The organism is Acinetobacter sp. ABJ_C4_1 (assembly GCF_044538495.1).
In the GTDB taxonomy this organism is placed as follows: domain Bacteria; phylum Pseudomonadota; class Gammaproteobacteria; order Pseudomonadales; family Moraxellaceae; genus Acinetobacter; species Acinetobacter nosocomialis_A.
Genome location: NZ_JBIUCQ010000013.1, coordinates 57672 through 113600, shown reverse-complemented (window position 1 = coordinate 113600; position 55929 = coordinate 57672). Strand labels below are relative to the sequence as shown.

The following is a 55929-nucleotide window of genomic DNA, read 5'->3' as shown; positions in this document are numbered from 1 at the left end:
TTGTGCTGGCGACCATAGCAAGAGTGAACCACCTGATCCCTTCCCGAACTCAGAAGTGAAACCTCTTAGCGCTGATGGTAGTGTGGGGTTACCCATGTGAGAGTAAGTCATCGCCAGCTCATTATTCTAAACACCCCAATCTCAAAAGAGATTGGGGTGTTGCTTTATGCACGGAATAAATATAAAACATCTGAATGTAGACAATAAAAGCCGATATATATTAATTCTAAGAAAGAGTTCTGTTATAAGTAACAAGAAAATTAATCTTTTAAGTATCCATAATAAGGGAAGTGGATCGATGATAATTTATGGTGATGTAAGTTCGGGTAATTGTTATAAGATTAAATTATTACTTTCCTTATTAAAAATTAATCATACATGGATCCATGTTGATATTTTAAACAAAGAAGCTCAAACAGATGATTTTTTGTCGTTAAATCCCAATGGAAAAATACCTGTATTAGTGCTGGATGATGGTCGTGTTTTGAGTGAATCCAATGCTATTTTAGGTTATGTAGCTGAAGGAACAAAATTTATTCCTACAGATCCTTTTATTAAAGCAAAAATGTATCAGTGGATGTTCTTTGAGCAGTATAGTCATGAACCATTTATTGCAGTTGCTCGTTTTATTAATAAATATTTAGGGTTACCAGCAGAAAGAATAGAGGAATATCATAATTTACAGCCAAAAGGTCATAAAGCGCTATCTATTATGGATAAAGCTTTAGTAGAGTATGATTATCTCGTTGGAAATGAATTGACCATTGCGGATATCGCCTTATATGCATATACGCATGTCGCTGAGGAAGGCGGCTTTGATTTAAAGTTATATCCAAATATTCGAGCATGGTGTCAAAGAATTCGAGAATATTTAGGTTATGTAGATATGATTTAAATAAAAAAAGAACTCATATAGAGTTCTTTTTTATATCTGAACGTCTGATTTAAAAATGTGCTTCTAAACCAACATAAGGACCTTTAAACTCAAATTTTAGGTCATTATTATCGTAATCATCTAAATTGATATTGAGTACGCGGTAGCCAGCTTTCAAACCTAAATCAACTGCCAAATTATCAACGAATTTATACTTTACCTCTGCTAATGCATCTGTGATTTTTGCATCATTAAAGTTTGTATAGGTTGCTTCGCCTTTAGCACTTAAACCTGTGAATGGAAGTTTTACTTCGCCTGACAAATAAGCAATAGGATATGTTTTATCAATATCCACACGTTTACCAGTATAGGCAGTGATATCACCATTTAATACAGTTGCACCAAGCCCTGCATCTACACTCACAATATTATCTAATAATTCGTAGTAAAGAATAAAATCGCTATGATCTAAATTAATTTTATAGTTAGCTTGGCCTAAGGTTTCTGACTTAGTTTGCGTATCTAGATTTACATAGCGAATTTTTGCATTTGGAATAAATGGAATGGGATGCTCAAAAGCTAATGAAAGCTGTGCACTGCCTTTTCGATCTAAATCTTGATCATCTGGTAGTTGTGAAGACATGTTTGCTTTACCATCGTAAAACCAATAACCAACCTCTCCTTTAACTCCTATAAAATCAGCTTGTGCGAATCCGCTAAGACCCATCCCGAGTGCCAAAAAAGACATTTTTAATATCTTCATCATCATATCCTAATAAAAGAAATCTTTGAACGCATGATATAGATATCTGTGTAGTTATGCATTGATGAAAAATGGCGAATATAAAACTTTTAGAGCGTTAATTATTAATATTAATCTATCTTTTTGATTTTAATTTAAAAATATAGAATTAAGGAATATCTTATGGGGGGAAGTTTTAGTATAAATTTTGTGTAATATGACAATAAGATTTTATGGCTTCAATCATCTAAAAAATAGTTGATATATCTACTTTATAAAATAGAAAATAATTTAAATGGCAGAAAATATCATTGCTTATCATCTCTAATAATATGTTTTAAAATACGAATATTAGCTAAAAAATAACCAATCTGAATAAAAATCTCTAAAAAACGTAAAATTTCAGACGGAAATTACAGTAAAAATAAATAAAAACAGGTATTGTTCAGCTATATAGGAGCAAAAAATGGACAAAAATCTTTAAGGAAGAATTTTCTATTTTTGCTTGTTTGACATGAAAATAAAAATACTCAAAAGGTGCCTTTTATTCTCTATCAAACACAAAAGTATTCTTTGGTTCTTTTTTTGCGTGCGGAATAACAATCAACAAAAGCAGTAAAAATAAGTAATCTTTTTAAAATTAGGTGTTCTATGACAGATTCTCGTGAAAACTGGACGTCACGATCTGGTTTTATTATCGCAGCCGTTGGTTCGGCTGTCGGCTTAGGTAATATTTGGCGTTTCCCCTACGTTGCTTATGAAAATGGTGGTGGTGCGTTTCTTATTCCTTATTTACTTGCACTCATTACAGCAGGTTTACCATTACTATTTTTAGATTATGCGGTAGGCCATCGTAGTAATGGGTCACCTCCTAAAGCGTATCGAGCTTTGTTTAAAGGAGGAGAAACATTAGGATGGTGGCAGGTTTGTGTCTGTATCATCATCGGTTTGTACTACGCAAGTGTACTGACTTGGGCTGGTAGTTACATTTATTTCTCTATTGGTCAGATGTGGGGCAGTGACCCAGAAGGCTTCTTCTTTAATACTTATTTACAAACTTCAAAAGCAACTGGCTTTGATTTGCAGTTTGTAAGTCATTTATTCTGGCCGATTGTTGGAATTTGGGCGCTGACTTTAATCATTTTATATGGTGGAGTGAAAAAGGGTGTTGAATTATCTAATAAGATTTTCATGCCTTTATTGTTTGTTTTATTTACCATTTTAGTGATTCAGTCATTGCGTTTACCGGGCGCGGTACAAGGCTTAAATGCTTTCTTTACACCGAACTGGTCTGCCATGATGGATTATAAAGTTTGGTTAGCAGCTTATGGTCATACTTTCTTTTCACTCTCCGTTGGTTTCGGGATCATGGTGACCTATGCATCCTACTTAAAACCAAAAACCAATTTAACTGGCTCAGGCCTTATTGTCGGTTTTGCAAATGCATCGACAGAGATTTTAGCGGGTATTGGTATCTTTGCAGCGCTTGGCTTTATGGCACATGCTGCTGGTACTGAAGTTAAAGATGTGGTGAGTGGTGGTATTGGACTCGCATTTATTGCATTTCCTAAAATTATTTCAAGTTTAGGTTCTGGTGCTGATCTATTCGGTCTTTTGTTCTTCTCTTCATTATTCGTAGCTGGTATTTCTTCAATGGTGAGTATTTTGGAAGTGCCGATTGCTGCAATGCAAGATAAGTTGAAGTGGGGACGCAAGAAAGCTGTAACCATTATTGGTGGCGGTAGTGCGCTTGTATCAATTATTTTATTCTCAAGTGTAAATGCAATTAAGCTTGTTGATATTGTCGATCACTTTATTAATAACATTGGGATTATTGGTGGCGCATTATTATCGATTATTAGTGTAGCTTGGTTTAAACGTTCAGCACTTAAAGAGCTTCGTGACCATGTAAACCGCATTTCAACCATTCAATTGGGTAAAGGCTGGGATTTCACTTTAACAGTCATCACTTCTTTAATCTTGTTAACAACACTTTCTATGACTGTTTTTAATTTGATCAAAAATGGCTATGATACTTATAGTATGAGCTTACAAGGTGTATTCGGCTGGGGCAGTGTGATTTTCTGTGCAGTCGTAGCTATCGTGTTAAGTAAAATGAAAGATCGCTAGGAGGATAAAATAATGAATACTTCGGCAATCGTGATGTTAATAATTTCGATGGTGTTTGTATGGGGTGGACTGGCTTTATCCATCTTACATTTATCTAAGCATCCTGAAGAGTTAGATGAAGTTTTAGATGAAGTAAAAGATCAGCATACACTTTAAGATACTGATCTAGTAAAAAAGCAGGCATAACGCCTGCTTTTTTTATGCAATTTTTTGGATTCTACAATAATAAAATCCATCACCAGATTGTGCTTGTGGCAATAATTGTCTGCCATGGATTTGTTCAATTCCCCAAGCTGCTTCGATTTTCACTTCTTTTGCATCGGTATGTTCTGCAAAGAAATCAATCATCTGTTGCTCATTTTCAGCTTTTAAAATTGAACAGGTGATGTAGAGCAATGTGCCGCCAACTTTGAGTTGTTGCCACATATGTTCCAAAATCTGTTTTTGTAGCTCAATGGTTTGCGCTATATCGGTAGATTGACGCAATAGACGTATGTCTGGATGGCGACGAATTACACCTGTCGCAGAGCATGGTGCATCAAGCACGATACAATCTACGGGTTCAGCCGGAGTCCACTCGGTTGCATCGGCAGCCAGAATTTCAGTGTGGCTTTGATCTAGCTGTAGTCGGTTTAAGTTTTCAGTCACACGGACTAAACGACTTGGATCCTGATCAATAGCGATTAACTGTGCTGGTTTAAATTTTTCCAGTAAGTGAGCTGTTTTACCACCTGGAGCAGCACAAGCATCAATCACTGTTTTATTGTTTAAATCAGGCAATAGGGTTGCACATAACTGCGCATGTTCATCTTGTACAGAGAACCAGCCCTGTTCAAAACCAGGTAACTGAGTGATTTGTACAGATTGCTCAAGAACAATACCTGCTTCAGACAGAGCACATGCACGTGCCTGAATATCTAGACTTTGTAGTTTTGCTAAATAAGCATCTCGACCAATGTGACGCTGGTTCACTCGTAAGGTTAAAGGTGCAACTTGTTTTAATGATTGGCAGAGCGCTTCGGTTTGTTCTCCCCAATCTTTTTTTAGTCGCTTAAAGAGCCAACTTGGTAAGCCATGCGCTTGCTGTAAACCTTGCTGAAAATCATCAGTCTCACGAGTAGCTCGGCGCAAAATAGCATTTACAATGCCGCTGAGTGCAGGGAACCCAAGTTGTTTAGTCGCATCTACTGTTTCTGAGATGGCAGCGTGCGCTGCAATACGCGTACATAAAACTTGATAAAGACCAACGTATAGGCAGGTTTCTACTGTCTCATTGTTTAAAGGTTTGCTGAGCAGAGGTAAGCTAATTGATTTAAGTGCAAACCATTGGCGTAGCGTACCTAGAACAAGTTCATGAAATAGTGCGCGATCACGTTCTGCAACTTGATTCAGCTGCGTATTTAAAATACTAGCAAGTGATTGCCCTTGCTGGACTTTTAATAACGTCTGGACGACTTGAGCACGTAGGTTAAAACGTGATGAATTTGAATTAACCTGACTCATGGCAGAATCTGTCCTACGTGAAGTTTTTGAGTTTGTGCAATTTGCTGAGCATTTAATGCTTTACCACCCGGCCATTGCACACTCGTCAAACAAACAAATGTATTTTCACCGCAAGCAACATGCACGCCTTGTTTATCAATTGCAATAATTTCACCAGCTTGGGCATCTGCTTTGCTTTGACTAGAAACTAAAGAGTTCCAAACACGCAGTGCATTATTTTCATCAAGTTGAACAAAAGCGACTGGCCAAGGGTTAAATGCACGGATATTTCGGTCAATTTGAACAGCATCAATTGACCAATCAATACGAGCTTCTGACTTTACGAGTTTATGAGCATAGACCGTTAAGCTTTCGTCTTGAACTTCGCGTTCTGCCAAATATTTTTGTAGTGTTTCTTCTGACTCAAGTACTGCACAAATTGCTGTTGCACCTTGATCTGCAAGTTTGTCATGCAAAGTCGCAGAAGTATCTTCGGCAGTGATTGGGCAATAGGTTTTATACATCATATCGCCTGTATCTAAACCGGCAGCCATTTGCATGATGGTGATACCAGTTTCTTCATCACCTGTTGCAATCGCGCGTTGAATGGGCGCTGCACCACGCCAGCGTGGTAATAATGAGCCGTGAATATTTAAACAGCCATATTTAGGTGTATCGAGTACAGCTTGTGGAAGAATCAAACCATAGGCTGCAACGACCATCACATCGGCACCTAAAGCAGCCAATTCTTGTTGAGCAGCCAAGCCTTCTTCGGTAGAAGCTTTGAAGTGGAGTGGTTGATAAACAGGAATATTGTGTTCAAGTGCAAGCTGTTTCACAGGGGATGGCGTTAGTTTTTGTCCACGACCTGCTTTACGGTCTGGTTGAGTATAAACCGCGATAATTTCATGGGAAGTTTTTAATAAAGCCGCCAATGCTGTTGCAGCAAATTCGGGGGTGCCAGCAAAAATAATTTTCACAAATGCAATCCAAAAAGAGTTTATACGTAGTATACGTGAAAAACGATTGAAGCCCTAAACTCATGGCGATTGAGCGTTTTAGTTTTTAAATAGTGAACAAAAAATTATTGAAAAAATTTTATTGATAAAAAAAGGTTATGAAAAAATAAAAAATTATTCATGTAAGTTTTGCTAAATATTGACTGAGTATTATCGTTCTTGGCTTTCCCTATATTATTTGCTTCTATAGAATGGAGAATGATCAAATTATGATGATGAGTCAATATTCCGACTGATCTAACGCTATATCAGTATCATTCAGCCAGAGTGGAAGTCATTTCACTCAAGCACAACTTGTTGGAAATACAAATGCCTGACTATCGTTCAAAAACATCGACACACGGAAGAAATATGGCTGGCGCACGTGGCTTATGGCGTGCAACAGGAATGAAAGATGAAGATTTCGGCAAACCAATTATTGCAGTGGTCAACTCATTTACCCAATTTGTTCCAGGCCATGTACATCTAAAAGATCTAGGGCAGCTTGTCGCAGCAGAAATTCAGGCAGCAGGTGGTGTTGCTAAAGAGTTCAATACAATTGCAGTGGACGACGGTATCGCGATGGGGCATGACGGCATGCTTTATTCTTTGCCATCACGTGATTTGATTGCTGACTCAGTTGAATATATGGTGAATGCACATTGCGCTGATGCAATGGTGTGTATTTCTAACTGTGACAAGATTACTCCGGGAATGTTGATGGCTGCGATGCGCCTAAATATTCCAGTAGTTTTTGTGTCTGGCGGCCCAATGGAAGCAGGTAAGGTCAAATTCCGCGGTAATGAAAAAGCGATTGACCTTGTAGATGCCATGGTTGTTGCGGCTGATGAAAGTTATACAGACGAAGAAGTTGCAGAATTTGAACGTTCAGCATGTCCAACCTGTGGTTCATGTTCTGGTATGTTTACTGCAAACTCAATGAACTGTTTAACTGAAGCTTTAGGCTTATCTTTACCGGGTAATGGTTCGATTGTTGCGACGCATGCAAACCGTAAAAAATTATTCTTAAAAGCAGGTCAGCTTATTGTTGAATTGGCTAAGCGCTATTATGAACAAGAAGATGCAAGTATTTTGCCTCGTTCAATTGCAACTAAGGCTGCATTTAAAAATGCCATGACCCTTGATATTGCAATGGGTGGTTCAACCAATACAGTTCTACATTTATTGGCTGCAGCAAGTGAAGCTGAAGTTGATTTTACTATGGACGATATTGACGAATTATCACGTCGAGTTCCTGTACTGTCTAAAGTAGCGCCTGCGAAACAAGACGTTCATATGGAAGATGTTCACCGTGCCGGCGGTATCATGGCTATTTTAGGTGAGCTTGATCGTGCGAATTTACTTGATGTATCTGTACCGACAGTGCACGAGAAAACTTTAAAAGATGCGTTGGATAAGTGGGATATTATTCGTACTGAAGATGCAGATGTTTATGAGTTCTACCGTTCATCTCCGGGTGGCGTACCAACTCAAGTTGCTTTCTCTCAAAATCGCTACTATTCAACTTTAGATGGCGATCGTGAAAAAGGCGTGATTCGTAATGCAGAGCATGCATTCTCTAAAGATGGTGGTTTAGCAGTTCTATACGGCAACATCGCGCTTGATGGTTGTATCGTGAAAACTGCGGGTGTAGATGAATCGATCCTGAAATTTACGGGTACAGCACGCGTATTTGAAAGCCAAGATGCCGCTGTAGATGCAATTTTGGGTCATGAAATTAAAGCTGGTGACGTTGTTGTGATTCGTTACGAAGGTCCACGTGGTGGTCCGGGTATGCAAGAAATGCTTTACCCAACCAGCTATCTTAAATCGAAAGGTTTAGGAAAAGACTGTGCATTGGTGACAGATGGTCGTTTCTCTGGTGGTTCATCAGGTCTTTCAATTGGACATGTTTCGCCGGAAGCTGCGGAAGGCGGTGCAATTGGTTTAGTTGAAGATGGCGATACCATTGAAATTGATATTCCGAACCGTACGATTCACTTGAACGTTGATGATGCGACTATGGCGCACCGCCGTACAGTTCAGGAAGCGAAAGGCTGGCATCCAAAAGAAGAACGTAAACGTAAAGTATCAAAAGCGTTAAAAGTTTATGCAATGCATACCACAAGTGCAGCAAAAGGAGCTGTACGCGTTTTATAAAATATTCAATTTTAATAATTGAGTAGGAAACATGCACCCATTAACACGATGAATTGCTATCATGTTATGGGTGCATTTTTTATATCTGGTAAAAAAAATCCGCTTGTAGGAAAAGGTGTTTTCAGATCATTCTATGGGTTTGCCATAAAATGGTGATAAAATCTTCACCTACGCAGAAACTCGCGAAATAACATGACATATTTTCTGCGCGAACTTAGGTAGTCATTTTTCTATCTCGACTACTGCTTAACCTTGCTCTATGATCAAAATAACTTTTGATCTCGCTTAGGATTTATTTTTTAGAGGCACTACTCATGTCACTGCTACGCCGTTGGTTTGACCCTATCCGATCGAGCTGGTTTTACCAAAAGCCTTCTCGTCAAGCGGTGTTACCCACGGAAAATGGTTTAAGTATTTATTTACGACTTGATGATGTGTATAGCTATCTGGCTGTTCAGCAATTGTCTCAGCTAGATGAAATTTTAAGTGATGAGCTTAAACCTTTAAAAATTATTATTTCTCATACAGCTTCTGAACCTCCAAACAGTATGACGCATGAGGAGTGGCAGCATTATTGTTTAAATGATGCCAAGATTTTAGCAAATCAGCATCGGTTTGCTTTTGATGAGTTCCCAGAAATCCCAAGCCAAGAAGCTTTAAAACAAGCCGCTGTCATATTAAAAAGAACCCCATTACAAGGTCAGAACTTCTTACATTTACTTGAAGATATCTTTCACATGCTTTGGCAACAGCAATATGGAAAGTTACGTACTTTACATGCCATGGCGGTAAAGCATCAGATGCCACAGCACTTCCCAGAACGTATTTTTACAGATGAGCCTGTACAGGCAGCGTACTTTGAATTTGGTGGACGTAAATATCACGCAGTGGATGATTTATTACGTCTAACCCGTCGTTTAAAACAACAAAAGTTACTGACAGGTATTCCGATTTTTTTAATTAATCATATCGAATGGCGTGAACATTTGATTAATGATGCTGAAGCACTCAATGAAATTCAGGCTCTTCATCCTGAGCTTGATGTATTTATTGCTTTAGAAGATCCAATGAGCTGGTTACTTCTTGCGTATATTAAAGAAGAACTCGCAGACTATTATGATATTCAGTTAAAAGTCTATCCGCTTAGTTACCAAGGCAGAGACTGGTTTGACTGGAGCTTGGCAACCCGTGTTTCTAAACGTACTGAGGTGGCTTTTACACCTTTTTGTCGTCCTACAGAAGAAAGTACGCTTGAGATGGCAAAGCTTTTTTATAGTGTGCCGGAAAGTCAGCAACTCGATGCAATTTTTACTATTTTGCAGGCAGTTTGGACGAAAGGAAAAGACCTATCTTTCCAGAGGCATTTTCAAGAGTTACAACAGCAACTCGGTATTGAGCACTTAACCGAACAGGATGTCCCTTCTCTCTTGGAACAAAATGATGCACTTTGCAAAGACAAGCATCAGCCTGATCTGCCGGTTTTAGAACTACGTATTGATGGTCACAGCTATGTGTTTAATAGCTTGTACCGAGTTTGGATGATTGAAAGTATTTTTAGTAATGTTTTAGAAGAAAAATACAAAACGGCCTCAACTTCTAATTGAGGCCCACTCCTAAAAACAAGAATAGGGCAAAACCTGTTTTTTCCGTAGCATAACCATGTAGGGAATCGGAGATAAACAGTGACTTTTTTAGCAATTATTATGATGGTGTTTGCCTTTGCTGGCATGATCAAAGGCATGATTGGCCTAGGTTTGCCCGCAGTATCAATGGGTTTACTCACCATCGCAATGAGCCCTTTTCAGGCTGCATCTCTTTTAATTGTTCCTTCAATGGTCACCAATGTTTGGCAGCTTTTTGCTGAGGGGCATGTTTGGGCTTTTATTCGCCGTTTCTGGACCTTACTCGTAGGCATTGTGGTTGGTTCAATATGGAGCTTTCTACCCACTTTAAGTCAAAGTCATGGGCACAGTAGCGAGATTTTGTTGGGCTGTATGTTGGCCTTATATGGGCTTTATGGGCTGTGTGTCAAAAAGCTTCCACACTTAGGGAAACATGAGCGTTGGTTATCGCCGATTATTGGATATATTGGTGGGGCAATCACCGTAGCCACAGGCGTCATTATTATTCCTATCGTGCCATATTTGCAGTCTTTGCATTTAAAACGTGATGAGCTGGTACAAGCTTTGGGATTAACATTTACAGTCTCTACCATTTGCCTTGCTGTTTTTTTACACCATAACCCGATGTATGGAGTAACACTGGACTATCGTTTATCTTTTGCTGCGTTGTTAGCTGCACTCATTGGAATGTGGATCGGTAAAAAAATCCGTTATCGACTCAATGAGCAGTTATTTCGACGTATCTTTTTTATAGGGTTGGTGTCGTTAGGGCTTTATATGATTTTGCATTAAGCCGTTTTTTCAGGACGATGCTGCAATAAAAAATCTGCAAACTGTTGGTAACTGCTAGGCAGCTGGTTGAAGTTTTGTGTGGCTAAAAGGAGTTTACGATTTGCCCATGCACCTAGAAGTTGGATCGAATGAAAATCATAATCTGATTGCAAACGCTGTGCCGCACGAGCTGGCATAATCGCAATTCCCACACCTTTGGCGACTACTTCAGCAATTGCACTAAAGTTAGGTAAGCGCAAACGATACTGTATATTAAAGCCTAATAATTTCGCTTGAGTTTCAATAGACTGTTGCAAAGAGTGGTGGGCTTTAAGGCCAATAAAACCATAGCTTAAAGCGTCTACTAAATTCAGCTTTTGATATTGAGTTAACTCATGTGTAGCAGGACAAATCAAAACTAGAGGATCACTCGCAAATTCTTTAGTTTGCAAATGTCGGGTATCAAAAAAGCTTGAGACCAAGCCAAGGCTCGCAATTCCTTGGGTTAATGCATCTACAATTTCCGAACTTTCTGCTTCGTGCAAATCGATATTCATTTCAGGATGAAGCACTAAATATTGCGGTAATAACGGAGGCAAATATTCGCTTTGAGCAGAAGAGTTACACCAAAGCGTTAAGGCTTGTGTTGTAGAAGACTTAAAGCGCTGCATTTCTTGTTCGAGTTGATCTTTTTGTGCTAAAAGCTGACGAGCATGTTCTACAAAAGCATGTCCCGCTGTGGTGAGTTCTACACCTGTGGTTTGGCGAATAAATAAAGGTGTTTCAAAATACTGTTCGAGTTTTTTAATACGTTCACTCGCTGCTTGAAGAGAAATAGCAGAGCGGTCCGCACCTTTAGTCAGGCTACCTGTAGAGACAATATGAAGTACCAGCTGTAAATCAAAAAAATCAAAACGCATGATAGGAACGTATTGAAGCGCAAAAAATCATCATACTAAATCGGAATGAAAAAAGGCAGCTTACGCTGCCTTTTTGAATTTAAGTTTTATCTTTTAAACTGAACAACCAATTTAGAATAATGGCCGCAAATGTTGCTGTACCAATACCCCCTAAATTGAAATTACCGAACAATAATTCAAAGTTACCAGCACCTAAAATAATCGTCACAGAAGCAACAATCAGGTTTTTATTGTTAGAAAAATCAACTTTGTTTTCAATCCAGATTTTTGCACCGGCAATGGTAATTAAACCAAATACGACAATAGATGCACCTGTTAAAACTGCGCTTGGAATGGTACTAATCACCGCACCAAATTTTGGAGATAGACCTAAGAAAATGGCGAAGACACCCGCAATCACAAAAACAATGGTTGAGTACACACGAGTGACTGCCATCACACCAATATTTTCACCATAAGTGGTCATTCCCGGCGCGCCAACACTACCAGAAAGCGTTGTTGCTAAACCATCTGCAACGAATGCTTTGCCTAATTGTGGCGTTAGGTTTTCGCCAGTCATTGCACCTACTGCTTTAATATGGCCTAAGTTCTCTGCCACTAAAATTAATGCAACTGGCGCAATAATTAGCATAGCTTTGGTATCAAAAGTAGGATGTGAAAAGCTTGGGATACCGAACCATGCAGCCTGTGAGATCTGACTAAAATCGATTGGTTTACCTAGACCTAAACCATTGGTCGTGATGGCATAAATTGCATAAGCCAAAATCAAACCAACCAACAGAAGTAGACGTTGTAATAAACCACGCGTAAAGACTGCAATACTGCCCATACAAAGTACGGTAATTAATGCCATCCACATTTCAAATGGTTGGCCTGCAACGCCTTTAATGGTAACAGGTGCAAGGTTTAGACCAATAATCATCACAATTGCGCCAGTCACTACAGGCGGCATGAGTTTTTCAATCCAGCGTGTACCTGTAAGCATGACAATAAAACCGATAATTGCGTAAAACACACCACATGCTACGATTCCGCCTAAAGCCATAGAAAGGTTTGGATTGGCACCCGAACCTGTAATATGCCCAGTCGCTGCTGCAACCACACCAATAAAGGCAAAACTCGATCCTAAGTAACTTGGAACGCGACCACCTGTAATTAAGAAGAACAGGATGGTACAGATACCGGACATTAAAATAGCGAGGTTAGGGTTAAAGCCCATAAGTAATGGCGCTAAAACGGTGGCTCCAAACATGGCAAATGCATGTTGGATGCCTAAAATGGCACTTTGAACTGGGGGGAGATATTCATTGGTAGAGACCGGTCGATGGTCAACATCACCTTGGTAAGGCTGCCATTTTGGAAACCAGTTGGACATAAAATGAGCTCATTATTCTTTAATTGGTGCAATGATACTCTTTCTTTGGAAAGCATTTAATCTCTGGTGAGCAGTATGTGAGTGAAAAGTAATTATTTTTTAACGATTGGTATAATTTTAAGAATTCTAAATATAAGGAATTAGTTATTTTTTTATAATAAAACTTAATTTTATGATTTTTAAAAAATATTTAAAAAAATATAAAATCGGGGAAAATTTATGAAAAATGGGGAACTTTGCAAGTAAAAAGCAGCACATCGGTGATGTACTGCCTTGTCAAACGATTGGTAAAAACAGCTTAGCCCGTATTACGTAAACCAGCAGCAATACCCGCAATACTCACCATAAGTGCATGATCAACAGGGGTATGTTCTGCCTGACGCTCAGCAAGATAATCACGGCGGCGTTTCATGAGTTCAGCTTGTAAAAGATGCAAAGGAAGTAAGTACGGTTTACGCACTTGCATAGATTGGTCAAGAACCTCGTTGTTGCTCAGAAGCTTTGATTCATCTTTCAATTTAAGTAGCGTTTCAACAGCATCTTTTAGGCGCTGACGTAATTGGTTGCCGAGTACTTTTAAATCTTCATCTTCAGTTAAATGAGATTCGTAATAGAGTGCAATGTTGGCATCGGCTTTAGACAATACCATTTCCAACATATCAATGAGCGTCTGGAAATAAGGCCATTGCTGGAGCATTTCATCAAGTGTTGCTTTTTGCTGATCGGCAATCACTTCATTAATGGCAGCACCTGTACCTAACCATGCAGGCAACATCAAACGGATTTGAGTCCATGCGAATACCCATGGGATGGCACGTAAAGACTCGATGCCACCACTGACTTTACGTTTTGCTGGACGCGAGCCTAGAGGCAACATTTGTAACTCAAGCTCAGGCGTGACGGTACGTAAATACTTCACAAAATGTGGGTTTTCACGCACTGTTTGACGATAAACCTTCACAGAATGATCTGTCATACGGTTCATGAGTTCACGCCATTCGGCTTTAGGCTCTGGTGGTGGCAACAATGTCGCTTCAAGTGTTGCTGCGGTATAGATTTCAAGGTTTTGCATCGCAATACCTTCTAGACCGAATTTGAAGCGGATCATTTCACCTTGTTCTGTCACACGAATTGCGCCAGAGATTGAACCTGGTGGCTGTGAGAATAGTGCCTGTTGGGTTGGAGCACCACCACGGCTAATTGAGCCGCCACGACCGTGGAATAGGGTCAACTGTACGCCGTGTGTACGAGCAATTGCAGTCAGTTCTTCTTGAGCACGATATTGCGCCCAGTTGGCAGACATGAAGCCAGCATCTTTTGCTGAGTCGGAGTAACCGATCATGACTTCGTGTTTGCCTTGAATATGCTGCTTATACCAGTGCATATTGAACAGCGTATTCATGGTAGTTGCAGCGCCATCTAAATCTTTTAAAGTTTCAAACAGAGGCACGACACGTAAAGGATGTTGAATACCTGCTTCTTTTTGCAATAACAACACCGCTAAAACATCACTTGGATATTCAGCCATCGAAATAATATAAGCCCCTAACGACTCAGGCGGTTGGTCAGCCAAAGTACGCATAGTTGCAAATACTTCTTGAACATCTGGGTGGCCAATCAAACTACCTTCTGGCTCATTAATATATTTTGGTAAAAGTGGGCGTTTGCTTTGTAGTTCCTGAATGAGGAAGTTTTGGCGTGCTTGCTCAGTCCATGACTCAAAATTACCTAAACCTAAATATTCGGTAATGGCTGAAATGGCTTGGCGATGGCGACCTGATTCTTGGCGAATATCGAGTTTAAGTAATTCAATACCAAAACAGTTCACACGATAGATAAAGTCGAGAAGTTGACCATTCGCAATTTCAGGAAGGTTACTGTCAATTAAAGAGCGATAGCACAGCAATAAAGGCTGTAAGAGTTCATCTTTACTTTTAATGACATTGCTGTCATCTGCTTCTAAACCTTGTAGACGCTGCGCTAACCAGTGACGAGTCGCTTTTAAACGCTCGCGTGTTGCACGTAAATACTCGCGATAAGGTTCTGCATGTTGGCTACCAATCGCTTGAATCATTTCTTCGGAACACGTTTGAATTGAAAGTTCCCAACGTAAGTTTTCGATATCTCTTAGGTAAAGGTCAGCAGCTTGCCAGCGAGATAACCACAGTACTTCTTGGGTAATTTGATGAGTAACATTTGGGTTGCCATCACGGTCTCCACCCATCCAAGAAGCAAAGCGTACCGGCGCAATGTTAAGGGGTAAGTTTTGTTGGCAATTATCTTGAACCAACTCATTTAACTCACGAATAAATTTAGGCACAGCATTCCAAAGTGTTTGTTCAATGGTTGCAAAGCCCCATTTTGCTTCATCAACAGGGGTTGGGCGGTGCTGGCGAATTTCATCTGTTTGCCATGCCGAACTGATTTGTTGCTTTAAGTTGGCAAGTGCATTTTGTCGTTCACGCGGAGTAAGTTTTTGCTGATCAAGCTGTGAAAGACAAGCATTGATATCATCATATTTTTGAATGAGGGTACGACGGCTTACCTCGGTTGGGTGCGCCGTAAGTACCAGTTCAATATTAAGGTCACAAATTTGCTGGAATAGTTTTTCTGTCGAAATACTTTTATCTTTAAATTTTTGAAATAGGTGAACAAGTGGATTCGGAGAATTAGCCTCCGAATCAAACTCTGCCTGTCTGCGGCTACGCACGACATGGTATTGCTCGGCAATATTGGCAAAATTTAAAAAATGAGAAAAAGCGCGGGTAAGAGGCAATAGCTCTTCATCGGGCAATTCTAAAAATAATTGTTCTAATTGCTTTTCGGCTTCAGCTTGACCATCACGTGCACCTTTGGCAAGCGCACGGATTTGCTCGATCTGATTAAACAGTTCTTGTCCTGCATGTTGTTTTAGGGTTTCACCTAACAAATTGCCAAGTAAGCGGACATCCTCACGCAGTGGCGCATCGATTTGCTGAACCATGCTATTTTTCTCCTGTTCTTATTCTTATCGAATATAGCGCGATTAACAAACATTCCAAGCTTTGAGCGTAAGAAAATGTGAATTTTTGCTTAAAAAATAACATTTAATTCGCTTATGGTGACTTAAAAGATGACATGCACTCAGTGCAACTTTTGGCAATCGGACTTTGGTTTAATTCCGATATTTGAGCAGGAATAAATGAATTGCATCTTGAATGATATGGTCTAACTCTTGCGCATTGGGTACAGCAATAATTCTAAGTAGAACCTTATGGTGACGTACACCAAGCAACAACGTTAAAAGAAGCTCTGTTTGATAAACGGGATCATCGGCCTGAATAAAACCTAGCTCAGCTGCTTTTTGGAAGAACGCAACTAACAGATTTTGAAGTCGAGTATGGGATGCCGTGAAAAATTGTTCAGCTAAAGGGCTTTCTTCTGCTGCGAGCTCAAATAACACATGTTCAAGCTTTAATGCTTCAGGTGAATAAATAATCTGTAAGGCACGTGAACACACCGTATAGAGTGTTTGATAAAAATCTGCCGATGCATCTAATTCAAATGGTTTAGTGCCTAGAGTCTCTTCACAAGTTTCTGTAATCGCGCAGATAAACAGGTTTGCTTTGTCTTGAAAGTGGTTATAAACCGTGAGTTTAGTAACTCCGGCTTCCTGTGCAATCTGGTTCATGCTGGTACCGTGATAGCCAGATTTTAAAAAAATAGCTTTAGCGGCTTGTAGGATACGAGCACGCTTTTCCAGATCTTTAGGACGACCACTTTGATTAACTGTTTGCACAAAACCCTCTAATAAAAGTTTAAAAAAATAAATATTTATAAGTTTTTCTTTAATTAATGTACCCATGGGTATATTAATTAAAAAATAAACGAACTATGATGCAAACATATTGTGCCTTAAAAAACCAGTTTGAATAAGAGCGATAAGATATGAATCTGTTAAAACCTCTCATCATGAGTATGGTGATTGTTTGCACGGTCACATTAATGGGGTGTAGTAAAGAGGCTCCCAAAACAGAAGAAATACCCTATGTGATGGTGACGCAGCCTTCGACCACACTAAACGAATTAAAAAGCTATGCAGGAGATGTACAGGCTCGACAACAAACAGCCTTGGCATTTCGTGTGGGTGGACAAGTTACGGCTCGCTATGTCGATGTGGGCGACCGAGTTAAAGTTGGACAAGTATTAGCAAAACTCGATGTAGCAGATGCACAGCTACAATTAAATGCTGCCAAAGCTCAATTACAGAATGCACAAGCAGCAGCGAAAACAGCATCAGATGAACTTAAACGTTTTCAACAATTATTACCTGTCAATGCAGTAAGCCGTTCACAATTTGATACGGTTAAAAATCAGTACGACGCGGCGCAAGCAGCGTTACAACAAGCCCGCTCTAACTATGAAGTTTCTGCAAACCAAACTGGTTATAACCAACTCGTTTCTAATAAAAACGGGGTAATTACAGCGCGTAATATTGAAATTGGACAAGTCGTTTCAGCAGGACAAGCGGCTTATCAATTGGCGATTGATGGTGAACGTGAGGTGGTCATCGGTGTACCAGAACAAGCAGTTAGTGAGATTAAAGTTGGCCAAGCGGCATGGATAACTTTGTGGTCTAAACCGAATGAAAAATTTGCCGGATATGTACGTGAAGTTTCTCCTGCGGCTGATCAGTCTCGCACCTTTACAGTTAAGGTAGCTCTCAAAGAAGGCCAATCTGCTATTCAGCTTGGACAAAGTGCACGCGTATTTTTTAGCTCGACTCAAACTAATGTCATGAGTGTGCCACTTTCGAGTGTTTCAGCTACAGATAATCAAGCTTATGTATGGGTAGTCAATGCCAACCAAACTTTACGTAAAGTACCTGTAACAGTTGGGGCATATGGCAGAGATAGTGTACCCGTGTTAACTGGTTTAACACCAAATGATTGGGTTGTGATTGGTGGGGTTCATTTGCTACGCGATAAGCAGAAGATTCACCCGATTGACCGTGAAAACCGTGCGGTGAAAATTCAGGGAGCAACGAAGCCATGAAATTCAATCTCTCGGAATGGGCACTGAATAATAAAGGCATTATCCTTTATTTCATGCTGTTGCTTGGCATTATCGGTGCAATCTCTTATTCAAAACTATCTCAAAGTGAAGATCCGCCTTTTACCTTTAAGGTAATGGTCGTCAAAACCTACTGGCCTGGAGCGACTGCCAAAGAGGTTTCAACGCTGGTGACTGACCGGATTGAAAAGGAGCTGATGACGACAGGGCAGTATGAAAAGATTATGGCCTACTCCCGTCCGGGTGAGTCAATGATCACTTTCTTTGCCAAGGATTCATTGAAGTCGGCACAGATTCCTGATGTTTGGTACAACGTTCGTAAAAAGGTCAATGATATTCGCACTGAACTCCCAAGTGGTGTACAAGGTCCTTTTTTCAATGATGAGTTCGGTGATACTTTCGGTAATATTTATGTACTGACAGGCAAGGACTTTGACTATGCACTACTCAAAGAATATGCCGATCGTTTGCAATTACAGTTGCAACGCGTCAAGGATGTTAGCAAAGTCGAATTGGTTGGCTTACAAGACCAAAAAATCTGGATTGAGATTTCAAACACTAAAGCAGTTCAGCTCGGTATTCCTCTTTCTGCAATTCAAGAAGCCTTACAAAAGCAAAATAGTATGGCAAGCGCTGGTTTCTTTGAAACCGGTACGGACCGTATTCAAATTCGTGTAAGTGGGCATTTACAAAGCGTTGATGAAATTAAGAAAACGCCGTTACTGGTAGGCAACAAAACCATTCAACTTGGTGATGTCGCTGATGTCTACCGCGGTTTTAGTCAACCAGCTCAGCCTCGTATGCGTTTCATGGGTGAAAATGGTATTGGCCTTGCCGTATCGATGCGTAAAGGCGGTGACATTATTGCCTTGGGTAAAAACCTAGAAACGGAATTTGCCCAACTGCAAAAGACTTTGCCTTTAGGCATGAAACTACAGAAGGTGTCGGACCAACCTGTAGCAGTACAACGTAGTATTCATGAGTTTGTGAAAGTACTTGCTGAAGCTGTCATTATTGTTTTGTTAGTAAGCTTTTTCTCTTTAGGTTTCCGTACAGGTTTAGTGGTCGCTTTTTCCATCCCTTTGGTTTTAGCAATGACCTTTGCCGGCATGAATATATTCGATGTCGGGCTACATAAGATTTCTCTAGGCGCTCTGATTTTAGCTTTAGGCCTATTGGTCGACGACGCGATTATTGCAGTCGAGATGATGGCAATTAAGATGGAGCAGGGCTATAGCCGAATTAAGGCCGCCGGATTTGCGTGGAAAACAACGGCCTTTCCAATGCTGACAGGGACACTCATTACGGCAGCGGGCTTTTTACCTATTGCTACGGCACAGTCTAGTACGGGCGAATACACGCGTTCGATCTTTCAGGTGGTGACTATTGCATTATTGGTGTCTTGGGTTGCCGCAGTTTTATTTGTGCCTTATTTGGGTGAAAAACTACTGCCTGATTTTACCAAGACTGGGCATCAAGCACCTTGGTATGTTCGTTTATGGGCAAGATTAACGAAAAAACCGCAACCACAAACTATCGAGATTTCACAGGACCACCACCATTACGATCCTTATCAATCTAGTTTCTATTTACGTTTTAGGAAAATGGTCGAGTTTTGCGTGACCTATCGTAAAACTGTAATTGCGACAACGGTTGGGATATTCGTACTTTCTGTGCTGATGTTTAAAATGGTTCCTCAGCAGTTTTTTCCGCCTTCAAACCGTACCGAGATTTTAGTCGATTTAAAACTTGAAGAAGGCGCTTCGTTAACCGCTACAGAACAAGCGGTGAAAAAGGTTGAACAGTTCCTGTCTAAACAAAAAGGTATTGATAACTATGTGGCCTATGTGGGTACAGGTTCACCGCGTTTTTATTTACCTTTAGACCAACAATTACCACAAGCCAGCTTTGCACAATTTGTGGTTTTAGCCACTTCACTTGATGACCGTGATGAAATTCGTCGCTCGCTAGAAACCCAAATTAAGCAATTACTTCCACAAGTTCGTACTCGTGTGTCATTACTGGAAAATGGTCCACCTGTGGGTTATCCGTTGCAATATCGCGTGTCAGGTGAAGATCTCAATCTGGTACGTAAAGAGGCGCAGCAGGTTGCTAAGGTCATTAGTGAAAACCCGAATACCACCAATGTGCATTTAGACTGGGGCGAGCCGAGCAAGATCATTGCAATTCAAATTGATCAAGACCGTGCTCGACAAATGGGTGTGTCTAGTGTGGATTTGGCGAATTTCCTGAATGCTTCAATTACAGGTAGTGCAATTGAACAGTATCGTGAAAAGCGTGAACTGATTGAGATCCGCTTACGTGGTGATCAAGCTGAGCGTGTTGAAGTAGCTTCACTGGCAAGTTTAGCGGTACCAACAGCCAATGGAACAACTGTACCTTTAGCCCAGATTGCGAAAATTGAATATAAGTTTGAAGATGGCCTGATCTGGCATCGTAACCGTTTACCAACGATTACCGTGCGTGCAGATATTCGTACCAAATTGCAGCCAGCGACTGTTGTTGGCGAGTTAGCGGAATCAATGGATAAATTACGCGCTGAGTTACCAAGTGGGTACCTCGTTGAAGTCGGGGGAACTGTAGAAGAGTCAGCACGTGGGCAAAGTTCGGTCAATGCTGGTATGCCATTGTTCTTGGCAGTGGTCATGACATTACTCATGATTCAGCTGAAGAGTTTGTCGAGAGCAACGATTGTGTTCTTGACCGCACCATTAGGTTTAATTGGGGTAGTTCTATTCTTACTTTTATTCAATAAGCCATTTGGTTTTGTGGCCATGCTAGGAACCATTGCCTTGTCCGGCATGATTATGCGTAACTCGCTTATTTTGATTGATCAGATCGAACAAGATCGGCAAGCAGGGCATCCAACGTGGGAAGCGATTATTGATGCAACGGTACGCCGTTTCCGTCCAATTATTCTTACAGCCTTGGCAGCAGTGCTAGCCATGATTCCACTTTCGCGAAGTATTTTCTTCGGTCCAATGGCTGTTGCAATTATGGGTGGACTGATTGTAGCGACCTTGCTGACATTGTTTTTCCTACCTGCATTGTATGCTGCGTGGTTTAAGGTGAAAAAAACAGCATAAAATACATAAATTTTTTGTGAATAAAGGTGCGAAATATTGAAAAGTCCAATATAGTAGCACCTGTCTTTACACAAAAAATACAGGATTATTTCACTGCATAAAAAATAGGCAAAGTGCAGTGAATTGAGGTGAAATACAGATGGGGCAAGACCATATCGAACAGCATCGCCGTTATATTGTAATTTCTTATGCGTTCATGTTTCTTGCATTGTTTACGGTTATTTTTGCGGCCTTTGCTTATCTGGTCGCTCGTAAAGTAGCTGTTGTGGATGATGCGGAAGTTTGGATTCATGCTCATGCGCTCTGGGTTATGCGCAATGGTATTCTATTCCTCTTCATGTCAGTTTTTGCTGTTGTTTGGTTTATTCCTCTCTTCTTTTTTGCATGGAACAGCAACCTTTGGGTAACGGCATCAACAGTTGCTGGTGTTGTTTTTAGCGCTATTGCTTGGTTATTTTTATTAAATGCATGGTTAAAAGGCTTGTCTAAATATTTAAAAAATAAGGCAGTTTTTTAATATATCTGTTTTTTGAAAGTTTTCCCCTTGTAAATTCGGCTAAAGCCCCCCATTTAGTCGGCAATAGAGTATTGATAAAATTTCCGTGAGGAGCACCGCCAAACATGGCTAAACGTGATTATTATGAGGTTTTAGGCGTTTCAAAAACCGCAAGTGATGATGAGATCAAAAAAGCCTATCGTAAATTGGCGATGAAATATCATCCTGACAGAAACCCTGACAATGCCGAAGCAGAAGAAAAGTTTAAAGAAGCTTCTGAAGCTTATGAGATTTTATCCGACAGCGAAAAGCGCAGCATGTATGACCGTATGGGACATAATGCATTTGAAGGCGGCTTTGGTGGCGCTGGTGGTGGCTTTGGTGGTTTCAGTGCAGAAGATATTTTCAGCCAGTTCGGTGATATCTTTGGTGGAGCGTTTGGTGGCGGCGGACGTCAGCAACGCCAACGTCGCGGTTCAGACTTACGCTATGTCATGGAACTTACCCTTGAGGAAGCTGTAAAAGGGGTTAAGAAAACCATTACCTTTACTGCTCCGGCACCATGTGATGTGTGTGATGGTAAAGGCTCTCAAAATCCAAAAGATGTAGAAACCTGTAAAACTTGTCATGGTTCAGGACAAGTACGTATGCAGCAAGGTTTCTTCTCTGTACAACAAACTTGTGGCACATGTCGTGGCCAAGGCAAAATTATTAAAAACCCATGCCATGCATGTCATGGTTCAGGTGTAGCTGATCGCCAGCAAACATTGGAAGTTACTATTCCAGCGGGTGTAGATAATGGTGATCGCGTTCGTTTAAGTGGTAAAGGCGAGGCTATCCGTGATGGTCAAGCGGGTGACTTATACGTTGAAGTGGTTGTTCGTGAACACGAAATTTTCCAACGTGATGGCGCCGATTTATATATGGACGTACCAGTAAGCATTGCTGATGCTGCACTTGGTAAAGAAATTGAAATCCCGACTTTGGAAGGCCGCGTTAGCTTGAAGATCCCTGAGGGAACTCAAACAGGTAAATTATTCCGTTTACGTGGTAAGGGTGTTCGCCCTGTACGTAGCAGCATGGTGGGTGATTTACTTTGCCGTATTGTGGTAGAAACACCAGTCAACTTAACGTCTCGTCAACGTGAATTACTCAAAGAATTACAAGCATCTTTCGATGGTGAAGACAGTGCTTCTTCACCAAAGAAAAAATCATTCTTTGATCGTTTATTCGATTAATGCTTGATTAGATCGTAAATTAAAAAGAAGGCGGATATTCAAAATATCCGCCTTTTTATTGCGCTGATTCATCTTATTATTTTTATTCTGCTTAAAAGAAAATGACTACCGATTACTCTGTCGGATGAGCGACATCAATATCGTCAACACTTACAATAAATTCGCTTGATGCAACTGGAGCTACTACAGCCTCGACAGTAGCCTGAGTAACTGGTTTTACAGCTATTTTTACTGTTTCTACTTCTGCGATTTTTTCTTCAATGATCGGGTCGATATCTTCAACTTTAACTTCAGCAGTGGTATTGCTTGCTACGCTTGTTTGAGGTGTAGGTGTTGCTGCTTGAGTATTTACGTTTGTGGTAATGCGTGCTTTAGATAAGCTTTCTAATGTGTCCCCAGGTTGGATTGCAGGCTCTGCAAATGCTACTGAACTCATCATCCCCATAACGGCTATTAAGCCCATAATTTTCGAATGCATGCTGAACTCCTTATAGTCATCTTTTTTTCATTCGTGGGTCCGTAGTGTGCAGATCAATTCTTTAACTTTTGTGAAAACTGATTAAATTTCGGTGCATCTTAAAAAATATTTTTTACTTTTTATTGTGAGCAAAGAGTTTTGATATAGTAAGCCAATTACGTAAAACACAAGATTGGGAAGGATTATGTCAGCAGCTCCACGCATTGGTATTTTGGGTGCAGGCGGCCGTATGGGTCGTATACTTATTCAGGCAGTACAACAAGCAGGTTATCAATTGGGAGCCGCTGTTGTACGCCCAGAAAGTACTTTAATCGGTGCTGATGCTGGTGAACTTGCAGGAGTGGGTTCAATTGGAGTGAAGCTTACGGGAAGCTTGGCTGAGGTTCTTAAAGACTGTGACGTTGTAATTGACTTTTCGACTCCTGCTGCAACATCTGAGCATCTAAAGCTATGTCGTGAAGCTGGGGTAGCTATCGTGATTGGGACAACGGGAATGTCCGATGAACAAAAAACTGAGCTTGATGAAACGGCAAAACATATACCTGTTGTATATGCTGCAAACTATTCTGTTGGCGTAAATGTATCAATCAAGTTACTTGAGCTTGCAGCAAAAGTATTTGGCGATACAGTAGATATTGAAGTGATTGAGGCTCACCATCGTCATAAAGTAGATGCACCATCTGGTACAGCGTTAATGATGGGTGAAGCGATTGCTGATACTTTAGGCCGTAACTTAAAAGAAGTTGCTGTTTATGGCCGTGAAGGGCATACCGGTCCACGTGATCGCCAAACCATTGGTTTTGAAACCATCCGTGGTGGCGATATTGTAGGTGAACATACTGTCATGTTTATTGGTGAGGGTGAGCGTGTTGAAGTCACTCACAAAGCCACGAACCGTATGAACTTTGCTGCTGGTGCAGTACGAGCTGCAGCATGGGTTGTAGGTCGTGAAGCGCACAAATACGACATGAAAGATGTTTTAGGATTGAACGACGTACAGGTGTAAACCATCTGTATACGTCGCATATGTGGCGAGAAAAACAAGATAGAGCAGAACATGAATAAAAAACAAATTGCTTTGACCACTCTTCTTTGCTTAAGCAGCCTCTATGCAGGGGCTGCCTCTACAGACAAGGCGAAACTTAGCCTTGACCGTAATCATATTAAAGTGTGGACCTATCAAAAGGCTGATAACCCAGTCTTTCAATACAAAGCTGAAACAACCTTTGATGTACCTATTGAACGTGCTGTTGCGGTGATTTTAGATGTAAAACGCGCAGCGCAATGGGTGCCTTATATGGGTAAAGTTGAAATGCTGTCTCAGGATGAGAAAAAGGGTGAATTTACGTTATATATGGTGTTGGATTTTCCTTTTCCGCTAAAAGACCGCGATGTTGTGGTGAAAGGAAAAATGAGTAAAGCTGCTAATGGCGTTATTACGATTAAGAACACAGCAATTAATAGTAATTATCCGATTCAACCCGATGTGGTTCGTTTAACTCGTTATGAAGGTGAATGGACGTTCCAGAAACTAGCGAACAACAAAGTTAAAGTAACCACGAGTGGCTATGCTGACCCAGCGGGTTCAATTCCTTTAAGCTTTGTAAATATGTTTGTTCAGCAGCAACCGTATCAAATGCTGCTTAAAATGAAGCGGGAAGTAATGAACCCGATTTATGAGCAACCTAAATTGCCCGATATTTTAAAATAATAAGCAATAAAAAAAGCGCCTGACTTCAGGCGCTTTTTTTATTAGTCTGAACATTGTTGTAAAGCTTGTGTCGGGCTGTTTTCTCGTTTGATTTGGAATAAAACCAGTAACAAACCTAACCCAGCCAGTAATGCACCAGCAAATGATACTGCGCTATAACCCCAACCTAAATCGAGTACTAACGCACCTGCTGCTGCTCCAACTGCGTTACCTAAGTTAAAGGCACCGATATTCACTGAAGAGGCAAGGCCCGGTGCTTCATGAGCAACTGACATTACACGCATTTGCAAAGGTGGAACTAAAGCAAAGGTTGCGGCACCCCAGATCACTAAGGCAATGGCTGCGCCAATATGACTTTGTGCAAGGATTGGGAAAGTCACCATCATTACAATTAACAGAACTAAGAAACCAATCAGAGTTTTGTTAATGGATAAATCTGCAAAGCGACCACCTAAATGGTTACCAATTGAGAAACCGACACCAATCAACACCAACATAAAAGTAATGAAGGTCGGTGAAGCATGAGTAAACTCAGTCAAACTTGGCGCGATATAGGTATAAAGCGTAAACATTGCACCTGCACCGAGTACGGTGGTAAGTAATGCAAGTACCACAGGGCCACGTGTTAATACTTTCAACTCAGCTTTCACATTTGGTTTTTGGGCAACCATACCTTGCGGTAATGCTTTCCATAAAGCGAGCATGGTAATCACACCCAGTAAGGAAATTGCAAGGAACGACATACGCCAGCCAATGTTTTGTCCTACCCATGTTGCCAACGGTACACCACCAATATTGGCAATGGTTAAACCCATAAACATAGTTGCCACAGCACTGGCTTGTTTGTGCGCGGGTACAATACTCGCTGCTACAACAGAGCCAATCCCGAAGAAGGCACCGTGGTTAAGGCTCGTAATGAGACGTGCACCTAATAAGCTCATATAGCTTGGTGAAAACGCTGCGATCAGGTTACCCACCGTAAAGATTGCCATCAGAAAAATCAGTGCATTACGTCTAGCAAAACCACCAAACCACAGGGTCATGAATGGGGCACCTAGCATGACGCCAAGTGCATAGCCCGTAATTAGCATTCCGGCTGTTGGAATTGAAATACCTAAATCATTAGCGATATTCGGAAGTAATCCCATTGGAGAGAATTCCGTAGTGCCAATAGCAAAGGCACCAATTGCCAATGCCAGTAACGAGAACGCCGTATTTGATTGAGTGTTCATGAGTTTAGTCCCAAACTGGTGCCCATGGCTCTGGGCTAACTTCACGACTGTTACGGTCGAGTTCAGCAATCATTTGCATTTCAGCTGAAGTTAACTCGATATCCTGTGCTTTTAAATTGCTAATCAGGTTTTCACGTTTAGTCGAAGATGGAATGACTGCAAAACCACGTTGCAATGCCCATGCAAGTGCAATTTGCGCTGTTGTTGCTTTATGTGCTGCTGCAATTTCAGCTAAAACAGGGTCTTGAAGCACTTTGCCGTACGCAAGCGTCATATATGAAGTAACATCAATCTTCTTCTCTTGTAAGAAATTTACAAGTTTATGGTTTTGAAGATAAGGACTTAGTTCAATCTGGTTTGTTGCAATATGCTCTACACCAATTGTGTCAATTGCTTGTTGAGTAAGTGCAATATTGAAGTTTGAAATACCAATTTGTTTAGTTAAGCCCTGTTGTTTTGCTTCAAGTAAAAGCTGCATGATTTCAGGAATCGAAACGCCTAAATCCGGTGCTGGCCAGTGAATCAAAGTTAAATCGACATGGTCAGTACGAAGCTTTTCTAAGCTCTCTTTTAAGCTTGGAATAAACTTATCTTGCGCAAAATTATCTACCCAGATTTTTGTGGTTAGAAATAGGTCCTGACGTGATACACCGCTTTCGGCAATCGCTTGACCAATCGCTGCTTCATTTCCATAAATTTGAGCAGTATCAATTACACGGTAACCTACGTCTAAAGCAGTTTTAACAGAATCAATCACCGCTTGTTCTTGAAGACGGAAAGTACCTAGACCAAAACGTGGGATATTCATGTGTTCACCTAAATTTGAATAATCATTTAACATGACATGCATTTTGCTTTTTTTATTGTTGCGAAAAAATACATGAATAAGCAAAATATCTTTGATCATTAGTCAATAATGGAATAAGACATGAAATCAACTATTGAAGAGCTGGTAGCGTTTATTGCAATCGTTGATACAGGTTCTTTTGTTGCGGCGGCAGATCACCTCAAACAAACACCTTCAGGGGTAAGCCGCTCATTAACACGCTTGGAAGCTAAGTTAGATGTGACTTTGTTAGAGCGAACGACACGTAAGTTGAAACTCACTCAAGAAGGGCAGCAGTTTCTGGTAAAGGCTCGTAAAATATTAAATGAACTGAATGCTGCCGAAGAAGAATTACAAAAATCGGATCAAGATACTTCGGGTCTTATACGAATCGATTCGGCAACACCTTTTGTTTTACATGTGGTTGCTCCTTTAATGCACGCGTTTCGCAAGCGATATCCTCATATTGAAATTGAATTAAATAGCAATGATCAGGTGATTGATCTATTGCAGCATAAAACTGATGTTGCATTTCGATTTGGTGAGCTCAATGACTCTAGTATGCGTGCCAAATTGGTATGTAAAAGTCGTTTGTATATGGTTGCTAGCCCTGAATATTTAAACCGAGCAGGTTATCCTCAGCAACCACAAGAATTAAACGAACATGAACTGATAGGCTTCACCAAACCTGCCCACTTAAATACGTGGCCCCTAAAAATTGGGACTGACTACTTTGTAGCTCAACCTCATATTAAAGCTTCAAATGGGGAAACCGTCCGCCAGCTTGCATTACGTGGACATGGTATTACTTGTTTATCAGAGTTTATGGTTTGGAAAGATTTAGAAGAAGGTCGTTTAGTTGCTTTATTTGAAGACCAGATAGAACTACAGCTTCAAAGCATCCATGCTGTGTATTATCAACAAGAACATCTACCAAAACGAATCCGTTTATTCATTGAGTTTTTGGCAGAGCAATTACAAGATGGTTTTAAAACCTGTCTCTAAACTTACCATAAGCATCACTTGGAAAATGAACTTCTAAAATTGGAGTCGTTTGTCCTTGTGATGAATGTTGAGATAAGAAATAGCTTTGTTGTTGTTCTCGGCAGCTAAAATACAAATTCGAATAAACCGAGTTCACCATGACAACTTCGTTTGAGTTATTACGTTTATATTTATAATGAGAAATCGTATAGGTCTCATCATCAGTGCGCTGTTCTAATTTATAATCCTGTTGGTTGGTCATTTTTAAATAACCTTCTATGAGGCTTTGGCAAATCGTGTGTCTGTGCTGCTCATTTTTGGGCTGTGGTTGGCAACCCGCTAAAACAATAGTAAATAACAATATAACTTTTAATTTCATGGCTTTACTACTCTTTGAGTTGATTTCTATAGCCTAAAGGTGTTCTATAAACCAGTACAGATACAGAAATTTTTAAAAAAGCAGCACAGAATGACTTTTCAATATCAGGTTCTTGCCAATCAATTAGCACATCGTATTTATCAAGATGAACTTAAACCTCATCAGAAGCTTATTTCTTTACGAGATTTCGCTCGTCAGCACAGCATTAGCTTAAGTACGGCAAAAAGTTGCTATGAATTGCTTGAGGCGAGGGGACTCATTTATGTAAAGCCGAAGTCGGGTTATTTTGTAGTTGCTCGTACCCAATCTAGTCCTATTCCAGATAGCCCAGATTTTTTATCTTTGCCTCGACATGTTTCCAATCTGGAGTTGCATAACCAAATTCAGGAAGCTGCTTTACAAAGTCATCTTGTACCGTTGGGTTCGATCCAGTTAACGCCGCACTTTATTCCGGTAGAGGGTTTACGTCGTTCTATTCAACGCGCTTTAAAAAATTGTCAGCCTCAAGATTTTCTCTATTGTAATAAACAAGGACATGAGCAATTAAGAAAAGCACTTTCTGATCATTGGCGTGAAGATGGCATTTATATCGCGCCTGAAGATATTTTTATTACCAATGGCTGTATGCCTGCTTTGTCTTTAGTGATTCAGAAGCTTACTGAAGTGGGCGATAGTATTCTTATTCCTACGCCTACCTATAATGGTCATTTACAGTTATTAGCAAGTTTAAAACGACAGATTGTTGAGATTCCTGCCGATCATCGTGGCATTGATCTTGAGCGTTTAGAGTCCTTAATGCAGCAAGGTTTGGCTAAGGTTTATTTAATGACTGCGAACTACCAGAACCCTTTAGGATATTGTTTTAGCAATGCAGAGAAAAAGAAGATTGCTGAATTAGCCGCAAAGTATCAGTGTTTTATTATTGAAGACGATATTTTTGGTGAATGTGGCTACAGTAATGAGCGACCACTACCTATTCGATATTGGGACCGCGAAGGTTATGTGATTTGGTGTGGTTCAGTTTCTAAGTCTTTGTCGAGTGCGTATCGGGTAGGGTGGTTTTGTTTAACTACAAAGTTAGAAAATTTAAAGCTTGAGCTGCTAGTAAGTAATATAGGGGTGAATACGCCTTTACAGTTAGGTTTAGCTGATTTTATTTATAGTCGTGCTTACAGAGAGCATTTAGAGCAGTTAAGACCAAATTTAATGCGGCAAGTCGAGGAGTATCGTAGTTGTATTTTAAATGCCTTTGAAGGCATTCCAATCGCATTGAGTCAGCCCGAAGGTGGCTATGCATTATGGATACAGTTACCTAAAAGTGTAGATAGCTTGGCGCTGTATTACACTGCACAAGCTCAGGGAATTACCGTAGTACCAGGCCATGTTTTTGGTGAGGATGAACGCTATAGGCACTTTATTCGTTTAAATGCAGGTCATGAGTTAACAGCAGATGTCCGCCAAGCGATTAAAGACTTGGCGAACTGGTCACGACAGCAGATGAAAGTCGTGAGTTAGTTTTATTCTGCGAAGTCTGCTTTAAGCACAATACGATAGCGTGCTTGACCTGAATGTAGACGCTCAATTGCTTCATTAAGCTGTGACATTGGAAATAGCTCAATTTGAGGTGCAATTTTTTTGCGTGCAGCAAACTTTAAAAGCTGACGTAGTGCAGCAGGTGAGCCTGTAGGTGAACCAGTCACTGACTTAGCACCACCAATAAGAGAGCCAACAGAAACAGGAACAGGCTCAAGCGTAAGGCCTAAGAAATGTAAGGTTCCGTTTGGTGCCAGTGTTGCAATAAAAGCAGACCAATTTAGAGTCACATTCACGGTACTTAGCAATAAATCGAATTTCCCTTTTTGTGCTGTTACTGCATCGGTATCGCGGCTATTTACGACATGGTCAGCCCCCATTGCTTTAAGTTCCTCTGTTTTATCAGGGTTGGAACTAAATGCAGTGATCTCACAGCCCCAAGCTTTGAGTAGCTTAATGGCTATATGACCTAAGCCACCAATACCGATCACACCGACATGATGTGTTGCTTGAATTTTATGTTTGAGTAGTGGGTCAAAAACGGTAATTCCGCCACAAAGTAAAGGACCAGCACTTTCAGCGTCTAAATCTTCAGGGAGGGGAATAGCCCATTGCCAACCTGCACGGACTTTATCGGCAAAACCACCAGCATGCCCGACGATTGTTGCAACACTTCCGCCTGTACAAAGTACTTGCTGACCACCAATACATTCATCACAGGCTTGGCAACTTTCAGCAGTCCAGCCAATGCCGACACGTTGCCCGATTTGTAGACCTTTGGCTTCTGAACCCAAAGCAACAATTCGTCCAATAATTTCATGACCCGCAACCACAGGGTAGACAGTCGAGCGCCATTCATTGTTCAGAACTGAAATATCAGAATGACATAAACCACAGTATTCAACTTTTACCTCAACCTGATGCGGTTGTAATTCACCTGCATCAAATTGGTAGGGAACCAGTTTCTCACCTGCTTGCATTGCGGCATAAGCCTGAATCGTATTATTGCTCATCGGAAACTCCTTAAGCGGATTTGAACCGTTCGAGTGGGTTATGAAGCTTTAAATTGACAATCGTTTTCATGATCATCGACCATGCCTACTGCTTGCATAAAAGCATAGCAAGTGGTTGGACCGACAAATTTGAAGCCATTCTTTTTAAGAGTCTTGGAAAGTTTTACGCTGAGTTCAGTTTGTGCAGGAGCCTTACGATAATCTACAACATCATTGTGTTGTGGAGCTGCATCTACAAACTGCCAAAGCCATTTAGGAACATCACCGACTTGTGCTTTGAGCGCTTGCCAAGCAATTGCATTATCACGAATAGCTTTGAGTTTGCCTAAGTGACGAATTAAGCCTGCATCGGATAATTTTAGTTCTAAAAAATCATCTGTGAATGAGGCAATTTCTGCAATCGGATGATTAAAAAAATGCTGACGGTAGCTTTCTCTTTTTTTCAGTACGGTAATCCAAGATAAACCAGCTTGCTGGCCTTCAAGGCAAAGCATTTCAAATAAACGTGCTTCGTCATGTTCCGGTTTGCCCCATTCTTCATCATGGTAGGCAATATAGAGTGGATCGTCGGAACACCATCCGCAACGTTGAGTTTTCATGATAATGCTCCTTATATTTATCTTAGAATTTTAAAGTTTAAACAGTACCCATTCATTTGGGCGAGTATCCCAATAATACAGTTCAGCTTGAGTTAAGTCTTCAAACTTTAGCCAAAAGTCTTTGCCAACTTTATCTGAAAAACCGGTACTGATTAGCAGGGCATCATCACTGATTTCCATGATCCAGCCTTGATAGCTATTGCCATTTAAAATGATCTTTTGCTGGTTGCCAGACTCGGCAAACTCTACTAAGCGATTGATCAGCGCTTCCGACATAAAATGTTCCTAGCGTAAATATGAATAAGGATTAACAGCACCACGTCCTTTACCATTTAGGTAAAGACCATAGTGGAGATGAGGTGAAGTATAACGTGCATTGCCCGTATTGCCGACATAGCCAATTAGATCGCCCTTTTTGACATAGTCACCAACACTTAAGCCACGTTTGTGACCATCAAGATGAGCATAATAATGCCATGTTCCTGCTGGGCCTAAAATCCAGATGACTTTGCCACCCAAGTTATTATTACGAAGATCGGCAACTAGTCCTTCGGTTGTGCTATACACTTTGGTTCCACGTGGAGCCAAAATATCAATTCCTTCGTGACTACGACCTTGACTGCGTGCCGCACCCCACGTGTCTTTTAGTTCGTCTCGATCGACACCTTTTACCGGAACCGGGAGTCGATTTGGAAGCTGCATACTCTCGAGCTTACTAATTTGAGCGGGCGACAGTGGTGTAGGTTTTTTAGGTGCGCTGGCACAGGCAGCCAATAGAATAATAAGAAAGCCAAGTGAGAAATGAGAAACAAAACGTCGCACGAAATACTCCCTGTCATAGTTATATCAAAATTATTTTGACCACTATGTCATGAACGGCTTGTCGAGATCAATTTTTTCATAGCAGTTGGTACACCTTTGGCAATGGCCTGTTCCGGACTCAGCCATTGGCCTTCAAGTTCAATCGCCAGATGTTCTTTTTGATCAGGTTCCACGTGGAACACATGAGCATTAAGTAACCATGTAAAGTGAGTGAAGCTATGGCTGATCTGAAAAGTTTGTGCCTGAGGCTGTAGTTTAAATTGCTGGCTTATGTTCAGTCGTTCATGTTCATTTTCTAAAATAGGTAAACAGAATAAACCACCCCATAGGCCATGAGCTGGGCGTTGTTGCCAGAACCACTCATCTTCACACTGAATAATAAGAACATCTGCTGTTTTAACAGGGGGTGTTTTTTTCGGCTTTTTAAAAGGTAATTCTTGTTCTAAACCTTGCTGGTAAGCCTGACAATGAGCTTGCATTGGGCAGTATAAACAAAGAGGCTTTTTAGGCGTACAGATGGTTGCACCCAAGTCCATAATTGCTTGTGTGTAGTCATGGTTGCGATGTGTAGGGCAAAGCTCTTCAGCGAGTTTCCACATTTCACGTTCGTGTTGTGGCTTACTTAAGTCATCTTCAATGGCAAAGAAGCGAGCTAAAACGCGTTTCACGTTGCCATCCATAATGACGCCGTACTGACGTAAACCCAAAGACATGAGCGCGCCGGCGGTCGAGCGACCAATGCCGGGTAGTGCAATCCATTCTTCTAGGGTTTCAGGAAACCTACCTTGCTGTGCTACAAGACCAGCGGCTTTATGCAAATTGCGGGCACGAGCGTAATAGCCAAGACCTGCCCAATAAGGGGCGACTTCATCCCAAGTTGCATGACCTAAAGCGTCTACCGTTGGAAAGCGCTCCATAAAGCGGTCAAAATATTGCAGAACTGTTTTTACCTGACTCTGCTGTAGCATAATTTCAGAAACCCAAACTTTGTATGGGTCATCTGCGACTTGCCATGGCAAATCATGACGACCATGTTGATCGAACCAGTTTAAGAGGGCATCAGAAAAAGAAAATTCAGGCATGAACAGCTATAGAAGAAAAGTAAGGGCTAAATTATAGCTGAAATTGGGGAGAAGTTTTGTTTAAAGCAAGCAATCAGAACGAGCCTGTTCAAACAGAGACTACTTTAAAACGAGTAGTCTCTGTCCAGCATAAAAAGGATTAATCCGCTTTTACGCCCCAACGTTGATCAAGTTTCAACGGTTGGTTTTTATAGTAAGGAATGACATGAATGTGGAAGTGGTCGGAAGTCTGGCCAAATACTTCACCATCATTAAAGCCAATATGGAAACCAGCTGGTTGATGACGAAGCTGTGTTTCATGACGGGCAATTTCAAGAAGTGTCAATAAGCTTTCATGCTCTTTCGAGGTAATATCAAAAAACGAGCTTACATGGCGCAGTGGAGTCACTACACAGTGGCCTTTAGACAACGGATTTGGGTCAGGTAAAATTACAGCAAATTCATTCTTATCAATGATGTCATATTCATCAAAATTGCAATACGGACATTTATTGTCAGTCATTGTTGTATCCTCTCATGTTATTCCATTAAACCCCGAGTGCGGGAAATAAGACTAGGCTTTGCTCTAGCTCAACGGGAGTATATTTATTGAAGTATGGTTTAAAAAATACAGGAAAAATATTGCAAAGTCATAAAGATTTAAGGGAGCAAATGCGAAAAAAGAACCATTTGCTCCAAATTTGCTTCTTTTATTTTAAAGTACGTTCTAATAAAGCGTACATTTTAGCAAGGCCTTGTTTTTCCGCTTCGCTGTTGTAGCCAAGGTCGACACCATTCGCTTTAGCTCTTTCATCTGCAAGCGGGTTACTAAAGCCATGTTTAGCATCCTTTAAAACCACTACTTCATGTTTAACCTCAGCAGCTTGCATCTCTTTTTCAAAATTAGCAACATCTTCTAAGGTGACCATGCTGTCTAGTTCACCATGTAGAACTAAAACTTCACCTTGAATGTTGCCTTTTTGAGCAGGAGCCTTAGGTGTTAATGTGCCATGGAATGTCGCAATTGCTTTGAGAGGAGCACCTGAGCGAGCTAGATCGAGTACTACTTTGCCACCATAGCAAAACCCTACCGCTGCAAGTTTTTCACTGTTCACTTCTGGTTGAGCAGCTAAAGTTTGAAGCCCTGCATTAGCGCGGTCAGTCACCGTGTCTAACTCTTCAAATGTCTGCATCATCCATTCGTAAGCTTGAGCCGCAGTCGTAGTCACTTTTTTATCGCCATACATATCGATTGCAAGTGCAGCATAACCGTGTTCAGCAAGTTCACGCGCACGTTGTTCAGTGTATTCGTTACGACCCCACCACTCAGGACCAATAATGACACCAGCTACAGGGCTTTCACTCTCTGGAGCTGCAAAGTAACCAATTAAATGGCTGCCATCTGGTGCAGTATATTGAATTTCACGGGTTTTAATTGCTGTACTCATGACATTAATCCTGAAATTTAACTTGATTTAAATACGCTTGATTAAAGCATAAAAAATAAAAGCCATATGAATAACTATATAAAAATCTACATCAAAAGAAAAACATAGAAACAATCAGCCAATAAAAAAGAAGGAACGAGTTCCTTCTTTTTGATATGGTCATAATTAAATTAGGTTCGGCCTCGCGAAATAAAACCAATAACAGCGAGAATTACAGCGATCACTAATAAAATCACGGCAAAGTCTTTAGATAACCCTGCAACACCACCAAACCCTAATAGACTGGCAATGAGTGCAATCACTGCAAAAATTATTGCCCAACGGAACATATGCTGTCCTCCTTATTTTTCATTGTCTTTTTACTATATAGCGTGTTTTTTGCACGAAATGTGTCGTTTATGTGGTTGAAATGTATATTAAACAATCATTTTGTGATGCCAAAAATACGGCTTATTTTCTTAAGCCCAGTGTAGTTCAATGCTATAATCTCACTTTGCTTTATCTATATAGCTGTTAAAAACTTATGTCTACCGAGACCTCACTTCGTCCAATGTTTTGGAAAAATTACACGCTAGAGCAGCTGACACAGGCTGAGTGGGAAGCTTTGTGTGATGGGTGTGGTTTATGCTGTTTGGTTAAGCTAGAAGATGAAGATACCCATGAGGTGGCTTACACCAAGGTAGCGTGTAAGTTACTCGATTGCAGCACAGGGCGTTGCTCGGATTATTCAAACCGTCAACAGCAAGTACCTGACTGTTTGCAACTGACGCCAGAAAGCTTAAAAACCATTCATTGGTTACCATCAAGCTGTGCCTATAAACGTTTGAACGAAGGCAAGAATTTACCTTCTTGGCACTATTTAAATACGGGTACGAGACAAAGCGTCGTTAAGGCGAAAAAGTCGGTTGCAGGACGTTGTATTCCTGAAACTGATGTACATGAAGATGATTTAGAAGATTATGTAGTGCGTTGGGTGCGTTAATACGCTCCCGATGGGCATTTAAATTACAGCGTATAATAAAGTAACACTTTTATCGTAAATTTTTTAATGATCTCCGTTATATAAAAATAAAAGCAAAAGGAGATAAAAATGATGAGACGACTAGCAGCCCCCTTGTTATGCAGTAGCTTCTTATTATTAATGGCCTGTGGCTCCAATAATACTAATTCAAAAAATCCTGAACAAAATACAACTGCAAAAACAGAGCAAACCAATGCTGCCAAACAAACTTATCAGCTAGAGGCAATTACACATTTTAATGAACCTTGGGCGATTACCAGCTTGCCGGACCAACGGTTACTCGTCACTGAGCGACAAGGCAAATTAAAAATTTTTAATCCCCAAAATAAACAAGTGCTAGACGTTCAGGATGTTCCAGCGGTGAACTATGGCGGACAGGGCGGTTTAGGGGATGTAGCTCTACACCCAGACTTTGCCAAAAATCACTGGATATATCTCAGTTATGCAGCCAAAGGGCAAGGCGGATCTGGGGCAGTGATTTCACGTGCGAAATTAGATTTATCTAATCCTAATCAACCAAAACTTACCGATATAAAGCAAATTTGGCAGCAAGTACCTAAAGTGTCAGGACAGGGCCATTATGGGCATCGTATGCTTTTTGGCGTAGATGGTAAGCTGTGGGTGAGTTCAGGTGAGCGCCAAAAGTTTGACCCTGCCCAAGACATGAAAAGTAACTTGGGTAAAATTCTACGTTTAAATGATGACGGTTCGGCGGTTGTAGATAACCCTTTTTATCAGCAAGGCGGCGTCACTGCGGAAATATGGTCGCTTGGACACCGTAATCCCTTAGGTATGGCTTTTGACCGCCAAGGACAGCTCTGGATAGTTGAGATGGGACCTAAAGGTGGTGATGAGCTTAATATTATTACCAAAGGTGAAAATTATGGTTATCCAATTGTCTCAAATGGCGACCATTATTCAGGTCAACCTATTCCAGACCATAATACTCGTCCTGAATTTAAAGCACCTGAGATAGACTGGACTCCGGTAATCTCACCGTCGAGCTTGATTATTTATCGCGGGCAACAATTTCCTGTATGGCAAAATAAAGCCTTAATTGGCGGGTTATCTTCCGAAGCCATTGTCGTTGTAGATTTAGAGCATAAGCCGGTAAAAGAAGTGCAGAGATTAGAAATGAAGCAACGTATTCGTGGTTTACATGAAGCACAAGACGGTTCAATTTGGGTAATTGAAGACGGTCCGAAAGCCCGTCTATTGAAGCTGAGTAAGAAACTCTCTTAAGGCCTCGAGTTAGCCTGTAAATAAAGGATGTGTCTTATAGATTCAAATTGTAGATTTCTGTGAGACGCAATAGACTATAGTGAAAAGACGATAAAGCTATTTGAGATGTCAGACACCCATATTCCACTTCCTGAACGCCTGCGCCCGAGAGACTTGTCTGAAATTATTGGGCAAGATCATTTGTTAGGTGAACATGCACCTCTACGTCAAATGATTGATCAGGGACATTTGCCTTCTATTATTTTTTGGGGGCCGCCAGGTGTCGGTAAAACGACGATTGCTTTACTTTTGGCTCAAGCGATAGATCGCCCATTTGTAAGCTTATCTGCGCTGAATACGGGTGTAAAAGAATTACGTGAAGTGATTGCAGAAAGTGGTGATTTACTGACACCTGTGGTTTTTATTGATGAAATTCATCGCTTTAATAAATCTCAGCAAGATGCATTATTAGGTGCGGTAGAAAAAGGAAAAATTACCTTAATAGGCGCGACGACTGAAAACCCGTCTTTTGAAGTGAATAGTGCGCTTTTATCACGTTGTCAGGTCTATACCTTAAATAGCTTAGATAGTGATGCAATTCAGACGCTGCTCAACAATGCACTTCAAGCCGATAAATTATTAAAAGAACGTTATATTCATATTGAAGAGTACGATGCTCTTTTGCAGTTTGCGGCAGGTGATGCTCGTAAAGCGCTTAATTTACTGGACTTAATTGCGAGTACTTTTGAGCCTGAAATTGAAAATACCATTACCAATGCTGTGGTGGTAAAAGTCGCTCAGCAAAATATTGCGCGTTATGACAAATCGGGTGAGCAGCATTACGATCTCGTTTCTGCATTTATTAAATCGATTCGTGGTAGTGATCCAGACGCAGCCTTGTACTGGATGGCGCGGATGCTTAAAGGTGGGGAAGATCCGGTTTTTATTGCAAGACGTATGTTGATTGCCGCTTCAGAAGACATTGGAAACTCGAATCCAAATGCATTATTGCTTGCAGGTGAATGTTTCCGTTCTGTACAGGCGGTGGGAATGCCTGAGGCTCGAATTATTTTGGGTCAAACAGCAGTTTATTTAGCGACCAGTGCAAAAAGTAATAGTACTTACCTCGCGATTAATAAGGCCTTGGAACTTGCTGAGAAAACGGCAAATTTACCAGTACCTTTACACTTGAGAAATGCGCCAACCAAGCTGATGAAACAGCAAGGTTATGGAATTAATTATCTCTATCCTCATGACTACCCTGAGCACTTTGTGTTGCAAGACTATTTGCCGCCTGAGTTGAAGGGAACCAAACTCTATGAGTCGGCAAGAAACAAACGTGAAGTCGAAGGTGAGCGCCTCCAGCAACGCCGATGGCAGCAGGAGCAATAATTTTTATTGCTTCTTGTTATTCCAACTCTTCAGTGACCTGACCGTAAATCAGTAGCGTGAACACGCCTGTACCACCAATAATATTGCCAATGGTGGTTGGGATCAGGAAATTAAATAGATATTCGCCAATAGAAGCTTCTCCTTGCCAGACCAGATAGGACATTTCGGTAGAGCCAACGACAACGTGGGTAAAGTCGCCTAGTCCTATCAGATAAGTCATGAAAAAGATGACTAGGAATTTATTGCTAACAGAGGGTAACATCCAGACCAATGCGGCAATTAAAAGTCCCGACATAACCCCTTTAAGCAGGTTCTGGATTGCAGAAAAAGATGCAACATGATGCGCTAGCTCATCTAGTGCTTTATCAATGTCTGGAGTAAAGAGGTCAGTGGTCAAGAAGAATAAACTCGCCAAAGCTGTTCCAATGATATTACATAGAATCACAATCCCCCATAAACGGCCCACGGCTCTTAATTTGTCCAATGTAAAGGGCTTAAATAAGGGCACAACTGTAGTAATGGTATTTTCGGTAAAGAGCTGCATGTGGCCCAAAATGGCAATTAGAAAGCCAATGGTATAACCGAAATTGGTGATTAAATCTGTCCAGATCGCATCAGTTGGGATATAAGAGGCAATAATCGCTTTAAATACAAATGAAAAACTGATGACCAGACCTGCTGCAATGCCTGAAAAGATCAGTGCAGCTGTTGGGCGATCCAGTTCTTCTGCACCATCACGGCGGATAATTTCATAGACCAAACGGGGTGACAGTTTCTCATGTTCTTCTACTGCCATTTTTTCACGCCAGCTTAAGGTTTGCTCGACCTTTTTTTCCTCTATTTCATGATCCATCAGGTTTGCTCCTCACTGAATAAATATTTTCTACTTATTATTTTTATTTATTGTTAAGGCAGCATTCGGGATAAATCCAGTTTATTCCTAACAGCTTTATGTGTCTTTTTATAAATTGAATGATACGGTGGTAAACAAAATAATATGCAAATAAAAGCAATTAACCAGATAGGACGGTTAAATATAAACAGAGATAGAGAGTACTTTGTATAACAAGACTATTTGTTGCCTGAGTTAAAGGCGAGCAAGTTCTATGAATGAGTCCGAAACCAGCAAGAGGTTGGGGCTGCGCGCTTACAGTAAGGTCGATGATTAAAGCAAGGTATATGTTCTCAATGTGCGTATGAGTTTCATATAGTCACCTTGAGAAGCTTCAGAAATGACAGTTTCTACTTCAGCTTCGCTCCAGCCTTGTTTCAAAGCGGAATCGCTAAAATTAGATAAAATCACTAATGGATTTTCACCAAAATGTATCGAGTGATTCATTAATCTCTTTTCAGGCTTAAATAGTTCCATAAAATTCACCATACTTTAAATTTAATTATTGTGATGCAATTAGTGTTTTTTTAGATTTTAGTGCTTTGCTTTTATATTGTGCAAGTCATAATTTAATTAAATATACAAATCTGTCTACTTTTCCTAAATTTTAGGGTTCTGAAAATAAAAAACCGAGCGGAAATGCTCGGTTTTTTAATGAAGCTGGCGAATTAGATGTCAGATAAATCTACACCTAAACGAGAAGCAACTTCTTCATAAGCTTCAACAACACCGCCTAAACCTTGACGGAAACGGTCTTTGTCGAGTTTCTTCTTAGTGTCTTTATCCCATAAACGGCAACCGTCTGGAGAGAATTCATCACCAAGTACGATACGGTCATGGAAAACACCAAATTCAAGTTTGAAGTCCACCAAGATCATGTTGCCTTCAGCAAATAATGCTTTCAATACATCATTTACTTTATAAGTTAACACTTTCATTTGTTCTAACTGTTCAGCAGTCGCCCAACCTAAAGCAATCGCTTGAGATTCGTTAACCATTGGATCGCCTAGGCCATCATCTTTGTAGAACAATTCAAATGTAGGAGGAGTAAGTTCTTTACCTTCTTCAACACCTAAACGACGGCATAAAGAACCCGCTGCGTAGTTACGAATTACGCATTCAACAGGAATCATTTGAAGTTTCTTAACAAGAACTTCAGTTGGAGAAAGCAATTTTTCAAAATGCGTTTCGATACCTGCTTCAGCAAGTTTTTCCATGATGAAGGCGTTAAAACGGTTGTTCACCTTGCCTTTACGATCTAGTTGTTCGATTTTTTCGCCATTGAACGCAGAGGCATCATCACGAAAGACTAAAATCAGATGGTCGGCATTGTCTGTTTCATATACAGATTTTGCTTTACCAGTATAGAGCAAGGTTTGTTTTAACATGAGGGAACCTTTTAAAAAAAAATGCCTAGTAAACGACTAGGCTGGCCAATTTTGGTAAATCTGGTTTAACACTTCCGCAGCAACATCAGGGCTTGCAAAAGTGTTGTCTGGATTAAAGAGAGCAAGGCTATGACTAGAGCCAACACCAGTCAGTTTAAGCACATAAGTTTTGTCATTTACTTTAATCGTCGCTTGATTACTGCCTTGAGCGATGATGTTGTAATTTAACGTGCTTAAGGTTGCTTTGGTGTATTGCCAAATTTCAGCAGTACTTCCATCAATTTTTAACAGTGGGTTTTTATTACCATCTGTCACAAGTTGAGGGCGACTAAGCGCGCTACCTGATTGAGCAGATGTATCTGCTGAATCATCTTTCGTTTGCTCAGGGCGTGGCAATGCAAAACGGTTGCCACGCTTGTTTTCAAACTTCGGCGCGTGATCGATAGCGAGCTGGTCTACTGTTGGTGCAGGATACAAAGGCGTCGCTGGTCGTACAGTTGCATCGGCAGGATACTCAAGCGGGGCGAGTTGCTTTGCTTTTTTATAATCTAAAGAGTGATTATTGAGTGCGAAGCGACCACAGCCAGCTAAACTTAAGGCTGAAACTGCAAGGACTAAACCAAGACGTAATTGCATCATAAATTGCTCTTATTAAATAATTCCCGCATCTTTTAGGGCATTGCGGAGAGGTTCGCGATATTGCTCAGCGAGAGGAGTGAGTGGTAAACGAATACCAGTATCAATCAGTCCCATCTCATGTAGTGCCCATTTCACAGGAATTGGGTTTGATTCGCAAAATAGAATATTGTGTAAATTTGCAATCTTATTGTTAAGCGTCTTCGCTTGTGGCTCATCTTTAGCAATTGCAACCGCACATACTTCGCTCATTGCCTTAGGTGCAATGTTTGCAGTAACCGAGATATTACCGTCTGCGCCAAGAAGCATAAGTTCCCATGCAGTTTCATCGTCACCCGAGTAAACAGCCATCTTGCCGTTTAAAGCATCGATTAAAGCTTTACCACGAGGTACATCACCTGTTGCGTCTTTAATCCCTACAATATTAGGAATTTCTGCTAAACGTACCGCTGTATCGTTTGACAAATCTACGCCAGTACGACCAGGTACGTTATAAAGAATAAGAGGTAATTCAACAGCTTCAGCAACCGCTTTATAGTGTTGGTAAAGGCCTTCTTGGGTTGGTTTGTTATAGTATGGTGTTACAAGTAAAGCTGCATCAGCACCGAGGTCTTTAGCTGCTTTAGTTAATTCGATTGCTTCACGGGTTGAGTTTGCACCAGTACCGGCAATAATTGGAATACGTTTATTGGCTACACGAATAATTTCTTTAATAACCTGTGTGTGCTCTTCCATGCTCAATGTTGAGGCTTCGCCGGTTGTCCCGACGGCTACAATACTGTTTGTACCTTGTTCTATGTGCCACTCAACCAGCTTCTCAAGACTCTTCCAATCTACACCGCCATCTTTCAACATGGGAGTGACAATTGCGACGATTGAGCCTTGAATGGTCTGTGCTTGCTGAGTCATTTTAAAAAATATCCTATTTATCCATCCGAATCTGAGGTAAGAAAAACAAAATGTGGGATGGTTGCAGTATTTTGATTGTCCAGTTCTAACAATAACAGATTGTTGAATGACAATTATGCAAATTATGACTGATCAGACGCATAAGAACAATATGCTTAACTGATAAACCCTATGTAAACTTGAGCAAAACATAGAATGCCAATTTGATCATTTCAAGTAAAAGACAGTAAATATGACAATATGGTGCAATTCTGCGAATCCCTACTTGATACAGTCTTTTTTATGGCAAGATAAAATGCATATTTTTCCCGAATGGGACTTAAGATGGCATGAAAATGAAGAAACAACCACAAAATTCGGCTTTAGTCATAGTTGATGTACAAAATGGTTTTACGCCGGGTGGAAACTTGGCAGTTGTCGACGCCGATACAATTATTCCAACCATTAATCAATTGGCAGGTTGTTTTGAAAATGTCGTTCTGACTCAAGATTGGCATCCAGATAATCATATTTCTTTTGCAGTCAACCATGCTGGCAAGCAGCCATTTGAAACCATTGAACTCGACTATGGATCACAAGTGCTTTGGCCTAAGCATTGTGTACAGGGCACCCAAGATGCCGAATTTCATCCAGATTTAAATATTCCGACAGCTCAACTGATTATTCGAAAAGGCTTTCATGCTCATATTGATAGCTACTCGGCTTTTATGGAAGCAGACCACACCACAATGACTGGTTTAACAGGCTATTTAAAAGAGCGCGGTATTGATACGGTTTATGTGGTTGGTATTGCCACGGACTTTTGTGTTGCATGGACTGCTTTAGATGCAATTCAACTCGGCTTTAAAACTCTAGTGATTGAAGATGCGTGCAAAGGTATTAATCTCAACGGTTCGTTAGAACAGGCATGGCAAACCATGCAGCAACAAGGGGTTATCCGTATTCAATCGACTGACTTGTTAAGTGAATGCTAGAGATAGTGCCCATGATGTTTGGGCTTTAATTGCGATTTGATATGGATGAACAGCATGTCTGCATTATTACGTTTTACTCAATTTGTTCAGAAAACGTTTGCTTTATGGGTCATCGTTTTTGCGGCATTGGCACTATGGCAACCTGAATTTTTTGTCTGGCTTAAAGCTTATATTCCCTGGATCTTGGGCATTATTATGCTCGGCATGGGAATGACCATGACCGTCGATGATTTTAAAGGGGTATTACAAAGCCCTAAAGCGGTGTTGATTGGGGTGGTAGCACAGTTTGTGGTGATGCCTGGTTTGGCATATGTTCTATGTAAATTATTTAATTTACCGCCTGAAATCGCAGTTGGGGTTATTTTGGTGGGGTGTTGCCCAGGTGGAACAGCTTCAAACGTGATTACCTACATGGCCAAGGGTAACGTAGCGTTATCGGTCGCTTGTACATCGGTATCAACACTTTTAGCACCTGTATTAACACCTGCTATTTTCTATTTGCTTGCCAGCCAATGGTTAAAGATAGATGCAGCTTCGATGTTTATTTCGATTTTGCAGGTCGTACTACTGCCTATTGTAGTTGGTCTGATTTTAAGAACATGGCTTAAACGTCAAGTCGAATCCTATATTCAAGTCATGCCATTAGTTTCAGTGATTGCAATTGTAGCGATTGTGGCAGCCATTATTGGTGGCAGTAAAGCAGCTATTTTACAGTCGGGTTTACTCATTTTGGCGGTAGTGATATTACATAATGGATTTGGATATTTATTAGGTTTTGCAGCAGCGCGTTTCTTTAAATTGCCTTATGCGGACAGTAAAGCAATTGCGGTAGAAGTAGGAATGCAAAACTCAGGCTTAGGCGTGGCGCTTGCAGCAGTGCATTTTGCGGCTTCCCCGATTACGGCTGTACCAAGCGCAATTTTCAGCCTTTGGCATAATATTTCTGGGCCTGCGCTTGCGACTTATTGGGCAAGTAAACACAAACAAGAATAACGGTACAAACAACATATATTACAAAAGAAGGCCAAACGAATAGTTTGGCTTTTTTATTTAAAGAATATTTTAGGGGGAAGCTGAATTTAGAACTGGTATGTCTTTTGCTTTGGATTGATGCACTAAAAATAACGTGAATATCAACATAAATCGCAAAGAAAAAAATAAGGCTTTTTTTGATGAACCAGATTTTTAAATTATTTATTCCCATGCTCTCAAGCAATTTAATTCTAGTTTTAAGTGGATTGATTGATCTTGCTTATGTAGGGCATTTTAGCAATGACCATGTCGCCGCATTATCGGTAACCTTATCTTTATATACAGTGATTTATGTCATTGGGATGGGTATTTTGCAAGGTGTGATACTCAAGCTTTCAGAAGCCTATGGTTGCCATGACATACCACGTATTCGTCAGATTTTTATTCAAGGCATTTGGCTGATGTTATGTTCTGCATTGATCAGTATTGGCTTGCTTTACGTATTCCGTGATTTACCAAAACTATTTGGTGCATCTGAACATGTCATTTCAATTACCAAAAACTGTATTTGGGCTTTGGTATTTATTTTACCTGCCCATTTATTGATGCGCTTATTTACAGCTTTGTCTCAGGTCACTGAAAATGCGTATAAGGTTTTATTATCAGATAGCATTTTCTTCATTCTTAAAATTATTTTGTCCTATCTTTTAATTTATGGTGTCGCTTTATTTTCAATTCCGCCACTCGGTGCGATAGGGGCTTTGTTAGCCACTCTCATTGTACGGTGGTTTATGTTGGCTGTTTATTACCTATTTTTCTTGGAGAAAGGATACATCTTTATTGAGCATCCAGAACGTTCGGTTGAAGATAGCCGACAAAGTCTGCGGATGATTTTAAAAATAGGTATCCCGACAGCAATCATGGCGTTGATGGATGTTGTTGCATTTTGTTCGGTTGCTATTCTGATTTTACCTTTTGGGAGTGTGGTGTCAGCAGCCCATCAAATTGTCGCGAGCACTGGCGGCTTCATGTTTATTTTTCCTTCATCCATTGCCTCGGCTTATAGCATTTTGGTATCGAGATCTATGGGCAGTGGCAACATGGAAGAAGCCAACAAAATTGCCAGACAAAGTATATGGGTAATTATGGCAGTGAGTGGCAGTCTGTCCCTGTGTTTATGGTTGGAACGGGACTTAATTGTCACGTTCTATTCAGATGATTTGGCCGTGCAGATTTTGGCTGCATCCTTGTTGTTGATTGTGTGTCTGTCTCACTTTCTAGATGGCTTAATGACGTTATTGACCTCTTTGTTACGCTGTTGGGATGTGTCGATTTTACCGATGCTAATTTTTTTGGTCGTGGTGTTATGCTTCGGATTGGGCGGTGGTTGGTGGATGGCTTATAAAGGGCTGCACTGGGGAAGTCACTCGATTTCTGCAATGGGAATTTATGGTTTCTGGAGTATGGCAGTCATAAGCTATTTAGTTGCTTGTATATTGAGTGCTTTCTGTTTCCGTTTTAGAAAGCAATTAAAAGGGTTTTGATTGAGCAGACAATGGTTAAAGAGGATGTGCTGCTAACCAATCTTCAATTTCGTTTTCAGAAATCACTTTAAAACCATGGCGCTGTAACAGTGCTGTGGTAATCCCAACACCCGTAATCTTCTCGCCTTGAAAAGTACCGTTATAAATTTTTTGACTGCCACAAGATGGGCTATTTTCTTTTAAAACCACACAACTTGCTTTTATTTGCTGTGCAATTTCCAAAGTGCGGTGAGCACCTTTTAAATAGAGCGTTGTCACATCTAAACCAGATGAATCCGTGATTTTTGCCTTGCCATCAAGCACATCTTGCCCCGTACCCCCAACAATTTCTGCAGGTAACCTTGGAGTAGTAAAACCACCTAATAACTCCGGACAAAGTGTATGCGCTTTTTTATTTAAAAATAACTGCTTGAGTGTAGTGTGTAAGCAAGAGCGGCCATCGTAGCGTACAGGCTCCCCAATTAAACAGGCACTGATTAAAAGCATGATTTTTCCGCCCTTAGAACTTTAAAAGCCATGTGAGTGTACCCAATGATTTAAAAATATGAAATCTAAAACAAGCACAAGCAAACAGAGTAATTTGATTAATAAATTACACAATTCATAATTAAATTATGTATTGCATAATTTAATTGTTTTTAGTAGCATCTGTTTTAAGGTAAATGGCCATTGGAGGTCCAACAAGGATGTTGGCCTCCATAAATCTAGGAATAACTTTAGGAAAAGACGATTTTTAAAGGTTTATTGAAAAATCTCAATCGTACTTTTAGATAAGAAAGGACAGTGTGTATGGAAAACAAACACCATATAGAAGGGAAATTAATCATCGGCTTTGCGCTCACTCAATCTTCGTTTTAGTTATTGGTTTTTTTCTCATAGGATGCGTTGGGCTAAGGCATTTTGACGGTTCAAACATACTCCCAGCAAATGCGTATTCTATAGAGAAAGGAGCTGACCAGATCAGCATGAGAAGTAAACGGATCAGGTAATTACCAGAGGGAAACTAGATGGATATTTTAGAGAACCCATTAGAATTATGCGGTTTTGCATTTATTGAGTTTGTTTCAAAAGAAAATGAATTAGATCCAATTTTTGAAACAATCGGCTTTTCAAAAGTAGCCAAGCATAAATCGAAAAAAGCGTACTTATGGCGTCAAGGAAATATCAATATTATCCTGAATTATCAGCCAGAATCTTATGCTTCATTCTTTTTTAATGAGCATGGTCCATCTGCTTGTGCGATGGGATTCAAAACTCGTGATGCAGCAAAAGCTTTTAAAAAGGCGGTTGAGCTTGGTGCAGAACCAATGTACTCAAAAGTTGGGCCAATGGAGCTTAACATTCCGGCAATTAAAGGTATTGGTGGCATGCCAATCTTCTTGGTTGACCGCGATATTTATGAAAATGACTTTGTTTTCTTCGATGATGCGCAGCGTAATCCTGAAGGTGCGGGTTTAAAAGAAATCGATCACTTAACGCATAACGTCTACAAAGGACGTATGGAGTATTGGGCAAACTTCTACGAGAAGATTTTCAACTTCCAGGAAATTCGTTATTTCGACATTAAAGGTGAATATACAGGTTTAACCTCTAAAGCATTAACTGCACCAGATGGCATGATTCGTATTCCTTTAAATGAAGACTCAGACAAGGGTAACGGCCAAATTGCAGAATTCTTAGCTGATTTTAATGGCGAAGGTATTCAGCATATCGCGTTTATTTGTGATGACTTAATTTCGACTTGGGATAAATTGAAAGGCCTTGGTCTTAAGTTTATGACACCACCGCCAAATACGTATTATGAAATGCTTGAAGAGCGTTTACCTGAACATGGTGAACCAACTGAAGAGTTAAAACAACGCGGTATTTTATTAGACGGCAGTACTAAAGATGGCCAGAAGAAGCTTTTATTACAAATCTTCTCTGAAAATATGATTGGGCCAGTCTTCTTTGAATTTATTCAACGTAAAGATGACGACGGTTTCGGTGAAGGTAACTTCAAGGCATTGTTTGAATCGATTGAACGTGACCAAATTCGCCGTGGTGTTCTCGAAGCAAAATAAGTTTTGCTTTGTCTCTAGTCTAAAAAAACCAAGAGCAATGCTCTTGGTTTTTTTATGGCTATTGATTAGCGACTTTTAATATATTGATTAATTAAATTAATCTCATTTTTAAGCGTTTCGATAATTTTACTTTGTGGATCGACGGGTAAAAACATTTCGCTATCAAGCGCTACAATACAAAACTCAATTCCTTGATTTGAGTTAAATACTGGTAGACCGACTGCGTTAATACCTGTGAGTAAGTCACCTCTCGCTGCCGACATTTGTTGCTGGCGGATCGTATCTTTAAGTTCTAAAAACTCTTGCCAGTTGTGTGGTGCGATGTTTAGACCAAGCTCTTGATGCTTTTGCCATTCAGCTTCTAATAAAGGACGAATAAAATGCTCAGGAAGGTAAGAGGCAAATAAACGTCCCGCAGCAGAATTGACTAAAGGCATAATTGAGCCAACTTTTGTCACAATCGAAATAGGGTGGTTAGATTCAATAGACTGAACCACAACAGGGCCTTTCGGTGACCACTTACTAATTTGAATACCACAGCCAATTTTGCTTTGTAGGTCATAAATTAGATGCTGTACCAGCTGTAAAGTGTCACTGTGCTGAATGCAGTTTAAGCCTAAACGCCATGCCTGATCGCCTAGGGCATATTGCCCATCTTCAAGTTGTTTGGCGTAATCCATACGAATTAAGCTCACCAAATAACGGTGTACTTTGGCAGGATGCATCTCGAGCTTACTCGATAAGTCTTTGAGAATAATCGGTTGATTGTGCTCTAACAGGGCATTTAGTACGGATAAACCAACTTCAAGTGATTGAACCCCCCCAGATACTTTTTCTTCAATCATTTAAATACCCTTAATCGATTTACTTCAGCAGTTAAACAGTTATGTATAAACATAAATTGGAATTGATGCGTTTTACATCATGCCTGAGCCTATAGAAAAATAGAAATCACCTTTTTCTATTAGCAAAATTCACATGTTTAATAATCAACAATTCTTACAATGACCTTCATCTTTTATTTATAGCGTAAATTGAGAGAAGTTTAGTAGATTTAAACAATATAAATCGGCATTGATATAGAACAGTTCATTCAAACTATTCCCACCAATGCCGACTTTTGAAACGATTGCTTTGAAAGAATTATGCGCCTAATTCTTCTTCATGCAAGAAATGAGTATGGTGTGGAGCACGTTTAGTTTTACTCCATTCATCTAACATTTCAGTTTTCATTTCTTCAGTAATTTTTGCAATTTTTTCTTCTGCATGGATATCGTTATAAGTCAGTTCTAAACGGTGTCCATTTGGATCAAAGAAATAAATTGAGTGGAAGATACCGTGGTTGGTAATGCCTAGTACTTTAACGCCGTTTTCTTCCAAATGTTTTTTGGCAGCTAAAAGGGCATTTAAATCTTCAACTTCAAAGGCAATATGTTGTACCCATTGAGGTGTGTTTTCATCTCGGCCCATTTCTGGTTGGGTTGGCAATTCAAAAAATGCTAAAACGTTGCCTTGACCAGCATCTAGGAATAAATGCATATAAGGGTCAAAAGCTTTGGTTGAAGGCACATGGTCTTCAGCAAAAGCTAAGATAAAGTCCATGTTGAGCATTTTTTTATACCACTCAACAGTTTCTTTCGCATCCTTACAGCGATATGCAACGTGATGTATTTTTTTAATGGCAAATGTCATGTTAAAACTCCTTTTACTATTCCCAATCTGGTTGTTGTTCTGGCGCCGCGTTATAGAAGGCTGGGATAGACAAACAATGTTGATAAATTGATTCAATTTTTGGAAACGCAGATAAATCGATTTTGAAGCGTTTCGCGTTGTAGACCTGTGGAATGAGGCAGCAATCGGCAATCGTTGCTTGTAGTCCAAAGCAAAACTGTCCGTTTGAATCTTGAAGTTGCTGTTCGAGACTTTGAAAGCCTTCAATAATCCAGTGCTGATACCAATAATTTTTTTGTTCGTCTGAAACGTTTAAGTCATTTTTTAAATATTTCAGAACGCGTAAGTTGTTTAACGGGTGAATATCACAAGCGATTGCTTGGGCAAAAGCACGGATTTTGGCTCTTTCTTTCACATCATTTGGAAGTAATTTGGTTTCTGAATATTGTTCATCCAGATATTCCAAAATACTTAATGATTGTGACAAGGTTAAATCGCCGTCCACTAAAGTTGGTACTAGGGCACTGCGGTTTAACTTTAAATAGTCTTCACCTTGCTGCTCATTTTTAACCAGATGAACTGGTGCAGTTTCATAAGCGAGATTTTTAAGGTTCAGACCAATCCGTACTCTGTAAGCTGCAGAGCTACGAAAGTAACTATACAGCTTCATAGTCAGGCTCCGAAGTCTCTGCAAAATCAAAAGCTAATGCAGGAAGCACAGTATTTCGAACCTCACCAAAGCCAATGCGAATACCATTTTTCTCACAGTGGCCTTTCATAATGAGCGTATCGCCGTCTTGTAAGAAACCACGAGTTTCACCATTGGCAAGGGTCAAAGGTTTAGTGGTGTTCCAAGTCAGCTCAAGCAAGCTGCCATACGAGTCCGGTGTAGAGCCAGAAATAGTACCTGAACCCATTAAGTCACCGACCTGAACGTTACAGCCTCCAATGGTATGGTGAGTGAGCTGCTGAGCCATAGACCAATACATATATTTGAAGTTGGTTTTACAGATCACATCAGTTTGTGCTGATTTTGGTGTTTGAATCTCAACACTCAAATTAATGTCGTAACTGTTGGCGATATTTTCTTGTAAATAAGCCAGTGGTTTTGGTTCTTGTTTCGGGCCTTCAACTTTAAATGGTTCAAGTGCTTCCAGAGTTACCACCCAAGGTGAAATAGCGCTAGCAAACGATTTTGAGTTGAATGGGCCTAGAGGAACGTATTCCCATTGCTGGATATCACGTGCTGACCAGTCGTTTAGCAGAACCATTCCAAAAATATGGTCCCAAGCATTTTCAATCGAGATAGGCTGCCCCAACTGAGTTGGTTTACCTACAATAAATGCTGTTTCAAGTTCGAAATCGAGTTTACGCGTTGCTGAGAAAACTGGGCGTTCTTCATTTGGAAGTTTGATTTGACCTGAAGGGCGTACCACTTGAGTTCCGCTCACTACAACAGAGCTAGCACGACCGTTATAACCTACAGGTAATTCAGTCCAGTTTGGCAGCAAGGCATTTTTAGGGTCGCGGAACATACAGCCCACATTGGTTGCATGTTCTTTAGAAGAATAGAAATCGGTATAGCCAGGTACGCGAACAGGTAAATGTAAAGTTACGCTGTCTTGCTTAACTAGAACTTCCTGACGTAATGCTTCGTTTTCTTGAAGTGTTAAATTTTCAACTGAAAGAAGAGACTGTAATGTTTTACGAACTTTAGACCAGTTGGCTTTGCCTGATTCAATAAATTTATTCAGTGTAGGCTGGTTAAAGTATGTGTCTTGATCTGAAAGTTTTAAAAGACCATGCTTTTCAAGAGCAGCGAGATCAATGACCCAATCACCGATAGCTACACCGACCTGACGCTCGCCTTCGGCTGTTCTACTAAAAATACCATAAGGCAAATTATGAATAGTGAAATCAGATTGAGGTGAAACTTCAATAAAAGAGTTTAGTTTTTGTTCCATTTTCGCTTCCTTGTCTTCATCTCGCGTCTTATACAAATAAAAGTTCGGTCTAGGGACTGAGCTACTCAATAAGTTTTAACCTTTAGTGAGATCATCTTTTTACTTATGAGTTTGATATAGACCGAGAACAACCAATTGCTTCATGGTTCTTATAATACTGAATTCATCAAATTACGCAATACATAATTTAATTACACATTGCATAATAATTGTTATTTCTTGCATTTTCTGCTTACATGCGCGGTTGTGAGAAAAGTAACGCAATTATTTTTTCATCAATCTCTATGAAAATCTGATCAATTTATGATATACGTAATTTATTGGAAAAAAATTACGTGACAAGGATGAGAATAATCATATGTCAACACAAGAGCAAGGAAACCTGAAACACGGTTTGAGTAATCGTCACATCCAGCTGATTGCATTGGGTGGAGCGATTGGTACAGGGCTGTTTCTTGGTATATCACAATCGATTAAATTGGCAGGTCCGTCGGTAATCTTGGGTTATGCGATTGCAGGATTTATTGCTTTTTTAATGATGCGCCAGCTCGGTGAAATGGTGGTAGAAGAGCCAGTAAGTGGTTCTTTTAGTCATTTTGCTTACAAATATTGGGGACCTTTTGCAGGCTTCATGTCAGGATGGAACTACTGGGTACTCAACGTACTGGTATGTATGGCGGAGTTAAGTGCAATTGGTCTTTATATTCAATATTGGTGGCCGCAAATCCCAACGTGGGCATCCGCTCTAACGTTCTTTATTCTCATTAATGGTATTAATTTATTGCATGTTAAGTTTTTTGGCGAAATGGAATTTTGGTTTTCCATTGTCAAAATCTTAGCCATTTTAGCCATGATCGGTTTCGGTTCGTATTTACTTGCAACTGGTACGGCAGGGCCACAAGCCAGCATTTCTAACCTTTGGGCATTAGGTGGTTTCTTCCCATATGGTATTAAAGGTTTAGTGATGGCTATGGCAGTCATTATTTTTGCTTTTGGTGGTATCGAGCTTTTCGGTATTACTGCGGCTGAAGCACGTGACCCAGATAAAACCTTACCTAAAGCGGTAAACCAGATTATCTATCGTATTTTGATTTTCTATATTGCGACGCTTCTTGTTTTATTCTCATTATTTCCTTGGAATCAAATGGCACAAGGTGGCAGTCCTTTTGTAATGGTATTTGCTTCTTTAGACAGCCAAGGTGTTGCGACTTTACTTAACTTCGTTATTTTGACTGCTGCGGTTTCAGTTTATAACGGTACAAGCTATTGCAGTAGCCGTATGTTGCTCGGTCTTGCTCAGCAAGGAAATGCACCAAAGTTATTTGCACGTATTAATAAACGCGGTATTCCAACGAATGCAGTGATCCTTTCTGCGGCAGTCACTATTTTATGTGTGTTGTTAAATTACATTTTCCCTGAAAAAGCGTTTGGCTTACTCATGATGCTCGTGGTTGCAGCGATCGTGATTAACTGGGTAGTCATTTCATGGACACATTTAAAATTCCGTAAATTCATGATCCGCCAAGGTCAAACCACTAAATTCCCAAGTTTCATGTATCCATTTAGCAACTATCTTTGCATCGTGTTCATGCTTGGAATTTTAGTTGTCATGTCGCTAACACCAGATATGCGTGTGGCTGTGATGATGATTCCGGGTTGGATTTTGTGCCTAATGGTGGCTTATCAATTTAAACGCCGTAAGTTAAAAGCTGAGCAGCCTGTACATGCTTTAGAAGCAGATGTGTAATTAGGTCTGAGTTAGAAACTAGAAGGGACGTGCATCGTCCCTTTTTTATTTTTAAAATTTACAACAGAAATGAAAGGACTTTATAATTGTTATATTATAACATCTCTTACATGAATAACTAAGGCTTCCCGATGTTCAGGGAGGAACAACATATTTATGAAATATTCCTATTTAGGTTTAATCTTACTTTCTCTTACCGCGTGTACGACTCAAACACCTAAGCCAACGGTTTCTAAGCATCCACACTCTTTGCCTCAGCCATCTAAAACGGTGGTAAGAATAAAACAACAACCTGAAGATTATATTGCTTGGATTGCAACCGCAGATCACGCACATTCTGTGCAGGCTTATAAGCAATTTCTTAAGCAGAAAGGACTTGCCAATTTAGTGCCAGATTATGAGTTATTACGTTCAGCTCGAGACTGGCAAAAATGTGGAGTGGAGCCTTATGCGGTGCCGCCGAGAGAGGTTTGGTCCAATATTGTTCCGACGCTTAGCATTTTAAAAGCACTAGTTGACGATGGTGTAATTAACGATTTTGAAGTGACATCGGCTTATCGAGCTTTATCTTTAAACCGCTGTGCAGGTGGGGCTGATGCTTCCCGACATGTCTTTAATGCAGCGCTTGATTTTCGAATTGGGCCAGAACAGCCTACCGATTTAGACCAGTTTAATATTCAACAAACCAAAACCAAGCTTTGTCAGTTCTGGGAAACTAAAGGGCAAGCACTTAACATGGGTCTGGGTGTTTATGCTTCGGGACAAATCCATATTGATAGCCAAGGGTTTCGTTCATGGGGACCTGACCATCACTATAGAACCTCGATTTGTCAGTGACTATAAAAGCAATTTTTTCAAAGTCTAAGTGTATTGGCTTGAATAAAACTCGAATAAAAACTTGATCAATAGTTATGTTATAACATAACATTATTGTGGTTTAGAAATAGATTACGCCTGTGATCTGGCCATATTTAAATGGCCAGCCATGATCAGTTTAAATATTATTCAAAGAGATCAAGCCATGCGCACTGCAATCGCCAACTCATTTGCCAAGCTTCCCGTCACTGTTTTATCGGGCTTTTTGGGTGCAGGAAAGACCACATTACTCAACCATATTTTAAATAATCGAGAAGGTCGCCGTATTGCCGTGATTGTTAATGATATGTCTGAGGTGAATATTGATGCGGCATTAGTACGCGAAGGTGGGGCAGAGCTTTCAAGAACAGATGAAAAACTGGTTGAAATGAGTAACGGTTGTATCTGTTGTACGCTACGAGAAGACTTATTGGTTGAAGTGAGACGTTTAGCCGATGAAGGACGCTTTGACCAATTGGTGATTGAGTCAACAGGCATTTCAGAACCTTTACTTGTGGCAGAAACTTTTACTTTTGAAGATGAAGATGGAAACTCACTCAATGAGTTTGCTCGACTCGACACTATGGTTACGGTAGTCGATGCTTTTAACTTTCTTAAAGACTACAGTTCAGTTGACTCCCTACAACAACGCGGCGAATCATTAGGCGAGCAAGATGAGAGAACTGTGGTTGACCTTCTTATCGATCAGATTGAGTTTTGTGATGTGATTGTGCTGAATAAAATTGACCTGATTGATCAGGCCCAGCAAGACCAACTCATCGCGATTTTAAAAACGCTAAACCCGCGTGCTCGAATTGAAATTGCTCAATTTGGAAAGATTGCTTTAGATAAAATCTTAAATACACAGTTATTCGATTTTGATGAAGCTGCACAAGCACCAGGCTGGTTAAAAGAGTTACGTGGCGAGCATACGCCAGAGACTGAAGAGTATGGAATCAGTAGCTTTGTTTACCGCGCTCGCCGACCTTTTCACCCAGAACGTTTTTATGATTTGGTTCAGGCTGAATGGCCGGGAGTCGTGCGTTCCAAAGGCTTTTTCTGGTTGGCTGCTGAACCGACATTGGCTTACTCATGGTCACAAGCAGGTGCGATGGCACGGCACGGATTAGCTGGTTATTGGTGGGCGGCCGTTGCAGAAGAAGACTGGCCAAGTGACTTAGACAGCATCGAACAAATTAAAAAGGTTTGGGATGCTCAAACAGGTGACGCACGTCAGGAGCTGGTGTTAATTGGTATGCAAATGGATGAGCAAGCTTTAATAAAACGCTTAGACCGTTGCTTGTTAAGTGATGAAGAAATGGCTTTAGGACCACAAGCTTGGCAAAGCTGGTCTAATCCTTTTAAGCAAGATGATGAAACCATGTTGATCGCTTAATAAAAAAGCCCCTATTTAAAAGGGGCTTTTTTTATGATTTATCTTTAATGAAAATCTTTCGAATATAGCTGTTAAGCGGTGTCGAATAATATTTTTCAATCACTGCGCTAATGATGAAAGTCAGAACTAAATAGCCAATTAAAAGCATAATTTTGATGCTAGCGTCGGTTTGAGCTGGAATAAAAGCAACTTTCATAAGACCCAGCACAACCAAATGAAACAAATAAGTTT

General features: G+C 40.4%; 54 protein-coding genes and 1 rRNA gene (1 of these 55 cut by a window edge). 25 read left to right on the top strand and 30 right to left on the bottom strand.

The features are described from left to right. Positions 1–4 precede the first annotated feature (4 nt). Positions 5–119 (top strand): 5S ribosomal RNA (gene rrf, locus ACIF8R_RS14860). A 179-nt stretch (positions 120–298) separates the two neighbouring features. Then, positions 299–895, top strand: a complete 597-nt coding sequence (locus ACIF8R_RS14855; RefSeq protein WP_396481613.1) for a glutathione S-transferase family protein — start codon at positions 299–301, stop codon at positions 893–895. A 49-nt stretch (positions 896–944) separates the two neighbouring features. Here the strand turns inward: ACIF8R_RS14855 and ACIF8R_RS14850 are convergent, their stop codons facing one another. Next, positions 945–1637, bottom strand: coding sequence for a TIGR04219 family outer membrane beta-barrel protein (locus ACIF8R_RS14850; protein ID WP_396481607.1), 693 nt, complete (start codon positions 1635–1637; stop codon positions 945–947). A gap of 630 nt (positions 1638–2267) precedes the next feature. Between ACIF8R_RS14850 and ACIF8R_RS14845 the strand changes: the two genes are divergently transcribed. Together ACIF8R_RS14845 and ACIF8R_RS14840 are read left to right on the top strand one after the other, a co-directional pair. After that, entirely contained in the window at positions 2268–3746 is a 1479-nt protein-coding gene (locus ACIF8R_RS14845) for a sodium-dependent transporter (protein ID WP_311070136.1), read from the top strand. A gap of 12 nt (positions 3747–3758) precedes the next feature. Continuing rightward, on the top strand, positions 3759–3902 hold the full coding sequence (locus tag ACIF8R_RS14840; protein ID WP_396481605.1) for a methionine/alanine import family NSS transporter small subunit: 144 nt from the start codon (positions 3759–3761) through the stop codon (positions 3900–3902). A 42-nt stretch (positions 3903–3944) separates the two neighbouring features. Here the strand turns inward: ACIF8R_RS14840 and rsmB are convergent, their stop codons facing one another. Then, positions 3945–5249, bottom strand: a complete 1305-nt coding sequence (rsmB, locus tag ACIF8R_RS14835) for a 16S rRNA (cytosine(967)-C(5))-methyltransferase RsmB (RefSeq protein WP_396481603.1) — start codon at positions 5247–5249, stop codon at positions 3945–3947. Beyond that, positions 5246–6208, bottom strand: coding sequence for a methionyl-tRNA formyltransferase (gene fmt, locus ACIF8R_RS14830; RefSeq protein WP_396481601.1), 963 nt, complete (start codon positions 6206–6208; stop codon positions 5246–5248). Before fmt ends, rsmB begins: the two co-directional genes overlap by 4 nt. 348 nt (positions 6209–6556) lie before the next feature. Between fmt and ilvD the strand changes: the two genes are divergently transcribed. From ilvD to ACIF8R_RS14815, 3 genes are all read left to right on the top strand, one after another. Further along, a complete protein-coding gene (gene ilvD, locus ACIF8R_RS14825; protein WP_019458622.1) occupies positions 6557–8386 on the top strand; it encodes a dihydroxy-acid dehydratase in 1830 nt (609 codons plus the stop codon). 314 nt (positions 8387–8700) lie between these two features. After that, positions 8701–9990 carry a hypothetical protein gene (locus tag ACIF8R_RS14820; RefSeq protein ID WP_396481600.1) on the top strand — a complete coding sequence of 430 codons (1290 nt, stop codon included), beginning with the start codon at positions 8701–8703 and terminating at the stop codon, positions 9988–9990. Positions 9991–10068: 78 nt separating this feature from the next. Next, the gene (locus ACIF8R_RS14815; protein ID WP_396481598.1) at positions 10069–10800 is read left to right on the top strand and encodes a sulfite exporter TauE/SafE family protein; all 732 of its coding nucleotides are present in this window, start codon (positions 10069–10071) and stop codon (positions 10798–10800) included. Here the strand turns inward: ACIF8R_RS14815 and ACIF8R_RS14810 are convergent. The 4 genes from ACIF8R_RS14810 to ACIF8R_RS14795 form a co-directional block, all read right to left on the bottom strand. Then, the gene (locus ACIF8R_RS14810; RefSeq protein WP_396481596.1) at positions 10797–11699 is read right to left on the bottom strand and encodes a LysR family transcriptional regulator; all 903 of its coding nucleotides are present in this window, start codon (positions 11697–11699) and stop codon (positions 10797–10799) included. The two genes, ACIF8R_RS14815 and ACIF8R_RS14810, sit on opposite strands and share 4 nt — an antisense overlap. A gap of 79 nt (positions 11700–11778) precedes the next feature. Continuing rightward, positions 11779–13074: a solute carrier family 23 protein gene (locus ACIF8R_RS14805; protein ID WP_396481594.1), complete on the bottom strand. Its 1296-nt coding sequence runs from the start codon at positions 13072–13074 to the stop codon at positions 11779–11781. Positions 13075–13372: 298 nt separating this feature from the next. Beyond that, positions 13373–16057, bottom strand: a complete 2685-nt coding sequence (gene ppc, locus ACIF8R_RS14800; RefSeq protein ID WP_396481592.1) for a phosphoenolpyruvate carboxylase — start codon at positions 16055–16057, stop codon at positions 13373–13375. Between the two features lie 171 nt (positions 16058–16228). Next, entirely contained in the window at positions 16229–16852 is a 624-nt protein-coding gene (locus ACIF8R_RS14795; RefSeq protein WP_031965435.1) for a TetR/AcrR family transcriptional regulator, read from the bottom strand. Positions 16853–17001: 149 nt separating this feature from the next. Here ACIF8R_RS14795 and ACIF8R_RS14790 point away from each other — a divergent pair, with 149 nt between their 5' ends. The 4 genes from ACIF8R_RS14790 (at position 17002) to dnaJ (ending at position 22967) form a co-directional block, all read left to right on the top strand. After that, positions 17002–18108, top strand: coding sequence for an efflux RND transporter periplasmic adaptor subunit (locus ACIF8R_RS14790; RefSeq protein ID WP_396481590.1), 1107 nt, complete (start codon positions 17002–17004; stop codon positions 18106–18108). Then, positions 18105–21233: an efflux RND transporter permease subunit gene (locus ACIF8R_RS14785; RefSeq protein ID WP_396481588.1), complete on the top strand. Its 3129-nt coding sequence runs from the start codon at positions 18105–18107 to the stop codon at positions 21231–21233. Before ACIF8R_RS14790 ends, ACIF8R_RS14785 begins: the two co-directional genes overlap by 4 nt. Positions 21234–21372: 139 nt before the next feature. Then, complete coding sequence (locus ACIF8R_RS14780) at positions 21373–21750, top strand: hypothetical protein (RefSeq protein ID WP_396481586.1); 378 nt, start codon at positions 21373–21375, stop codon at positions 21748–21750. 104 nt (positions 21751–21854) lie between these two features. Then, positions 21855–22967, top strand: a complete 1113-nt coding sequence (gene dnaJ, locus ACIF8R_RS14775) for a molecular chaperone DnaJ (RefSeq protein WP_263612597.1) — start codon at positions 21855–21857, stop codon at positions 22965–22967. A gap of 112 nt (positions 22968–23079) precedes the next feature. On the opposite strand, the gene ACIF8R_RS14770 is transcribed toward dnaJ, so the two are convergent. Then, positions 23080–23445: a hypothetical protein gene (locus ACIF8R_RS14770; protein WP_396481585.1), complete on the bottom strand. Its 366-nt coding sequence runs from the start codon at positions 23443–23445 to the stop codon at positions 23080–23082. 184 nt (positions 23446–23629) lie between these two features. Between ACIF8R_RS14770 and dapB the strand changes: the two genes are divergently transcribed. Together dapB and ACIF8R_RS14760 are read left to right on the top strand one after the other, a co-directional pair. Beyond that, on the top strand, positions 23630–24451 hold the full coding sequence (gene dapB, locus ACIF8R_RS14765) for a 4-hydroxy-tetrahydrodipicolinate reductase (RefSeq protein WP_396481583.1): 822 nt from the start codon (positions 23630–23632) through the stop codon (positions 24449–24451). Positions 24452–24502: 51 nt separating this feature from the next. Next, positions 24503–25156 (top strand): START domain-containing protein, encoded by a 654-nt coding sequence (locus ACIF8R_RS14760; protein WP_331423629.1) that lies wholly within the window; start codon positions 24503–24505, stop codon positions 25154–25156. Between the two features lie 41 nt (positions 25157–25197). Here the strand turns inward: ACIF8R_RS14760 and ACIF8R_RS14755 are convergent, their stop codons facing one another. Together ACIF8R_RS14755 and dkgB are read right to left on the bottom strand one after the other, a co-directional pair. Continuing rightward, positions 25198–26388 (bottom strand): MFS transporter, encoded by a 1191-nt coding sequence (locus ACIF8R_RS14755; protein WP_396481581.1) that lies wholly within the window; start codon positions 26386–26388, stop codon positions 25198–25200. A gap of 4 nt (positions 26389–26392) precedes the next feature. After that, on the bottom strand, positions 26393–27196 hold the full coding sequence (gene dkgB, locus ACIF8R_RS14750; RefSeq protein ID WP_396481579.1) for a 2,5-didehydrogluconate reductase DkgB: 804 nt from the start codon (positions 27194–27196) through the stop codon (positions 26393–26395). A 120-nt stretch (positions 27197–27316) separates the two neighbouring features. Between dkgB and ACIF8R_RS14745 the strand changes: the two genes are divergently transcribed. Further along, the gene (locus ACIF8R_RS14745; RefSeq protein WP_396481577.1) at positions 27317–28219 is read left to right on the top strand and encodes a LysR substrate-binding domain-containing protein; all 903 of its coding nucleotides are present in this window, start codon (positions 27317–27319) and stop codon (positions 28217–28219) included. On the opposite strand, the gene ACIF8R_RS14740 is transcribed toward ACIF8R_RS14745, so the two are convergent. After that, entirely contained in the window at positions 28203–28577 is a 375-nt protein-coding gene (locus ACIF8R_RS14740) for a hypothetical protein (protein WP_396481575.1), read from the bottom strand. The genes ACIF8R_RS14745 and ACIF8R_RS14740 overlap by 17 nt on opposite strands. Before the next feature lie 90 nt (positions 28578–28667). On the opposite strand from ACIF8R_RS14740, the gene ACIF8R_RS14735 reads away from it, so the two are divergent. Beyond that, positions 28668–30092, top strand: coding sequence for a PLP-dependent aminotransferase family protein (locus ACIF8R_RS14735; RefSeq protein ID WP_396481573.1), 1425 nt, complete (start codon positions 28668–28670; stop codon positions 30090–30092). A 2-nt stretch (positions 30093–30094) separates the two neighbouring features. Here the strand turns inward: ACIF8R_RS14735 and ACIF8R_RS14730 are convergent, their stop codons facing one another. The 8 genes from ACIF8R_RS14730 to ACIF8R_RS14695 form a co-directional block, all read right to left on the bottom strand. Continuing rightward, positions 30095–31123, bottom strand: a complete 1029-nt coding sequence (locus tag ACIF8R_RS14730; RefSeq protein WP_396481571.1) for an NAD(P)-dependent alcohol dehydrogenase — start codon at positions 31121–31123, stop codon at positions 30095–30097. Between the two features lie 38 nt (positions 31124–31161). Further along, the gene (locus tag ACIF8R_RS14725) at positions 31162–31722 is read right to left on the bottom strand and encodes a DNA-3-methyladenine glycosylase I (RefSeq protein WP_005300378.1); all 561 of its coding nucleotides are present in this window, start codon (positions 31720–31722) and stop codon (positions 31162–31164) included. A gap of 30 nt (positions 31723–31752) precedes the next feature. Continuing rightward, the gene (locus ACIF8R_RS14720) at positions 31753–31998 is read right to left on the bottom strand and encodes a hypothetical protein (protein ID WP_001287364.1); all 246 of its coding nucleotides are present in this window, start codon (positions 31996–31998) and stop codon (positions 31753–31755) included. Positions 31999–32007: 9 nt separating this feature from the next. Further along, positions 32008–32544 (bottom strand): M23 family metallopeptidase, encoded by a 537-nt coding sequence (locus ACIF8R_RS14715; RefSeq protein WP_396481569.1) that lies wholly within the window; start codon positions 32542–32544, stop codon positions 32008–32010. Positions 32545–32591: 47 nt separating this feature from the next. After that, complete coding sequence (gene mutY, locus ACIF8R_RS14710) at positions 32592–33626, bottom strand: A/G-specific adenine glycosylase (RefSeq protein ID WP_396481567.1); 1035 nt, start codon at positions 33624–33626, stop codon at positions 32592–32594. A gap of 139 nt (positions 33627–33765) precedes the next feature. Then, a complete protein-coding gene (locus tag ACIF8R_RS14705; RefSeq protein ID WP_396481565.1) occupies positions 33766–34128 on the bottom strand; it encodes an HIT family protein in 363 nt (120 codons plus the stop codon). A gap of 187 nt (positions 34129–34315) precedes the next feature. Continuing rightward, positions 34316–35053 (bottom strand): dienelactone hydrolase family protein, encoded by a 738-nt coding sequence (locus ACIF8R_RS14700; RefSeq protein ID WP_311087302.1) that lies wholly within the window; start codon positions 35051–35053, stop codon positions 34316–34318. Between the two features lie 170 nt (positions 35054–35223). Next, on the bottom strand, positions 35224–35382 hold the full coding sequence (locus ACIF8R_RS14695) for a DUF1328 domain-containing protein (protein WP_000490267.1): 159 nt from the start codon (positions 35380–35382) through the stop codon (positions 35224–35226). A gap of 194 nt (positions 35383–35576) precedes the next feature. Here ACIF8R_RS14695 and ACIF8R_RS14690 point away from each other — a divergent pair, with 194 nt between their 5' ends. The 3 genes from ACIF8R_RS14690 to ACIF8R_RS14680 all read left to right on the top strand — a co-directional run bounded on the left by ACIF8R_RS14690 (position 35577) and on the right by ACIF8R_RS14680 (position 38687). Continuing rightward, positions 35577–36035, top strand: a complete 459-nt coding sequence (locus ACIF8R_RS14690; RefSeq protein WP_263614890.1) for a YcgN family cysteine cluster protein — start codon at positions 35577–35579, stop codon at positions 36033–36035. 111 nt (positions 36036–36146) lie between these two features. Further along, positions 36147–37316 (top strand): PQQ-dependent sugar dehydrogenase, encoded by a 1170-nt coding sequence (locus ACIF8R_RS14685; protein ID WP_396481611.1) that lies wholly within the window; start codon positions 36147–36149, stop codon positions 37314–37316. Positions 37317–37421: 105 nt separating this feature from the next. Then, positions 37422–38687 (top strand): replication-associated recombination protein A, encoded by a 1266-nt coding sequence (locus ACIF8R_RS14680; protein WP_396481563.1) that lies wholly within the window; start codon positions 37422–37424, stop codon positions 38685–38687. Between the two features lie 16 nt (positions 38688–38703). Here the strand turns inward: ACIF8R_RS14680 and ACIF8R_RS14675 are convergent, their stop codons facing one another. The 5 genes from ACIF8R_RS14675 to dapA all read right to left on the bottom strand — a co-directional run bounded on the left by ACIF8R_RS14675 (position 38704) and on the right by dapA (position 42512). After that, entirely contained in the window at positions 38704–39540 is an 837-nt protein-coding gene (locus tag ACIF8R_RS14675; RefSeq protein WP_209045348.1) for a formate/nitrite transporter family protein, read from the bottom strand. Between the two features lie 312 nt (positions 39541–39852). After that, positions 39853–40056, bottom strand: a complete 204-nt coding sequence (locus tag ACIF8R_RS14670) for a hypothetical protein (RefSeq protein ID WP_263614885.1) — start codon at positions 40054–40056, stop codon at positions 39853–39855. Between the two features lie 191 nt (positions 40057–40247). Further along, complete coding sequence (purC, locus tag ACIF8R_RS14665; protein ID WP_108679651.1) at positions 40248–40967, bottom strand: phosphoribosylaminoimidazolesuccinocarboxamide synthase; 720 nt, start codon at positions 40965–40967, stop codon at positions 40248–40250. Positions 40968–41003: 36 nt separating this feature from the next. Continuing rightward, on the bottom strand, positions 41004–41603 hold the full coding sequence (locus ACIF8R_RS14660) for a lipoprotein-34 precursor (NlpB) (protein ID WP_209045401.1): 600 nt from the start codon (positions 41601–41603) through the stop codon (positions 41004–41006). A gap of 15 nt (positions 41604–41618) precedes the next feature. Further along, positions 41619–42512, bottom strand: coding sequence for a 4-hydroxy-tetrahydrodipicolinate synthase (gene dapA, locus ACIF8R_RS14655; RefSeq protein ID WP_006581543.1), 894 nt, complete (start codon positions 42510–42512; stop codon positions 41619–41621). 329 nt (positions 42513–42841) lie between these two features. Between dapA and pncA the strand changes: the two genes are divergently transcribed. The 3 genes from pncA to ACIF8R_RS14640 all read left to right on the top strand — a co-directional run bounded on the left by pncA (position 42842) and on the right by ACIF8R_RS14640 (position 46002). Beyond that, positions 42842–43486: a bifunctional nicotinamidase/pyrazinamidase gene (gene pncA / locus ACIF8R_RS14650; RefSeq protein WP_396481561.1), complete on the top strand. Its 645-nt coding sequence runs from the start codon at positions 42842–42844 to the stop codon at positions 43484–43486. 54 nt (positions 43487–43540) lie between these two features. Next, the gene (locus tag ACIF8R_RS14645) at positions 43541–44479 is read left to right on the top strand and encodes a bile acid:sodium symporter family protein (protein ID WP_039253998.1); all 939 of its coding nucleotides are present in this window, start codon (positions 43541–43543) and stop codon (positions 44477–44479) included. Between the two features lie 179 nt (positions 44480–44658). Continuing rightward, a complete protein-coding gene (locus tag ACIF8R_RS14640; RefSeq protein ID WP_396481558.1) occupies positions 44659–46002 on the top strand; it encodes an MATE family efflux transporter in 1344 nt (447 codons plus the stop codon). Between the two features lie 15 nt (positions 46003–46017). On the opposite strand, the gene ACIF8R_RS14635 is transcribed toward ACIF8R_RS14640, so the two are convergent. Further along, positions 46018–46488, bottom strand: a complete 471-nt coding sequence (locus tag ACIF8R_RS14635; RefSeq protein WP_396481556.1) for a DUF523 domain-containing protein — start codon at positions 46486–46488, stop codon at positions 46018–46020. A 521-nt stretch (positions 46489–47009) separates the two neighbouring features. On the opposite strand from ACIF8R_RS14635, the gene hppD reads away from it, so the two are divergent. Further along, positions 47010–48065, top strand: a complete 1056-nt coding sequence (hppD, locus tag ACIF8R_RS14630) for a 4-hydroxyphenylpyruvate dioxygenase (protein ID WP_000353163.1) — start codon at positions 47010–47012, stop codon at positions 48063–48065. Between the two features lie 65 nt (positions 48066–48130). Here the strand turns inward: hppD and ACIF8R_RS14625 are convergent, their stop codons facing one another. The 4 genes from ACIF8R_RS14625 to fahA form a co-directional block, all read right to left on the bottom strand. Further along, positions 48131–48910: an IclR family transcriptional regulator gene (locus ACIF8R_RS14625; protein ID WP_304393624.1), complete on the bottom strand. Its 780-nt coding sequence runs from the start codon at positions 48908–48910 to the stop codon at positions 48131–48133. Between the two features lie 298 nt (positions 48911–49208). Further along, a complete protein-coding gene (locus tag ACIF8R_RS14620; RefSeq protein ID WP_209045337.1) occupies positions 49209–49757 on the bottom strand; it encodes a VOC family protein in 549 nt (182 codons plus the stop codon). 16 nt (positions 49758–49773) lie between these two features. After that, positions 49774–50406, bottom strand: a complete 633-nt coding sequence (gene maiA, locus ACIF8R_RS14615; protein ID WP_396481553.1) for a maleylacetoacetate isomerase — start codon at positions 50404–50406, stop codon at positions 49774–49776. Further along, positions 50393–51700 (bottom strand): fumarylacetoacetase, encoded by a 1308-nt coding sequence (fahA, locus tag ACIF8R_RS14610; RefSeq protein WP_396481551.1) that lies wholly within the window; start codon positions 51698–51700, stop codon positions 50393–50395. Before fahA ends, maiA begins: the two co-directional genes overlap by 14 nt. 358 nt (positions 51701–52058) lie before the next feature. On the opposite strand from fahA, the gene ACIF8R_RS14605 reads away from it, so the two are divergent. From ACIF8R_RS14605 to zigA, 3 genes are all read left to right on the top strand, one after another. Continuing rightward, on the top strand, positions 52059–53447 hold the full coding sequence (locus ACIF8R_RS14605) for an amino acid permease (RefSeq protein WP_016804548.1): 1389 nt from the start codon (positions 52059–52061) through the stop codon (positions 53445–53447). Between the two features lie 156 nt (positions 53448–53603). Then, complete coding sequence (locus tag ACIF8R_RS14600) at positions 53604–54284, top strand: D-Ala-D-Ala carboxypeptidase family metallohydrolase (protein WP_200000548.1); 681 nt, start codon at positions 53604–53606, stop codon at positions 54282–54284. A 148-nt stretch (positions 54285–54432) separates the two neighbouring features. Beyond that, entirely contained in the window at positions 54433–55698 is a 1266-nt protein-coding gene (gene zigA / locus ACIF8R_RS14595; protein WP_396481548.1) for a zinc metallochaperone GTPase ZigA, read from the top strand. Between the two features lie 31 nt (positions 55699–55729). Here the strand turns inward: zigA and ACIF8R_RS14590 are convergent, their stop codons facing one another. Beyond that, a protein-coding gene (locus ACIF8R_RS14590; RefSeq protein WP_396481546.1) for an acyltransferase family protein crosses the window boundary here: on the bottom strand, positions 55730–55929 show its final stretch. The gene runs 913 nt beyond the window's last position; the window shows 200 of its 1113 coding nt (coding positions 914–1113); the start codon falls outside the window, past its right edge; its stop codon occupies positions 55730–55732.

What these genes read in the sequence shown, in the direction of transcription:
- ACIF8R_RS14855 (WP_396481613.1), top strand. Translation starts at nt 299, where the DNA reads ATGATAATTTATGGTGATGTAAGTTCGGGTAATTGTTATAAGATTAAA.
- ACIF8R_RS14850 (WP_396481607.1), bottom strand. Translation starts at nt 1,637, where the DNA reads ATGAAGATATTAAAAATGTCTTTTTTGGCACTCGGGATGGGTCTTAGC.
- ACIF8R_RS14845 (WP_311070136.1), top strand. Translation starts at nt 2,268, where the DNA reads ATGACAGATTCTCGTGAAAACTGGACGTCACGATCTGGTTTTATTATC.
- ACIF8R_RS14840 (WP_396481605.1), top strand. Translation starts at nt 3,759, where the DNA reads ATGAATACTTCGGCAATCGTGATGTTAATAATTTCGATGGTGTTTGTA.
- rsmB (WP_396481603.1), bottom strand. Translation starts at nt 5,249, where the DNA reads ATGAGTCAGGTTAATTCAAATTCATCACGTTTTAACCTACGTGCTCAA.
- ilvD (WP_019458622.1), top strand. Translation starts at nt 6,557, where the DNA reads ATGCCTGACTATCGTTCAAAAACATCGACACACGGAAGAAATATGGCT.
- ACIF8R_RS14820 (WP_396481600.1), top strand. Translation starts at nt 8,701, where the DNA reads ATGTCACTGCTACGCCGTTGGTTTGACCCTATCCGATCGAGCTGGTTT.
- ACIF8R_RS14810 (WP_396481596.1), bottom strand. Translation starts at nt 11,699, where the DNA reads ATGCGTTTTGATTTTTTTGATTTACAGCTGGTACTTCATATTGTCTCT.
- ACIF8R_RS14805 (WP_396481594.1), bottom strand. Translation starts at nt 13,074, where the DNA reads ATGTCCAACTGGTTTCCAAAATGGCAGCCTTACCAAGGTGATGTTGAC.
- ppc (WP_396481592.1), bottom strand. Translation starts at nt 16,057, where the DNA reads ATGGTTCAGCAAATCGATGCGCCACTGCGTGAGGATGTCCGCTTACTT.
- ACIF8R_RS14790 (WP_396481590.1), top strand. Translation starts at nt 17,002, where the DNA reads ATGAATCTGTTAAAACCTCTCATCATGAGTATGGTGATTGTTTGCACG.
- ACIF8R_RS14785 (WP_396481588.1), top strand. Translation starts at nt 18,105, where the DNA reads ATGAAATTCAATCTCTCGGAATGGGCACTGAATAATAAAGGCATTATC.
- ACIF8R_RS14780 (WP_396481586.1), top strand. Translation starts at nt 21,373, where the DNA reads ATGGGGCAAGACCATATCGAACAGCATCGCCGTTATATTGTAATTTCT.
- dnaJ (WP_263612597.1), top strand. Translation starts at nt 21,855, where the DNA reads ATGGCTAAACGTGATTATTATGAGGTTTTAGGCGTTTCAAAAACCGCA.
- ACIF8R_RS14770 (WP_396481585.1), bottom strand. Translation starts at nt 23,445, where the DNA reads ATGCATTCGAAAATTATGGGCTTAATAGCCGTTATGGGGATGATGAGT.
- dapB (WP_396481583.1), top strand. Translation starts at nt 23,630, where the DNA reads ATGTCAGCAGCTCCACGCATTGGTATTTTGGGTGCAGGCGGCCGTATG.
- ACIF8R_RS14760 (WP_331423629.1), top strand. Translation starts at nt 24,503, where the DNA reads ATGAATAAAAAACAAATTGCTTTGACCACTCTTCTTTGCTTAAGCAGC.
- ACIF8R_RS14755 (WP_396481581.1), bottom strand. Translation starts at nt 26,388, where the DNA reads ATGAACACTCAATCAAATACGGCGTTCTCGTTACTGGCATTGGCAATT.
- dkgB (WP_396481579.1), bottom strand. Translation starts at nt 27,196, where the DNA reads ATGAATATCCCACGTTTTGGTCTAGGTACTTTCCGTCTTCAAGAACAA.
- ACIF8R_RS14745 (WP_396481577.1), top strand. Translation starts at nt 27,317, where the DNA reads ATGAAATCAACTATTGAAGAGCTGGTAGCGTTTATTGCAATCGTTGAT.
- ACIF8R_RS14740 (WP_396481575.1), bottom strand. Translation starts at nt 28,577, where the DNA reads ATGAAATTAAAAGTTATATTGTTATTTACTATTGTTTTAGCGGGTTGC.
- ACIF8R_RS14735 (WP_396481573.1), top strand. Translation starts at nt 28,668, where the DNA reads ATGACTTTTCAATATCAGGTTCTTGCCAATCAATTAGCACATCGTATT.
- ACIF8R_RS14730 (WP_396481571.1), bottom strand. Translation starts at nt 31,123, where the DNA reads ATGAGCAATAATACGATTCAGGCTTATGCCGCAATGCAAGCAGGTGAG.
- ACIF8R_RS14725 (WP_005300378.1), bottom strand. Translation starts at nt 31,722, where the DNA reads ATGAAAACTCAACGTTGCGGATGGTGTTCCGACGATCCACTCTATATT.
- ACIF8R_RS14720 (WP_001287364.1), bottom strand. Translation starts at nt 31,998, where the DNA reads ATGTCGGAAGCGCTGATCAATCGCTTAGTAGAGTTTGCCGAGTCTGGC.
- mutY (WP_396481567.1), bottom strand. Translation starts at nt 33,626, where the DNA reads ATGCCTGAATTTTCTTTTTCTGATGCCCTCTTAAACTGGTTCGATCAA.
- ACIF8R_RS14705 (WP_396481565.1), bottom strand. Translation starts at nt 34,128, where the DNA reads ATGACTGACAATAAATGTCCGTATTGCAATTTTGATGAATATGACATC.
- ACIF8R_RS14700 (WP_311087302.1), bottom strand. Translation starts at nt 35,053, where the DNA reads ATGAGTACAGCAATTAAAACCCGTGAAATTCAATATACTGCACCAGAT.
- ACIF8R_RS14695 (WP_000490267.1), bottom strand. Translation starts at nt 35,382, where the DNA reads ATGTTCCGTTGGGCAATAATTTTTGCAGTGATTGCACTCATTGCCAGT.
- ACIF8R_RS14690 (WP_263614890.1), top strand. Translation starts at nt 35,577, where the DNA reads ATGTCTACCGAGACCTCACTTCGTCCAATGTTTTGGAAAAATTACACG.
- ACIF8R_RS14685 (WP_396481611.1), top strand. Translation starts at nt 36,147, where the DNA reads ATGAGACGACTAGCAGCCCCCTTGTTATGCAGTAGCTTCTTATTATTA.
- ACIF8R_RS14680 (WP_396481563.1), top strand. Translation starts at nt 37,422, where the DNA reads ATGTCAGACACCCATATTCCACTTCCTGAACGCCTGCGCCCGAGAGAC.
- ACIF8R_RS14675 (WP_209045348.1), bottom strand. Translation starts at nt 39,540, where the DNA reads ATGGATCATGAAATAGAGGAAAAAAAGGTCGAGCAAACCTTAAGCTGG.
- ACIF8R_RS14670 (WP_263614885.1), bottom strand. Translation starts at nt 40,056, where the DNA reads ATGGAACTATTTAAGCCTGAAAAGAGATTAATGAATCACTCGATACAT.
- purC (WP_108679651.1), bottom strand. Translation starts at nt 40,967, where the DNA reads ATGTTAAAACAAACCTTGCTCTATACTGGTAAAGCAAAATCTGTATAT.
- ACIF8R_RS14660 (WP_209045401.1), bottom strand. Translation starts at nt 41,603, where the DNA reads ATGCAATTACGTCTTGGTTTAGTCCTTGCAGTTTCAGCCTTAAGTTTA.
- dapA (WP_006581543.1), bottom strand. Translation starts at nt 42,512, where the DNA reads ATGACTCAGCAAGCACAGACCATTCAAGGCTCAATCGTCGCAATTGTC.
- pncA (WP_396481561.1), top strand. Translation starts at nt 42,842, where the DNA reads ATGAAAATGAAGAAACAACCACAAAATTCGGCTTTAGTCATAGTTGAT.
- ACIF8R_RS14645 (WP_039253998.1), top strand. Translation starts at nt 43,541, where the DNA reads ATGTCTGCATTATTACGTTTTACTCAATTTGTTCAGAAAACGTTTGCT.
- ACIF8R_RS14640 (WP_396481558.1), top strand. Translation starts at nt 44,659, where the DNA reads ATGAACCAGATTTTTAAATTATTTATTCCCATGCTCTCAAGCAATTTA.
- ACIF8R_RS14635 (WP_396481556.1), bottom strand. Translation starts at nt 46,488, where the DNA reads ATGCTTTTAATCAGTGCCTGTTTAATTGGGGAGCCTGTACGCTACGAT.
- hppD (WP_000353163.1), top strand. Translation starts at nt 47,010, where the DNA reads ATGGATATTTTAGAGAACCCATTAGAATTATGCGGTTTTGCATTTATT.
- ACIF8R_RS14625 (WP_304393624.1), bottom strand. Translation starts at nt 48,910, where the DNA reads ATGATTGAAGAAAAAGTATCTGGGGGGGTTCAATCACTTGAAGTTGGT.
- ACIF8R_RS14620 (WP_209045337.1), bottom strand. Translation starts at nt 49,757, where the DNA reads ATGACATTTGCCATTAAAAAAATACATCACGTTGCATATCGCTGTAAG.
- maiA (WP_396481553.1), bottom strand. Translation starts at nt 50,406, where the DNA reads ATGAAGCTGTATAGTTACTTTCGTAGCTCTGCAGCTTACAGAGTACGG.
- fahA (WP_396481551.1), bottom strand. Translation starts at nt 51,700, where the DNA reads ATGGAACAAAAACTAAACTCTTTTATTGAAGTTTCACCTCAATCTGAT.
- ACIF8R_RS14605 (WP_016804548.1), top strand. Translation starts at nt 52,059, where the DNA reads ATGTCAACACAAGAGCAAGGAAACCTGAAACACGGTTTGAGTAATCGT.
- ACIF8R_RS14600 (WP_200000548.1), top strand. Translation starts at nt 53,604, where the DNA reads ATGAAATATTCCTATTTAGGTTTAATCTTACTTTCTCTTACCGCGTGT.
- zigA (WP_396481548.1), top strand. Translation starts at nt 54,433, where the DNA reads ATGATCAGTTTAAATATTATTCAAAGAGATCAAGCCATGCGCACTGCA.